The organism is Gluconobacter cadivus, from assembly GCF_015244745.1.
Taxonomy (GTDB): domain Bacteria; phylum Pseudomonadota; class Alphaproteobacteria; order Acetobacterales; family Acetobacteraceae; genus Gluconobacter; species Gluconobacter cadivus.
The window spans coordinates 171,723-229,393 of the sequence record NZ_JABCQI010000001.1; the positions used below are offsets into that span (position 1 = coordinate 171,723).

Annotated in this window: 49 protein-coding genes and 2 tRNA genes (2 of these 51 cut by a window edge); 18 read left to right on the forward strand and 33 right to left on the reverse strand. The window is 59.7% G+C overall.

Annotated features, from left to right (window positions below; genetic code table 11):
• Window positions 1–228 carry the 3' portion of a TraK family protein gene (locus HKD28_RS00780; RefSeq protein ID WP_194266494.1) on the forward strand. Its footprint begins 129 nt before the window's first position, so only the last 228 of its 357 coding nucleotides appear in the window; its start codon lies off the left edge, out of view; the stop codon is at window positions 226–228.
• Between the two features lie 401 nt (window positions 229–629).
• Here HKD28_RS00780 and HKD28_RS00785 read toward each other — a convergent pair whose 3' ends face one another.
• The gene (locus HKD28_RS00785; protein ID WP_235993230.1) at window positions 630–1,487 is read right to left on the reverse strand and encodes a replication initiator protein A; all 858 of its coding nucleotides are present in this window, start codon (window positions 1,485–1,487) and stop codon (window positions 630–632) included.
• A 9-nt stretch (window positions 1,488–1,496) separates the two neighbouring features.
• Window positions 1,497–1,718 (reverse strand): helix-turn-helix transcriptional regulator, encoded by a 222-nt coding sequence (locus tag HKD28_RS00790; protein WP_086659313.1) that lies wholly within the window; start codon window positions 1,716–1,718, stop codon window positions 1,497–1,499.
• Window positions 1,719–1,827: 109 nt separating this feature from the next.
• Here HKD28_RS00790 and HKD28_RS00795 point away from each other — a divergent pair, with 109 nt between their 5' ends.
• Window positions 1,828–2,670 carry a winged helix-turn-helix transcriptional regulator gene (locus tag HKD28_RS00795; protein WP_194266495.1) on the forward strand — a complete coding sequence of 281 codons (843 nt, stop codon included), beginning with the start codon at window positions 1,828–1,830 and terminating at the stop codon, window positions 2,668–2,670.
• Here the strand turns inward: HKD28_RS00795 and HKD28_RS00800 are convergent.
• Both HKD28_RS00800 and guaA read right to left on the reverse strand, forming a co-directional pair.
• Entirely contained in the window at window positions 2,667–3,863 is a 1,197-nt protein-coding gene (locus tag HKD28_RS00800; RefSeq protein ID WP_194266496.1) for a tyrosine-type recombinase/integrase, read from the reverse strand. The genes HKD28_RS00795 and HKD28_RS00800 overlap by 4 nt on opposite strands.
• Window positions 3,864–4,170: 307 nt before the next feature.
• Entirely contained in the window at window positions 4,171–5,793 is a 1,623-nt protein-coding gene (gene guaA / locus HKD28_RS00805; RefSeq protein ID WP_194261473.1) for a glutamine-hydrolyzing GMP synthase, read from the reverse strand.
• 75 nt (window positions 5,794–5,868) lie between these two features.
• On the opposite strand from guaA, the gene HKD28_RS00810 reads away from it, so the two are divergent.
• The 3 genes from HKD28_RS00810 (at window position 5,869) to HKD28_RS00820 (ending at window position 6,495) form a co-directional block, all read left to right on the forward strand.
• Window positions 5,869–6,246 carry a hypothetical protein gene (locus HKD28_RS00810; protein ID WP_194266497.1) on the forward strand — a complete coding sequence of 126 codons (378 nt, stop codon included), beginning with the start codon at window positions 5,869–5,871 and terminating at the stop codon, window positions 6,244–6,246.
• A gap of 61 nt (window positions 6,247–6,307) precedes the next feature.
• Window positions 6,308–6,384 (forward strand) — tRNA-Arg (locus HKD28_RS00815).
• Between the two features lie 34 nt (window positions 6,385–6,418).
• A tRNA-Arg gene (locus tag HKD28_RS00820) sits at window positions 6,419–6,495 on the forward strand.
• Between the two features lie 35 nt (window positions 6,496–6,530).
• On the opposite strand, the gene HKD28_RS00825 is transcribed toward HKD28_RS00820, so the two are convergent.
• From HKD28_RS00825 to HKD28_RS00835, 3 genes are all read right to left on the reverse strand, one after another.
• The gene (locus HKD28_RS00825; protein WP_194261475.1) at window positions 6,531–6,965 is read right to left on the reverse strand and encodes a response regulator; all 435 of its coding nucleotides are present in this window, start codon (window positions 6,963–6,965) and stop codon (window positions 6,531–6,533) included.
• Window positions 6,966–7,110: 145 nt separating this feature from the next.
• Window positions 7,111–7,806 (reverse strand): trypsin-like serine peptidase, encoded by a 696-nt coding sequence (locus HKD28_RS00830; protein ID WP_194266498.1) that lies wholly within the window; start codon window positions 7,804–7,806, stop codon window positions 7,111–7,113.
• Window positions 7,803–8,192, reverse strand: coding sequence for a cytidine deaminase (locus tag HKD28_RS00835; RefSeq protein ID WP_194266499.1), 390 nt, complete (start codon window positions 8,190–8,192; stop codon window positions 7,803–7,805). The genes HKD28_RS00830 and HKD28_RS00835 overlap by 4 nt, the downstream gene beginning before the upstream one ends.
• Before the next feature lie 68 nt (window positions 8,193–8,260).
• Here HKD28_RS00835 and lysA point away from each other — a divergent pair, with 68 nt between their 5' ends.
• Together lysA and HKD28_RS00845 are read left to right on the forward strand one after the other, a co-directional pair.
• Complete coding sequence (gene lysA, locus HKD28_RS00840; RefSeq protein ID WP_194266500.1) at window positions 8,261–9,616, forward strand: diaminopimelate decarboxylase; 1,356 nt, start codon at window positions 8,261–8,263, stop codon at window positions 9,614–9,616.
• A complete protein-coding gene (locus HKD28_RS00845; protein ID WP_194266501.1) occupies window positions 9,609–12,296 on the forward strand; it encodes a DUF4175 domain-containing protein in 2,688 nt (895 codons plus the stop codon). The genes lysA and HKD28_RS00845 overlap by 8 nt, the downstream gene beginning before the upstream one ends.
• Window positions 12,297–12,378: 82 nt before the next feature.
• Here the strand turns inward: HKD28_RS00845 and HKD28_RS00850 are convergent, their stop codons facing one another.
• The 6 genes from HKD28_RS00850 to HKD28_RS00875 all read right to left on the reverse strand — a co-directional run bounded on the left by HKD28_RS00850 (window position 12,379) and on the right by HKD28_RS00875 (window position 19,647).
• Window positions 12,379–13,053, reverse strand: a complete 675-nt coding sequence (locus tag HKD28_RS00850) for an HAD family acid phosphatase (protein WP_194266502.1) — start codon at window positions 13,051–13,053, stop codon at window positions 12,379–12,381.
• Window positions 13,050–14,216, reverse strand: a complete 1,167-nt coding sequence (locus HKD28_RS00855) for an MFS transporter (protein ID WP_194266503.1) — start codon at window positions 14,214–14,216, stop codon at window positions 13,050–13,052. The genes HKD28_RS00850 and HKD28_RS00855 overlap by 4 nt, the downstream gene beginning before the upstream one ends.
• 81 nt (window positions 14,217–14,297) lie before the next feature.
• A complete protein-coding gene (locus HKD28_RS00860; protein ID WP_194266504.1) occupies window positions 14,298–15,062 on the reverse strand; it encodes a CDP-diacylglycerol diphosphatase in 765 nt (254 codons plus the stop codon).
• Window positions 15,059–16,537, reverse strand: a complete 1,479-nt coding sequence (locus tag HKD28_RS00865) for a Ppx/GppA family phosphatase (RefSeq protein WP_194266505.1) — start codon at window positions 16,535–16,537, stop codon at window positions 15,059–15,061. Before HKD28_RS00865 ends, HKD28_RS00860 begins: the two co-directional genes overlap by 4 nt.
• A gap of 5 nt (window positions 16,538–16,542) precedes the next feature.
• Window positions 16,543–18,702, reverse strand: a complete 2,160-nt coding sequence (locus HKD28_RS00870; protein WP_235993255.1) for an RNA degradosome polyphosphate kinase — start codon at window positions 18,700–18,702, stop codon at window positions 16,543–16,545.
• 231 nt (window positions 18,703–18,933) lie between these two features.
• Window positions 18,934–19,647, reverse strand: coding sequence for a DnaA/Hda family protein (locus HKD28_RS00875; RefSeq protein ID WP_194266507.1), 714 nt, complete (start codon window positions 19,645–19,647; stop codon window positions 18,934–18,936).
• A gap of 103 nt (window positions 19,648–19,750) precedes the next feature.
• Here HKD28_RS00875 and purM point away from each other — a divergent pair, with 103 nt between their 5' ends.
• Both purM and purN read left to right on the forward strand, forming a co-directional pair.
• Entirely contained in the window at window positions 19,751–20,836 is a 1,086-nt protein-coding gene (gene purM / locus HKD28_RS00880; RefSeq protein WP_194266508.1) for a phosphoribosylformylglycinamidine cyclo-ligase, read from the forward strand.
• Entirely contained in the window at window positions 20,833–21,477 is a 645-nt protein-coding gene (gene purN, locus HKD28_RS00885; protein ID WP_194266509.1) for a phosphoribosylglycinamide formyltransferase, read from the forward strand. The genes purM and purN overlap by 4 nt, the downstream gene beginning before the upstream one ends.
• Before the next feature lie 84 nt (window positions 21,478–21,561).
• Here purN and ndk read toward each other — a convergent pair whose 3' ends face one another.
• Window positions 21,562–21,984 carry a nucleoside-diphosphate kinase gene (gene ndk, locus HKD28_RS00890; RefSeq protein ID WP_062030848.1) on the reverse strand — a complete coding sequence of 141 codons (423 nt, stop codon included), beginning with the start codon at window positions 21,982–21,984 and terminating at the stop codon, window positions 21,562–21,564.
• 143 nt (window positions 21,985–22,127) lie between these two features.
• On the opposite strand from ndk, the gene HKD28_RS00895 reads away from it, so the two are divergent.
• Both HKD28_RS00895 and HKD28_RS00900 read left to right on the forward strand, forming a co-directional pair.
• A complete protein-coding gene (locus tag HKD28_RS00895; protein WP_194266510.1) occupies window positions 22,128–24,035 on the forward strand; it encodes an ABC-F family ATP-binding cassette domain-containing protein in 1,908 nt (635 codons plus the stop codon).
• Window positions 24,036–24,110: 75 nt separating this feature from the next.
• On the forward strand, window positions 24,111–25,256 hold the full coding sequence (locus HKD28_RS00900; protein WP_194266511.1) for an AI-2E family transporter: 1,146 nt from the start codon (window positions 24,111–24,113) through the stop codon (window positions 25,254–25,256).
• A gap of 90 nt (window positions 25,257–25,346) precedes the next feature.
• Here HKD28_RS00900 and HKD28_RS00905 read toward each other — a convergent pair whose 3' ends face one another.
• Genes HKD28_RS00905 through HKD28_RS00915 form a run of 3 tightly spaced genes read right to left on the reverse strand, consistent with a single transcriptional unit; the run spans window position 25,347 to window position 28,884 of the window.
• Window positions 25,347–25,772: a hypothetical protein gene (locus HKD28_RS00905; protein ID WP_194266512.1), complete on the reverse strand. Its 426-nt coding sequence runs from the start codon at window positions 25,770–25,772 to the stop codon at window positions 25,347–25,349.
• Window positions 25,769–26,911, reverse strand: coding sequence for a DegT/DnrJ/EryC1/StrS family aminotransferase (locus HKD28_RS00910; protein WP_194266513.1), 1,143 nt, complete (start codon window positions 26,909–26,911; stop codon window positions 25,769–25,771). Before HKD28_RS00910 ends, HKD28_RS00905 begins: the two co-directional genes overlap by 4 nt.
• Window positions 26,908–28,884, reverse strand: coding sequence for a polysaccharide biosynthesis protein (locus HKD28_RS00915; protein WP_194266783.1), 1,977 nt, complete (start codon window positions 28,882–28,884; stop codon window positions 26,908–26,910). The genes HKD28_RS00910 and HKD28_RS00915 overlap by 4 nt, the downstream gene beginning before the upstream one ends.
• An 87-nt stretch (window positions 28,885–28,971) precedes the next feature.
• On the opposite strand from HKD28_RS00915, the gene HKD28_RS00920 reads away from it, so the two are divergent.
• Window positions 28,972–29,955 carry a glycosyltransferase family 4 protein gene (locus HKD28_RS00920; RefSeq protein WP_194266514.1) on the forward strand — a complete coding sequence of 328 codons (984 nt, stop codon included), beginning with the start codon at window positions 28,972–28,974 and terminating at the stop codon, window positions 29,953–29,955.
• Between the two features lie 12 nt (window positions 29,956–29,967).
• On the opposite strand, the gene HKD28_RS00925 is transcribed toward HKD28_RS00920, so the two are convergent.
• Window positions 29,968–30,369 carry a MarR family transcriptional regulator gene (locus HKD28_RS00925; RefSeq protein ID WP_062030832.1) on the reverse strand — a complete coding sequence of 134 codons (402 nt, stop codon included), beginning with the start codon at window positions 30,367–30,369 and terminating at the stop codon, window positions 29,968–29,970.
• 299 nt (window positions 30,370–30,668) lie between these two features.
• Window positions 30,669–32,060, reverse strand: coding sequence for a leucyl aminopeptidase family protein (locus HKD28_RS00930; RefSeq protein WP_194266515.1), 1,392 nt, complete (start codon window positions 32,058–32,060; stop codon window positions 30,669–30,671).
• Window positions 32,061–32,118: 58 nt separating this feature from the next.
• Here HKD28_RS00930 and HKD28_RS00935 point away from each other — a divergent pair, with 58 nt between their 5' ends.
• The 3 genes from HKD28_RS00935 to fdxA all read left to right on the forward strand — a co-directional run bounded on the left by HKD28_RS00935 (window position 32,119) and on the right by fdxA (window position 35,416).
• On the forward strand, window positions 32,119–34,716 hold the full coding sequence (locus tag HKD28_RS00935; RefSeq protein ID WP_235993231.1) for a helicase-related protein: 2,598 nt from the start codon (window positions 32,119–32,121) through the stop codon (window positions 34,714–34,716).
• Entirely contained in the window at window positions 34,713–34,991 is a 279-nt protein-coding gene (locus HKD28_RS00940) for an RNA-binding S4 domain-containing protein (protein WP_099285253.1), read from the forward strand. The genes HKD28_RS00935 and HKD28_RS00940 overlap by 4 nt, the downstream gene beginning before the upstream one ends.
• A gap of 92 nt (window positions 34,992–35,083) precedes the next feature.
• Window positions 35,084–35,416, forward strand: a complete 333-nt coding sequence (fdxA, locus tag HKD28_RS00945; RefSeq protein WP_099285255.1) for a ferredoxin FdxA — start codon at window positions 35,084–35,086, stop codon at window positions 35,414–35,416.
• A gap of 167 nt (window positions 35,417–35,583) precedes the next feature.
• Here fdxA and cyoD read toward each other — a convergent pair whose 3' ends face one another.
• The 5 genes from cyoD to HKD28_RS00970 form a co-directional block, all read right to left on the reverse strand.
• Window positions 35,584–35,913 carry a cytochrome o ubiquinol oxidase subunit IV gene (gene cyoD, locus HKD28_RS00950; RefSeq protein ID WP_194261494.1) on the reverse strand — a complete coding sequence of 110 codons (330 nt, stop codon included), beginning with the start codon at window positions 35,911–35,913 and terminating at the stop codon, window positions 35,584–35,586.
• Window positions 35,913–36,533 (reverse strand): cytochrome o ubiquinol oxidase subunit III, encoded by a 621-nt coding sequence (gene cyoC, locus HKD28_RS00955; protein ID WP_062030824.1) that lies wholly within the window; start codon window positions 36,531–36,533, stop codon window positions 35,913–35,915. Before cyoC ends, cyoD begins: the two co-directional genes overlap by 1 nt.
• An 18-nt stretch (window positions 36,534–36,551) precedes the next feature.
• Window positions 36,552–38,540 (reverse strand): cytochrome o ubiquinol oxidase subunit I, encoded by a 1,989-nt coding sequence (cyoB, locus tag HKD28_RS00960; protein ID WP_194261495.1) that lies wholly within the window; start codon window positions 38,538–38,540, stop codon window positions 36,552–36,554.
• 7 nt (window positions 38,541–38,547) lie between these two features.
• Window positions 38,548–39,486, reverse strand: coding sequence for a ubiquinol oxidase subunit II (cyoA, locus tag HKD28_RS00965; protein WP_194261496.1), 939 nt, complete (start codon window positions 39,484–39,486; stop codon window positions 38,548–38,550).
• A gap of 447 nt (window positions 39,487–39,933) precedes the next feature.
• Window positions 39,934–40,704 carry a Bax inhibitor-1/YccA family protein gene (locus HKD28_RS00970; protein WP_194266516.1) on the reverse strand — a complete coding sequence of 257 codons (771 nt, stop codon included), beginning with the start codon at window positions 40,702–40,704 and terminating at the stop codon, window positions 39,934–39,936.
• A gap of 151 nt (window positions 40,705–40,855) precedes the next feature.
• Between HKD28_RS00970 and thpR the strand changes: the two genes are divergently transcribed.
• Together thpR and HKD28_RS00980 are read left to right on the forward strand one after the other, a co-directional pair.
• Window positions 40,856–41,419, forward strand: a complete 564-nt coding sequence (thpR, locus tag HKD28_RS00975) for an RNA 2',3'-cyclic phosphodiesterase (RefSeq protein ID WP_194261498.1) — start codon at window positions 40,856–40,858, stop codon at window positions 41,417–41,419.
• Window positions 41,416–42,021 (forward strand): uracil-DNA glycosylase family protein, encoded by a 606-nt coding sequence (locus tag HKD28_RS00980; RefSeq protein WP_194261499.1) that lies wholly within the window; start codon window positions 41,416–41,418, stop codon window positions 42,019–42,021. Before thpR ends, HKD28_RS00980 begins: the two co-directional genes overlap by 4 nt.
• 3 nt (window positions 42,022–42,024) lie before the next feature.
• On the opposite strand, the gene HKD28_RS00985 is transcribed toward HKD28_RS00980, so the two are convergent.
• The 3 genes from HKD28_RS00985 to HKD28_RS00995 all read right to left on the reverse strand — a co-directional run bounded on the left by HKD28_RS00985 (window position 42,025) and on the right by HKD28_RS00995 (window position 46,493).
• Window positions 42,025–42,726: a MarC family protein gene (locus tag HKD28_RS00985; RefSeq protein ID WP_099285269.1), complete on the reverse strand. Its 702-nt coding sequence runs from the start codon at window positions 42,724–42,726 to the stop codon at window positions 42,025–42,027.
• A complete protein-coding gene (locus HKD28_RS00990; RefSeq protein WP_457851963.1) occupies window positions 42,723–44,759 on the reverse strand; it encodes a lysylphosphatidylglycerol synthase domain-containing protein in 2,037 nt (678 codons plus the stop codon). Before HKD28_RS00990 ends, HKD28_RS00985 begins: the two co-directional genes overlap by 4 nt.
• A 102-nt stretch (window positions 44,760–44,861) precedes the next feature.
• Complete coding sequence (locus tag HKD28_RS00995; RefSeq protein ID WP_194266517.1) at window positions 44,862–46,493, reverse strand: lysine--tRNA ligase; 1,632 nt, start codon at window positions 46,491–46,493, stop codon at window positions 44,862–44,864.
• Between the two features lie 210 nt (window positions 46,494–46,703).
• Between HKD28_RS00995 and HKD28_RS01000 the strand changes: the two genes are divergently transcribed.
• Window positions 46,704–49,634: an ATP-dependent DNA helicase gene (locus HKD28_RS01000; RefSeq protein WP_194266518.1), complete on the forward strand. Its 2,931-nt coding sequence runs from the start codon at window positions 46,704–46,706 to the stop codon at window positions 49,632–49,634.
• Here HKD28_RS01000 and HKD28_RS01005 read toward each other — a convergent pair.
• The 6 genes from HKD28_RS01005 to groL form a co-directional block, all read right to left on the reverse strand.
• Window positions 49,625–50,866 carry a toxic anion resistance protein gene (locus HKD28_RS01005; protein WP_194266519.1) on the reverse strand — a complete coding sequence of 414 codons (1,242 nt, stop codon included), beginning with the start codon at window positions 50,864–50,866 and terminating at the stop codon, window positions 49,625–49,627. The two genes, HKD28_RS01000 and HKD28_RS01005, sit on opposite strands and share 10 nt — an antisense overlap.
• Before the next feature lies 1 nt (window position 50,867).
• The gene (locus HKD28_RS01010) at window positions 50,868–51,728 is read right to left on the reverse strand and encodes a heavy metal-binding domain-containing protein (protein WP_194266520.1); all 861 of its coding nucleotides are present in this window, start codon (window positions 51,726–51,728) and stop codon (window positions 50,868–50,870) included.
• Between the two features lie 51 nt (window positions 51,729–51,779).
• Complete coding sequence (locus HKD28_RS01015; RefSeq protein ID WP_194266521.1) at window positions 51,780–52,745, reverse strand: hypothetical protein; 966 nt, start codon at window positions 52,743–52,745, stop codon at window positions 51,780–51,782.
• Window positions 52,745–53,131, reverse strand: a complete 387-nt coding sequence (locus HKD28_RS01020; protein ID WP_194266522.1) for a hypothetical protein — start codon at window positions 53,129–53,131, stop codon at window positions 52,745–52,747. The genes HKD28_RS01015 and HKD28_RS01020 overlap by 1 nt, the downstream gene beginning before the upstream one ends.
• Window positions 53,132–53,285: 154 nt before the next feature.
• Complete coding sequence (locus tag HKD28_RS01025) at window positions 53,286–56,276, reverse strand: TonB-dependent receptor domain-containing protein (RefSeq protein ID WP_194261506.1); 2,991 nt, start codon at window positions 56,274–56,276, stop codon at window positions 53,286–53,288.
• Window positions 56,277–56,552: 276 nt separating this feature from the next.
• Window positions 56,553–57,671, reverse strand: partial view of a chaperonin GroEL gene (gene groL, locus HKD28_RS01030; protein WP_194266523.1) — the 3' portion only. The gene runs 522 nt beyond the window's last position; 1,119 of the gene's 1,641 nt are visible here — the last part of the coding sequence; the start codon falls outside the window, past its right edge; its stop codon occupies window positions 56,553–56,555.

Below are 57,671 nucleotides of genomic sequence, written 5' to 3' on the forward strand. Positions count from 1 at the left end.
AGCTATAGTCAGTTCACGCGGCACGTGAGGGAATTTATTTTGGGACTGCCCTCACAGCAGCCCAAAAGAGAGCTGCCACCTGCCTCCTCCACAACCATTGAAAAACAAGGCCTGGAGGTATCTTCCGAACGCCGTGCTTTTAGCCCAAGGCCGATAAACTTCCATCCGAGCCCTGATCGTAAGCTCATTGCCCACTGGCTGTCCCCTGCGGAGGGCACAGAGAAATAATGAATTGCATGCCGTTTAAACGCTACGAGCAAAGCGTTTAAACACTCTCGTCCTCGGCACGAAGAACGTCCCTGAAGACATATCCCCAGCAGGAAGGGCCCCGTAGACGTTAAAAGAATATATTTAAGTTAAAACGCGCGCGCGTGTTAAGGGTTAGAAAAACACATAATATTCAATATGTTATATACCACTCGTGTGGGTAAAAGTACGTGTCTGGGCGTGGGTAAAGGTACGTGCTAATCCACAGGAAAACGTGGGTGAAGGTACGTGTCATTCCACAAAGCTATCGCACTTATCAACAGTGTGTTTTGGGAGGATCAGCTCCTCAATATCGCCCTGCTACTGAGCAAGCGAGCGCTTCTCAGCTACAAATTGCGAGCAGCCGCGTTTCAGCCCCGCCCTCATTTGGTAAAGAAAGTTACGTGGTCATGCTCTGTATCAAGCGACATCTGATAATCAGGTAGCAGGTTAATACCCGACAATTCCTTTACCTGCCGTCGAAACTCTCTCAAAGTCGCAGTACTGCCGCTTTTCGCGTACAAGACCATTACAGACACGCGCCATTTTGGCTGAAGACCACAATGTTTACGGGCAAGCTCATATATGCGCCGCTCAAGCGGCTTGCGGAGTTTGAAATAGTCCCGCGACAGGGTGAGAACCCGCATGGTCGCAACAGAACGGAATAGCCAGTGTGGCAAATCCACCTCGATGGCTATCACACGATCATCTGTTGGCGACTTTTCTACGATCCGCCATGAATCGATCAACCCAAAGCCACGCCGCTCACGTTGTCCGTTCGTCTCAATGTTAGTCTCGATGCCAGTCCCTCTCAGCCTTGCAAGCATACCGGCTATACGACGGTAGCTGAGCCCCCCTGTTGAGCGGTTCGTACTACGGAGAAAATCATAGGCCGTAAAACGCACTGTAGGTGCTATGGGGCGCCCACGATTCTTTGCCTCCACCAACTGGCTTATGCAATAAATCCACAAGTCCTTGTCATGTATGCTCGCACAACCATCCGCCCCGGGCTTCACGGTCACCACGAGACCGTTACGCTCATAGGTTCTTACACGCCTATCGCCCGCTTTTAACGCAAACAGTGGATGCTCCATGCTAACCGTGTCACCCTTTGGTGCAGCGGCCAGAATGTCTGCAACGAAAAAACCTTCCCGATGGCAGAGTTCTGCTGGGGAACATTTTGATGCCTTGCTGACGGCATGCTGTTCCCAGCGAATGGGAGACACAGGCGTTACAAACAAGCTCTGGAATCAGAAGCGCATACCAGGACGCTGCGCCTGAGCACCCTGTGCCCTGCGCGTCTCAATCCACTCCATGACCTCTTCGAGATCCCACGCCACGTTTCTACTGGTCAGAGCGATACGACGCGGAAACTCGCCACGCCGCTCCATATTGAAAATGGTTCTTTCGGCTAACGGGATCATCGCATGAAGCTTTTTGCGGTCGATAAGAACCCTAGCCGTGTTTCCCATTTCTCCTTCCTCTGCACCCCTACGACAATGTGCTTGAGGTTACCCGCCGCTGCCTGCTGCGGCTGGAAAAAAGATAGAATTTGGTTGACGACAAGGATATAAGTTGCCCATGCCTCAAGACCACGACATCTACCTTGCCTTTGATCCGATCCTTGGGCGCGTAATTTATCAAAAGGAAGCCACCGGTCGCATTAAGGCCAAGCTTTCAGATAATCTTACATGGTGCTTTTGTGAACTTTGCGAGAAACTTACCGAATATTCAGCTGTACGCTTCAATCCAGTAGTAATAAAAAGATTGAAAAATGGAAATGCTAAGCTCGTTCCCATAACAGAAAAGATGATTTTATTAGGGCTTGAGAAAGCAAAAAAACTAGCTGAGCATTATTCAGAGGCCTTATCAGGGAAATATGGACCTCATAAAGCAAGCCAAATGATCGCCCGCTATGGTGATCTAGTCGAGATGCGGGCAGATCGCTCTGTTGAGGGATTCCTAGAATACATTGAGCCAAAAATGAAATTTCGAGAGCATTTACTTCATGGTGAACTTGCTTGGACGACCCGCTTACCAGGATCCTCCCCTGATAGTCCCAAGCCTAGCAAGTTGTATTGCGAAAGACACAATCCCCGCAGAAGTATTTCGTCGAGAAGAGCCTATCAACGTGATCGGAGGTTTATTTGGGAATACCGTGCGCTTATGGAACAAATTTGGAGTCAAGGTTTCAATACTCTAACGCTCTCTGACTGGGACATTGAAGATCATGCTTTCGTTCGGAGAGAAGCATATAAGCAAGTCAAAGCCTTACGAGCCCCCACAAGCACGCTTGATGATTTTCTCTCAAAAGGCACAATGACGCAGGCGGAAATAGCTCGAGAACTAGGTATTTCACGCCAAGCTGTTTCGGCAGCCATTAAGCGGCGCGCTCTAAAAAATCTCCACGAAGGCAAGCGTTAACCTGGCTTGCTCGTCCATTCCTCAATCATATCAGCCCAGTCTTGAAGCATAGCGGTGCGCTGGTCACGATATTCGGCCTTATTATAAACAGCTCTTACACCTTTCTGCTCATGGGCAAGGCACTTCTCGATCCAATCAGTATTATAACCTGCCTCGTGCAGCAGAGTGCTTGCCGTCCTGCGCAAATCATGAGGACCAAATTTTGCGAGTGGCTTTCCTTCTTTCTGAGCAAGCCTGTAGGTCAGCGTGAGTACCTGATTAAGCGTTGCGCTACTCATCGGCTGATCAGTGTCGTACCGGGACGGCAAGATGTAATCTGATCCTCCGGAAAACGTCTTCAGGGCGATGAAAATATCGAGTGCCTGTCGCGACAGAAAGACCAAATGGGGGTTACGTCGTTTCATCCGCTCTTTTGGGATCGTCCAAAGCGCCTGACTAAAACTGATCTCGCTCCATGTTGCGTTGGTTAGCTCACTCTTCCGAACCATCGTCAGCAAAAGCAGTTTGGCTGCGGCCCGGATCGATGGGGTAGTGCCGATGCGCTCGATGTACTGATACATCAGGCCGATCTCTTCAGGCGTCAGAGCGCGATCCCTTGGCTCAAATTTTGCTATGCTAGTCGGACGAACCAGTTCAGCCGGATTTTCGACCCTCTGCCCTCGTTCGATAGCCCACCGGTAAACTTGAAACATCACCTCCCGGGCATGCACCGCAGTCGCCGGAGCGCCTCGTTCGACGATGGCATCGGTCAGTGCCCGCAGGTCTTCGTGGGTGATTTCAACAAGCTTCTGACTGGCAAATTTAGGCTTCAGTTCACGCTCGTAAACAGATTTGCGCATATCACGGGTGGAGTCCGCCATCTGATATCCGCGCAGCCACTTCTCGGCCCACGCTCCGAACGTCTCCACGCCCTTGATACGCGCCTTGTCGCGAGCTTTTTCTTTCGCAGGCGACTTACCTGCTGCAATCAGCTTTTTAGCCTCTCCTAATTGCTCACGGGCTTCGGCCAGAGTGATGCCCCCAACGCCATATCGCCCGAAGGTCAGGGTCTCCTGCCTGCCATGGATCGCATAGTTATATCGGAACGAGATGCTACCCGCAGGCGTCACGGCGACGTACAACCCATCGCGGTCGTTCACCTTGTAGAGCTTATCCGTCGGCTTAAGGTTGCGCAGTTTGGTATCGGTCAACATCAGTTCGTGGCACTCCAAACAGCGATACCATGATTGAAAACCATTAAAATAACTGGATAAAATCCTTATTATTCATATAGTTACTTCTTATTGATACCATGACACCCATAGAGTGCCTGACATGGTATCGATAAGAAACATAGCATCAGACTTAGTCAGTGCCATGCACCATGCCATAAAAAGTTGCTGCTTGGCGATACCGTTCGGTGCCAGACAATGCCGGACCAAAAAACAAAAAAAGCCCGCATTTCTGCGGGCTTTAAGGCACTTTCATGCCGGGTAATACCATCCTATGCCAGACGCGGGATCATTCCCACTCGATCGTGCCGGGCGGCTTGGACGTGATGTCGTAGGTCACGCGGTTGATGCCGCGCACTTCGTTGACAATACGGCCTGCAACGCGGTTCAGGAACTCGAAGTCGAACGGATAGACTTCCGCCGTCATGCCATCCGTGCTGGTCACGGCGCGCAGGGCGCAGGCCTGATCGTAGGTCCGGCCATCGCCCATGACGCCCACGGTCCGCACCGGCAGCAGAACCGCAAAAGCCTGCCAGATCGCATCGTAAAGTCCGGCGCGGCGGATTTCCTCAAGATAGATCACGTCCACTTTACGCAGCAGATCGAGCTTTTCCTTCGTCACATCGCCCGGAATACGGATCGCCAGTCCCGGTCCCGGGAACGGATGCCGTCCAACGATGCTTTCGGGAATCCCGAGCTCGCGGCCCAGCATCCGGACTTCGTCCTTGAACAACTCACGCAGCGGCTCGACCAGTTCCATGTTCATGCGGTCCGGCAGGCCGCCGACATTGTGATGGGACTTGATGGTCACGGACGGACCGCCCGAGAAGCTCACGCTCTCGATCACATCCGGATACAGCGTACCCTGTGCGAGGAACTGTGCACCGCCTAGCTTCGCGGCTTCTTCCTCGAAGACCTCAATAAACAGACGGCCAATCGTTTTGCGCTTGGTTTCCGGGTCCGTCACGCCAGCCAGTTCCTTGAGGAACAGCTCGGACGCATCACGATGCACAAGACGAATGTTGAAGCGGCCACGGAACGTCTTGACGACCTCGTCCGCCTCGCCCGTCCGCATAATGCCCGGATCCACGAAAATGCAGGTGAGCTGATCGCCAATCGCATCATGGATCAGTTTTGCAGCCACCGAACTGTCCACACCACCGGACAGACCACAGATCACCCGACCCGAGCCGACCTGCTTGCGGATACGCGCGATTTCCAGATCGCGGAAACCCGCCATCGTCCAGCTGCCGCTGCAACCCGCGACGTTATGCGTGAAGTTGCGGATCAGCGCTGCACCATGCGGCGTATGCACAACTTCCGGATGGAATTGCACGCCATACAGACGACGTCCCTCATCCGCGATGATCGCAAATGGCGCACCTTCGGAATGGGCGACGGCACGGAAGCCCGGCGGAAGCTGCGTCACGCGGTCGCCGTGGCTCATCCAGACCTGTTCACGCTTACCGCGCGCCCAGACGCCACGAAACAGCGAGCAGTCTTCGGCAATATCGATATAGGCCCGACCGAATTCGCGATGATCGTGGTTTTCGACCTTGCCACCCAGCTGCTGGCACATGGCCTGCTGGCCGTAGCAGATGCCCAGCACAGGGCGGTTCAGAGCAAAAACCACCTCTGGAACTGGCGGTGCATTCTCGTCATGGACGCTGGCCGGGCTGCCGGAGAGGATAATACCGCGCGGATTGAAAGCGCGGATTTTTTCCTCGGTCGCCGTGTATGGCCAGATCTCGCAGTACACACCGCTTTCGCGGACGCGGCGCGCAATGAGCTGCGTCACCTGACTGCCGAAATCCAGAATGAGGATACGGTCTTCGTGAAGAGTTTCGTCGAGCTTTTCGACGGTGCTGGCGTCCTGCTGGGTCAATGTCGTGGCCTCGCGTTCCGGTTTCATGGTGCCTTTTGAGGCTCTCCTATAAGGTGTTGTGTCGTCTGCGTCATCCATTCTGCAACATCGAACAGGAACAACATGCGCCTGCCAGCATTTTTCGCCATTTCCGCCACGGCCCTGCTTGCCGCATGTGTGGGCACGCCTGACCCCGGCCACGATCCAACCGGTTCCTGGGTTGGTGCTCTTGTTACGGATCAGGGAACATGCCCGACCGAGCACCCCTCCACCCTTCGTATAAGAGGCAGAGAGATCCTGTTCACACCCGCCGACGGCTCACAGGTTCTTCACGGCACCTACACACCCGGCAACCAGCACTATCATGCAGAACTCGCCATGACGGATCTGGACCACCATCCCACAGCCGCCGTCTTCAACGGCTACCCCGTCGGACAGGCGATCGGCGGCATTTTTGGCTCGCCGTCATGCCGCGCTCATATCACCATGACGCGAAACTGAAATTTTTTCGAAAGCGGGGTTGTCAGGTCAGTTAAGCCTCTGTAAAACCCCGCCTCACAGCGCACCCGTAGCTCAACTGGATAGAGCACCAGACTACGAATCTGGGGGTTAGAGGTTCAAGTCCTTTCGGGTGCACCAGTCTTCTCCTGATGAAGACTTATACAATGTGTCCGCACCCGTAGCTCAACTGGATAGAGCACCAGACTACGAATCTGGGGGTTAGAGGTTCAAGTCCTTTCGGGTGCACCACATTGCCTTCCCCTTACGATACTTTACTTACTAATTCAGTGGCGCACACGTTCAAGGCAGCGATAGACCTCGTCCCATTCATAGGGCTTGGCCAGAAACATCGTGCCGCCCGGCAACTCCCCCAGTTCCTGAATCCGGGTTCCTGACGTCAGGACAAGACCGATATCAGGGTGCTGTTCGCGAATCGCATGCGCAAGACCCACGCCATCCATATTACCGGGCATATTGACGTCGGAAAAAATCGTACAGATGTCCGGGTGCCGGGCCAGAACAGCCAGCGCCTCGTCAGCATCCGCCGCAAGCGACGTCTCGTAACCAGCCTCTTCCAGCATGTCCGCAGCGAGGAATCGCAGAAGCGCCTGATCTTCAACGACCAGAACGTGCTTTCTGTCGATTTTTTTACTCTCCCCCTGCGCGTTTCCCTGCGGAACGACGCTGGATGATGCTCCCTTCATGGACATGACATACATGGCAGTTACTTTCCGGGATTAAAAAACCTTTAACACCATAATGGTGTCGTCTTTTCAACAACGCGGAAACACGGCTCATGTTTGCATGAGTGAATTTTTTCTGACGCAAATCTTACGCATTATGCTTTGCGGAAACACGCAAATTTCAGTGCGGCAAGGGTGCGGCAAACCCGCCCCGCTCCGGCGTCGCCAGAACATCGATACCCACAATCCCCCACTGGCCGTCTGGCTGGCGTGCCAGAAGGGGGCCACCGCTGTCTCCGCGTGTTGCCGAACAGTCATGATGGATCAAACCATTCCCTGACAAACCATTGATATAACAGGAAATATCTCCATACGGGACTTCCGACCGATCCTGCGGATATCCGACCAGCATCGCAGCCGCGCCCATCTCTGCTGCGCCGTAAGGAACAAGATCGGCCGACGCGATGACCTTGCGGTCCAGCACCAGCGTTGCCCGATCCTCGGACGCCGTGCCGCCCTCGTTTTCAGGGTCGTAACCGGGCGCAATAACAAACTGTGTCACCTGCGCATGAAGACGGTAATGTCCGAGCATATAGCCCATCAGGACATGAACATCCTCAGGTTGGATATAGTGACGCGTCGCAGGCAGCCATAGACAGTGCGCCGCCGTCACCATGACGGTCGGTGCCACGGCGAATCCCGTGCAACGACTACCGAGGGAGGTCTGGACGCGCCCTAGAATCTTCCAGGGCGCCTTATTCACATCCACCACGCTGCGATGGCTGTCAGGTCCGAGTCCCGGCAGCGCGACACCCGGAGCGGCGAACGCTGCTGCGCCGCAGATCCAGAACATCAGCAGCGCAGCGGCGCCTTTCATCCCAGATGATCCGGGCCGAACGCATCAGGCAACAGTTCGGCCAGAGTCCGGGTCAGAAGAATATCCCCTTTGGGCGAGATCATATGCACCCGCAGGTCCGGCAGACCGAACTCCCGCAGTTTCTGCCGACACCCGCCACAGGGCGTACACGGCGCATCGCCGCCCACGACCACGATTTCCTCAATCCGCCGTCCCCCAGCACGGATCATGGAGGCAATCGCACCGGCCTCCGCACATGTTCCCAGCGGATAGGCGGCGTTCTCGACATTGCAGCCTGAATGAACAACACCCTCACACCGCAAGGCCGCGCCCACCTGAAAGCGCGAATAGGGTGCATAAGCACGCGAACGGGCCTCAAGGGCCTCCCGGATCAGTTCCTGTATCATACCGATGATATTATCCCCTGCGGGTTCAGCTTGGAACATGCTTCCAAGAGCGATACGGTATCACCATCATGAGTGCACCGCTTCCCTCCGATCCCGCTACCGACCCGTCCTTCCACGACATGCTGGACACCCGCCCTTCCCTGACGATGGATGCACGGGACGGCCTCGTGTTCGAAGGCGTGCCCCTACACGTCATCGCGGCCGCTGTCGGCACGCCGTGCTGGATCACAGGAGCAGAAACGCTGCGACGGCGGGCAAAAGCCCTGCGCGCGGCGTTCGAGGCTCGGAACCTGCCGATCAGCATGCATTTCGCCATGAAATCGCAGGACCATCAGGCCACACTCGCCATCCTGCGGCAGTGCGGTTACGGCGTGGATATCGTCAGCGGCGGCGAAATGCAGCGCGCGCTCCATGCCGGGATCCAACCCTCGAAGATCGTTTTCTCCGGCGTTGGGAAATCCGATGCGGAACTGCGGGCAGCCGTTGAACACGATATCGCGCAGGTTAATGTCGAAAGCGTCGAAGAACTATACCGCCTCGACGACATTGCCCGCGCCTGCGGTCGCGTCGCACGTGCTGCCCTGCGTGTTAATCCGGACGTGGACGCCGACACTCATGACAAGATTTCCACAGGTCGCGCCGGAGACAAATTCGGTATCGAACACCGCCGCGCCGTGGCCCTGTATAGTGAAGCCGCCAGCCTGAAGAACGTCCGCCTCGTTGGCCTTGCCGTTCATCTGGGCAGCCAGATGCTGACCGCAGGCCCTTTCCGCGAAGGCTATACCCGACTGGCCGATATGGTCCGCGAAATCCGCGCCGCCGGTCACACCGTCGAAGCCGTGGACTGCGGCGGCGGCCTCGGTATCCGCTATCGTGACGAAATCGCTCCCTCGCCCGATATGCTCGCAGGCGTTATTGCCGAGACGCTGGGGGACCTTGGTGTCCGCCTCAGCATCGAACCCGGCCGCTGGCTTTCCGCACCAACCGGCATTCTACTAAGCCGCGTGATCGAAACGAAAGCTGGCAATCCAGATTTCGTTGTGCTCGACGCTGCCATGAACGATCTGGCCCGTCCATCCCTGTACGAATCCTGGCACGGCATCATGCCAGTCGCCCCCAATGGCCTGACCAGCCCGACAAAACTCTGGGATATCGTCGGTCCGGTCTGCGAAAGCAGCGATATCTTCGCCCGTGATCGCGCGCTCCCTGCGGATACGAAACGTGGTGACCTGATCGCCCTGCTCGACACCGGCGCTTATGGATTTGTCATGAGTTCCACCTATAATTCCCGCCCGCTCGCCGCGCAGGTTCTGATCGACAATGGGAAATGGGATATTATCCGCCAGCCCCAGAGTGTTGCAGAACTGATTGCCGTTGAAACCGTCCCCGAATGGCTGACAGCAGCTGGGAATGACCATGGCTGAGCCAAACCCGGCCCTCCATCTCAAAACCCTGCGCCGCAAGGCCCAGCGCGTCCTGTGGTGGGAACGGGCCTGGGAGCCCCTGCGCTGGCCTCTGCTTCTGGTGGCGTTCTATGGTCTGGCCAGCCTTGCACGCATTCCGCAGTCCCTGCCCGACTGGTTGCACGCGCTACTCGAAATCGGTGTGCTCGGCGCAGCCCTCTGGTTAACCGTTACAGGCCTGCGTCGTGTCGCCCCCGTGAGCATCCCGGCAGCAGACCGCAGGATCGAGCACGATTCCCGCCTCGCCCGCCAGCCACTCCTCAGCCTGACGGACCGCCCGGCTTTTGCCGGAAACGGCGAACAGTCCGCCATCTGGGCGCGCCATGTCGAACGCGTTACAGCATCGCTCGGGACGCTCCGCGTCGGTCTTCCGCATCCCGAGACCAGCCTGCAAGACCGCATTGGGCTCGTCGCTGTCCCTCTGGCCCTGATCGGTGCCGCGCTGCTGGCAAGCACACACACGCCGTCACGTCTTTACGCCGGACTAGTCCCCGGCGTGGACGATGACAGCGTCCCGCTCCCGACCCTTCAGGCCTGGATCGACAGACCGCCTTACGCTCCCGGCGCGCCCATTTTCCTGTCCTCAACGGGCCGCACCTCGCTTGATGTGCCGCAGGGTTCGATCCTGAACGCCACCATCACCGGCGCTCACGGAAAACCCACTTTGTCCGGCATCGCCTCTCCTGAACAGAGCCGTCTGGATGCCGGAAGCTGGAACAGCCACGGTACGCTCCAGCAATCCGGGACTGTCCGCATCGTCGTTCGTGGCCGCACTCTCGGCGCATGGCATGTGACCATTGAGCCCGATCTGCCCCCGACCGTCACGTGGGACGGCAAGCCGGGCCCCCAGAAAGACAATCAGAAAGACGACTGGCGCACCGACCTGCCCTGGCACATCCACCAGACCTATGGCGTAGAGTCGCTTGAGGCAGAAATCCACCTGCCCGGCCTCTCGCGCGGCCGGATCCTGCGCGTTCCAATCCCCCTCGATGGTCATCCGAAGAACACGAAAGGGATCGCCACTCCGGATCTCTCTTCCGATCCTTTTGCGGGAATGGACGTTGAAGGTCGCCTGCACGCCAAAAGCGTTTCGGGTCGCGAAAGCCGAAGCGATCTGATCAAATTCCAGATCGGCGCCCGCAAATTCACCGACCCGCTGGCCCGCGCCCTCGTGGCTTTGCGCCGTCGCCTCATGCTCGGGCAGGAACGCGCCTCAAAGGCCTCGGACGAACTGGAACTCCTGACACAGACAACCGACGAACGCGCGATCCTTGCAGCGCTGGGTCTGGAAATTGCGTCCCTTCGCAAAGACGCTCCGGAAGGCTCCGCAGGTCGCGTCCCCGGTGATCTTTGGGCGCTTGCGCTCTATCTGGACGATCTACACCGTGACGGCCCCGAAATCGCCGATGCCGCAGCTGAAGTCCGCGCAGCCCAGCAGGGCGTGCAGCAGCAGCTCGACCACATGCGCGATCTGGGAGAAAAAGGTCATACTCTTCCTGAACAGGAAGAACTCCAGCGCCGCACACAGGCTCTCAAGGACGCCCTGAACCGCCGGATGCAGCTCCTGTTCGAACGCGCCGCGCAGAGCGGGATCATGATGCCGCAATCCGGCACCAGCTCGGCCGATCCGTTCTCAGACGAAATGCGCCGCCTCCAGTCCGAAGCCAATCAGGGTCATGGCGACGAAGCCCTCCGGCGTCTCCAGCAGATGGAAGATATGGCCGAGCGCATGCGTCAGGCGCGCCCAGAGGATCTCAAGGCGCTTGCCGCCCAGATGAAGGCGCAGGCCGAAGCACAGGCGCAGCGCGCGGCCCTGCATGATCTCGTCCACCGCGAGACCACGCTGCTCGACCACACGCAGTCCCGCCTTTCCGCCGCCCGCAAGGCCGCAGCACCGCCCGATGACGGCAATCCCCCCGATGTCAGCCAGATGTCCACGGCGGACCTGCTCCGCCAGCTTGGGATGCAGCCACCTGCCGGAATGGATCAGCCTGCCGACAAACCGCCCGCCCCGGTCGATCCGGCGACGGTTGCTGCCCAGTCCGACGGGCGCCGTGCGGATCACGCCCTGCAACGCGCCCTTCAGCGCGTGAACGATATCCTGAGCCACCGCGTCAAGGATCTGACCGGCAAGCCCGCCACAGCCTTCGACAAGGCCAAAACGGACATGCAGAGCGCTCGCGAAGCCCTCGCGGACCGCAAGGACGCCGACGCCCAGACAGCCGAGCAGAAAGTTCTGGCCGACCTGTCCGAAGCCGGAAAGCAGATGCGCCAGAACCAGAAATCCGGCGGGTCCGGCAAGGGCGGACAGGGTGGAGGCAGCCTGAGCTTTATCCCCTCCGGTGGTGCAGGCGGTTCCGGAAAACCCCAGCACGGCGCAAAGGGCCAGCAGGGCGATGACGGTGACCAGCCGCAGGCTGGCGATGAAGACGGCGGTGATGAGGACCAGAAGGATCAGGATCCGCTGGGCCGTAAACTCGGCGAAGGTGACAAAGGCAAGGATTCGGACGCCCATATCCCGGACAAAAGCGCCCGGGACCGCGCCCGGGACATCGAACGCGAACTCCGCCGCCGCGCCTCGGACCGCACGCGCCCGCAGAGCGAACTGGACTATCTGGAACGGCTCCTCAAATCGTTCTGAGACAAAAAAGCCCGGTGCCATCGAGGCACCGGGCTTTTTCAGAGGTGGCAAAGACGATCCTGCCCCCCCGAATTACATAATATTACGGAACACGATAGAACGGATTCGGGAGCAGAAAAGTCTTTTCTGCAAAGCCACCGCTCAGGTCGGACGGCTGATCCCCAAGACTTGCAATAATTGTATAGCCTTTACGCTCGATCCGCTCGCGCGTCGGTGCCTTGTACAAGGCTGCATATCCATGGGAGGTCATCGGTCGCAGATACAGCCCGTCCCAGTGCTGGATTCCCGCCAGATGCAGGTTCCGCTCGGTTGCGTCCCGCTCGTCCTCATGACGTCCTGTCACGAAAAACACCGCAACATGATTCGCCTGAGCCTCTGCGATCAGCGCCCGCATGGACGCAAAAGCCGGGGCGTGGCCACTCTTTTCCCAGGCGATCGCCCCACACGGCCCTTTTGGCAGGGCGTCGCACGGGCCCGCCGGAATATAGCCGAAATCATCGGCGCGGATCTCGTCCCAGTTGGACAAGGTCGTCTCGTCGATATCCAGAACGATTGCGGGATGACGCGTCTTAGGCGCCGTCTGTTTGATCCACTGGCGCGCCTGAGCAACCACGGCGTCGAAATCGCGCTGATAATCGCCGCTGTCGTGATAGGCGCTGGCGGCCATAATGGCATCGCCAACATTCGCAGGCTGTGCGGCCAGCGCCGAGAGGGGCGCAACAAACAGGCTGGTGGCGAGCAGGAGGGAACGGATCATGGAGGAGCCACCTTTCGTGACAGAAGAACAAGCCCGACCCCGACCAGCGCCAGAGCCGTACCAATGACGGACACACCGCCATAGCCCAACCCCATGGACAGTGCGATCCCTCCCAGAGCCGCACCGATCGCATTGCCAAGGTTGAACGCCCCGATATTCATGGACGACGCCAGCGCAGGCGCATCATGCGCGGCCTGCATCACCCGCATCTGAAGCGCAGGCATGAGCGCAAAGGTCGCCGCCCCCCACAGCAGCGCCGCAAACAGTGCGCCCGGTACACTCTGCGCCATCCACGGGAAGATCAGCATGATCACGCCAAGGATGGGGAAAAAGACCAGCAGGCTCCCATCCAAAGAGCGATCCGCGCTCCGGCCGCCTATGGCATTACCAATCGAGAACCCTACCCCGGTCAGCATCAGCGCCAGAGTGATGATGGTCGGGCTGGCATGGGTGATGTGTTCGAGGATTGGCGCGATATAGGTGTAGAGCACGAACATCGCCCCCGCGCCGATCGCCGTCGTCAGCAGCGCCAGAAGTACATTGCCCTTCACGAGAACCCGCAATTCGCGCCCGACCTCCGGGGCCGGGCCAATCTCGCGGGCCGGCAGGGCAAACTGCACGGCCAGCATGGTCACGAGCCCCAGTATGGCCGTCACGCCGAATGCGCTGTGCCAGCCGAAATTCAGCCCGAGCCATGTCATTGCTGGAACACCAACGATATTGGCGATCGTAAGCCCCATGAACATGGACGCCACCGCACTCGCCCGGCGCGCTGGCGCGACAGACAGCGAAGCCTCCACGGCTCCCAGCCCGAAGAACGCCCCATGCGCCAGACTGGTCAGGACGCGTGAGGCAAACAGCAGGTCATAGCTGGCGGAGACCGCAGAGAGCAGGTTCCCTGCCACATACAGCCCCATCAGCAGGATCAGGGCCAGTTTTCGGCGAAAACGCGCCATCAGCAGCGTAATGACGGGCGCGCCCAGCATCACACCCACGGCATAGGCCGTCACCAGTCCACCCGCCTTGGGCACACTGACCTGAAGACCATGCGCGATGACAGGCAAAAGGCCCATCGGTGTAAATTCTGTGGTGCCGATGGCAAAGGCGCCAACGGCGAGCGAAAGCAGTGGCCAGTTTGGGGACGATTTCGCTGCCAGTTTCAAGACCGGTCTCCGGGACGACAGATTGTTCGAGATTTATCGAACCCTGCCACACCCGGAATCCCCGGACAACCCAAAGCTGTCTTACATCATGCCGTTGGGGTGCTGGCCCATGTCCATGCCATCCATGATCATGGCCTTATGGTGCGGATCATCGAGATGACATTCATGGTCCTGAAGCTCTTCGCCCGATCCATGATCGAGCACATGCGCCATGTCATCGAGCAGGATGAACCCGCCATGCTTTGCCGGCGTGATGACGAGCGTGTGGATGGACATGTCATCAGCAGCAATCACCCGGAACGGCGACGGCTCCAGAGACGTCACGATCCGCGCCCGATAGGGATGACCGTACAACGAGACCAAAGACCAATCCTCGGTGATCATGTTCTTGTCGAGCTCGGCACGCGCATAGGACGTCAGGCAATCCAGATGGATGTGCAACTGGTCCTGCGTGCGCCCCGGACGCGAATTGATCGCCATCGACAGATGCGAGTCAGGGATTTCAAACCCGTAGGACTGCGCCACATGGGCACGCTGCCCCCAGGCTTCCGCGAAATAATTCGGCGTCTCAGGCTTCAGCAGACTTGGATCTTCAACGCCCGGCACCTTCTGCGTCGGGATCACCAGATACTGGCCGCGTCCGGTCTGATCCTTGAGGAGGGCATAGCCATCTTTCTCGTCATAAACCGTGCAGGGCTTGTGATCCGCATCAACAGCACAACGCCCGTGAACGACCTTCCACAGCGCACCCCGGTCATGGGATTTTCCGCAGCCCGACAGTCCGAAAACCACTGCCGCCGCTACAAGACCAAATCTGGCCGCCGTCCCGTAATCCCGCAAAGTCATTCTTCCCTAACCTGACATTCAAGCTGCATCGCAGCCGCCAGCCTCTCAAAGCGACGTCGGACCGCACTGCCCGCCGCCCGCACACTGCGCGCGCCCAGAACCAGCACGAGCGTTCCGTCTTCCACGAGAAGCCTGCACTCATCGAGCAGGACTTTCGTTCCCGCGCAGAGTGTATAGGCCAGCCGGAGCGCAAGGCCCAGACGCACCGCACGGTCAATCTCCGAGCGCGACAGAAGCTGCCGGGAAGGTTCAATCAGGGGAGAATCCATCGAGACTTCATACCGCACGGCGAGCGTCAGGCCGATAAAAGCCCGAGCCGTATGATCGAAGCCCACACCATGCCCATACATCACCCGTCGATAGGTCTGCTCGACCCGATATTCCGGGTGATCGTAAGAACCGATATCGGAGAGCATACACGCCAGTTCGCGCAGACGCTTCTGGGTGCGCGTCTCGTCGCGAAACAGCGGTGCCGTCCAGCTCACCAGCGCTTCCGCGAGCGAGGCGCTGCGGGCCAGACGATTGGCCATCTCCGTCGCCAGATCCGTCATCGGATCAAGATCCGCGACCGAAGACGCCACGTGGCGCATGTACCAGCCTTCGCGCAGTCCATCGACACTGAACACGACCTTGGACGGACGGACCCGCTCCATCAGACAGCGCAGTACGACCGCCGCAAACGGCGCATCCGCCAGACGCTTGCGGGGGGCCCCCGGCATTTTCTCAAGGGTCCGGCGCGGGGAACTGATGACCCAGTCCGCCATTTCCCGCGCTTCCCCTTCGGAAAGGGTAAACAGATGCACGAGGTTTAATGGATACTGCGTCCGCGCAATCTGAAGCCGCGCCAGCGCACGGAACGCCCCGCCCACAAGATAAAGCGGTCGCCCGGTCATACCCGGCAGCCAGTTCACTTCTGCCAGAAGCTCGTTCGCGATTTCCGCTGCCCGCTCAATGCTGCCCTTGGAACGGTCATGCAGCCGGATCACGCCCAGTTTCGTCGTCACGGCTTCAAAATACTGGCTGTCCGCAACATGGATCAGTTCCAGAGAACCGCCACCAATATCCGCAACCAGACCATTCGCTTCCGGCAGACCGCACAGAACGCCGCGGGCCGCATAATCGGCTTCTTCGGTCCCTTCCAGAACGCGGATCGGCACGCCTGGCATCCGCGCTCGGATGGCGTCCACGAAATCGGGTCCGTTGGTCGCATCGCGAACGGCTGCGGTGGCGAGAACCTCGAAAGGCTCGGCCCCCATGGCACGGGCGACGGCATGGAACCGCCCTAGCACGTCCATCGCCAGCGTAACGCCCTCTTCATTGAGACGCCCGGTCACATCCAGTCCGCGCCCCAGCTTGAGCGTGGCTTTCTCGTTGAAAATCGGAAGGGGATTGCGCGTTACCCCTTCAAAAACAACCAGCCGGACCGAGTTGGACCCAAGATCGACAATGGCGGAACGCTGTGCAGATGAGGACATGAAAATCAGTCTTCCAGAATCCTGTCGGGCCGCTCACGGGGGCGATGTGCCTCCGGAAGGACCTTCTCCCGCGCAGCCGAGCCTCGGCCGGACAGGGACGGATTGTTCATGAAGTATTCGTGGGCGGAGAACGGATGTGCGCCCGGCGAAACCCGATGCCAATAGCCGTCCCTCGTGAGCGTCCAGCTCTGAAGGTTGTCCTTGATGTTCATCGTCATGATCTGGCCAAGAATCTGCGCATGGACCGTCGGGTTCGTGATGGGCACCATGGCTTCTACCCTCCAGTCCATGTTCCGCACCATCCAGTCTGCCGAAGAAATGAAAACTTTTGCCTTGGCGGACGGCATCCGATGCCCGTTTCCAAAGGCGAAAACCCGGGAATGCTCCAGAAAACGCCCGACAATCGACTTGATTTCGATATTGTCCGAAAGCCCCGGCACACCGGGCCGCAGACAGCAGATTCCGCGAATGATCCCAATGATCTTCACCCCGGCCTGCGAGGCTTCGTAGAGTTTGTCGATCAGTTCGGCATCCACGAGGCTGTTCATTTTCAGCCAGATCCGCCCCGGACGCCCTTCCTTCACATGGTCGATTTCGTCCTGAATGAGCTGTTCCAGCGTGGAGCGGATGGTGATGGGCGAGAAGGCCAGCGCATCCATTTTCGCGGGGATGGCATAGCCCGTCATGTAATTGAACAGACGCGCCGAATCCGAAGCCAGCTTCGGGTCACAGGTGAAAAACGACAGATCCGTATAAATCCGCGCCGTAATCGGATGGTAATTGCCCGTTCCGAAATGTGCGTAGGACCGGAGCGAGCCGTTCTCGCGACGGACCACAAGACTCAGCTTGGCATGGGTCTTGAGATGCGCGAAGCCGAACACGACCTGCACGCCCGCAGCTTCAAGCGCGCGGGACAGGCGAATATTGGCTTCCTCGTCAAACCGCGCCCGTAGTTCGACCATGGCGGTCACTGATTTTCCGGCCTCCGCCGCTTCGATCAGCGCGTGAACGATCGGGCTATCGCGGGATGTGCGATACAGCGTCTGCTTGATTGCCAGAACGTTCGGGTCCAGCGCCGCCTGACGCAGGAACTGCACCACCACGTCGAAGCTTTCGAACGGATGATGGACCAGCATGTCCTTCGCCCGGATCGCCGCGAAACAGTCGCCGTCATAATCCAGAACCCGCTCGGGAAAGCGCGGCGTATAGGCCGAAAACACCAGATCCGGGCGGTCATCCACGATCAGTTGCTTGAGATCGGTCACTCCGACGAAGCACGGCAGAACGACAACGTCCTCCTCACCCACGCCCAGCTCTTCGCCCATCTCACGACCCAGCGTGTCAGGCAGCTTGCGGTCCAGCGCGAGGTGAATGCATACGCCACGCCGACGCTGTTTCAGTGCCGTTTCATAAGACCGCACCAGATCCTCGGCCTCGTCTTCAAACTCCACATCCGTATCGCGGATCACGCGCAGCACGCCCGCAGCCCCGATCACCAGCCCCGGAAACAGACGGCCGGCAAACAACGTGATGAGATCTTCGAGCAGCACGAAGCGGATCTGGTCCGGTGTTTCCTGCCCTTCCTTCAAGCGCGCCGGAAGCCGCAGGAAACGCGGAACCTGCGCGGGAAGCAGGATCAAGCCGTCCATCACATGCGTCGACGAGGCCGCATCCTTTAAACGCAGATGCAGCGCCAGACCCATATTCGGAATAAAGGGCAGCGGATGGGAGGGATCAACCGCCATCGGCGTCAGCACCGGGAAAACCCGCTCGTCGAACAGCGTGGAAAGCTGCGCCAGATCCGTTTCATCCAGCGAGTCGGTCGGAAGAATGACGATCCCCGCGTCCTTCAGCTCTCCTTCCAGCACATGCCAGACGCGCTGCTGCTCCGCCAGAAGATGCCGCGCCTTCTGCCGCACCTGTGAAAGCTGCTGGATGGGGGTCAGTCCGTCCGGACTGCGCACGACCATGCCTTCGCGCACCTGCCCCACAAGCCCGGCCACACGCACGGAATAGAACTCGTCCAGATTGCTGGAACTGATCGAGAGAAACCGCACCCGCTCCAACAGCGGATTGCGGGTATTTTCGGCCTCTTCAATAACGCGCTCGTTGAAATCCAACCAAGACAGTTCCCGGTTCAGGAAGCGCTCTGGCGACGTTGCCATACGCGCGTAATCTTCGGCCCGGATAGCGGGAGTCTGCCGACGACGGCTGCGGTTCTGGGCTGGAGTGACTGCACTGCGTGGCTTGCGGGGAGAGCGGCGGCGCGGCGCGGGCCGGGAATCTTCAGTCGTCACAATGGGGCCTTCCGGAACACACGGATTTAAAAATCGCCTCAAGGGTCATGCCACGGGATAGGCATGTCAAACGGAGTTTTTGTGTCACGTTCGTGACATCTATTCCTCAGGCGTCAGCAGATCCGGCAGCATTTCCAGCGCCAACGCTCGCGTGATGGGCTGCTTGCGCACCAACGCCGCCTCGTCCAGCCGTTCCACTGCCGAAACCAGTGCGTTGCCCGTCCGGGGCAGATGACGCCACAGCCAGTCCGTCACCGATTGCGACACGACAAGCTGCCGGTCTGCCAGCAGCGACAGGAGCAGCGTCGCCCGTAGATCGTCCTCAGGCTCGCCTGTTGCGGTCGTGGCCGTCGCCCGCAAACGGCTCGCAAGATCGGGCAGCATGAAATGACTGCGCGACGGCGGCAGGCGGCCCGCCATCAGAACGCGATCGCCTTGGGAGAACGCATCATTGAGCAGATGCAGCATGGTCGCCTCATCGCCCGGCGAATCGGCATTGTCGATGGCAAGATTTCCCTGAACCCGTATCCGCCCTCCCGCCGAAGACGTGGAAAACAGCCGGGCATCCAGCACCGTCGCGTCATGTTCATGCGCCCATGCCGTAAGGAGATGGGTCTTCCCCGTCCCCGAAGGGCCCCAGAGCCACAAACGCCCATCCGGCCATTGACTGCGCGCAAGCCATGCCCGTGCCGCCACATTCGACGGACCATTGATGAAACGATCGGACGTCATCGCCGTCACCCGGCGCAGGGGAAACGCCATCTGGGTGGCCGCGGGTCTTCCAGACACCCCGCCCACATCCCGTTTCGTCATCGCAGCCCCCTTTTTCATGCCGTAACACCATCAAACAGGCGTTCCGCCAGCGCGCAGGATGCTCTAGAACGGCGTCACGTCAACCAGCGGGAACCTTTCGACCATGACCGATCAGCCTGATATCGCCCCCGGATCGAGCCACAGCACGGCTGGCGGCGCAAGCTACGCACAGGCCGGCGTGGATATTGCCGCTGGCGATGCGCTGGTCGACGCCATCAAGCCCGCAGCCAAAGCCACGAACCGTCCCGGCACGATGGGGGGCTTGGGCGGCTTCGGCGCGCTTTTCGATCTGAAGGCCGCAGGCTTCACCGATCCCGTCCTCGTCAGCTGCACCGATGGCGTCGGCACGAAACTGATGGTCGCCATCGAGGCCGGAAAGCATGATGATGTCGGGATCGACCTCGTCGCCATGTGCGTCAACGACCTCGTCGTACAAGGCGCCACCCCGCTGTTCTTCCTGGACTATCTCGCCACCGGAAAGCTCTCCGTCGAAGCCGCAGCCACGGTCGTGAAGGGCATCGCCAAGGGCTGCGCCGAGTCCGGCTGCGCTCTCGTCGGCGGCGAAACGGCTGAAATGCCCGGCATGTATGCCCCTGGCCATTACGATCTCGCAGGCTTCAGCGTGGGTGCGGCCGAGCGCAACAACCTGCTCCCCGCCAACATCGCCGAAGGCGACACGCTGATCGGCCTGCCCTCCTCCGGCGTTCATTCCAACGGCTTCTCGCTGGTCCGCGAAGTTGTGCGCCGCTCCGGCCTCGGCTGGAACGACCCGGCCCCCTTCGCCGAAGGTCACACGCTGGCCGAAGCCCTGATGACGCCCACGAAGCTCTATGTCCGCGCGGTGCTAGACCTGCACGCCAAGGGCCTGCTGAACGGCTGCGCCCACATCACAGGCGGCGGCCTGCCGGGCAACCTGCCGCGCGTCCTGCCCGAAGGCTTCGGCGTCCGCGTGGACGGCTCCGCATGGGTCGTTCCGTCCGTTTTCCGCTGGCTGGCCAAAACCGGCAATGTGGCGGCTGACGAAATGCTCCGCGTCTTCAACTGCGGCATCGGCATGGTGCTTGTCACATCCGAGCCGGAAAAGGTCATGGCGGAACTGGATGCGCGCGGCGAAACCGGTTTCCTCATGGGCCAGATCGTCCGCTCAGACGACGCCTACACCCTGACCGCACCGGTTTCCTTCGCATGAAGAAGCCGCCCGTCAGAAACAGAGCCAAAGCCCAGCCTAAAAACGCGCCAAAAAAAATCCAGAAGGTGCCTGTCGCGATCCTCATCAGCGGTCGCGGCAGCAATATGCGCGCCCTGATCGAAGCCTGTGCCCGACCGGACTATCCCGCCGAAATCGTGCTGGTCCTCAGCAACCGCCCGGATGCGCCGGGCCTTGAGGTCGCCGAAGACGCGGGCCTGAAAACCCTCGTCATCGACCACAAGCCTTTCGGTACGGACCGCGAAGCCCACGAACGCGAAATAGACGCAGCCCTTCAGGCCTCCGGCGCCATGCTGGTCGTCCTCGCGGGCTATATGCGTGTCCTGACACCATGGCTGGTCAAGGCGTGGGAAGACAGGATGCTCAACATCCACCCGAGCCTCCTACCCGCCTTCCCCGGCCTACACACCCATGAAGCCGCCCTCAAGGCTGGCGCAAAAGAACATGGCTGCACCGTCCACCTCGTCACATCCGGCGTGGATGAAGGCCCTATCCTCGGGCAGGCCAGCGTTCCCATCCTTGACACCGATACGCCAGAAACCCTTGCCGCCCGCGTGCTGGAACAGGAACACCTGCTCTACCCGGACGTACTCGAAATGATCTGCGACGTTTTTGCGAAGTAAGAGACGTCCAGCGTCTCCAAACAAAAAAGGCGCGGACCGAAGTCCGCGCCTTTTTTGTTGAGAACAGATTACCTGTCGTAAAAATTACGGCAGGATTTCCGTCTCGGCGAAGAAGAAGGAGATCTCGTTCTTCGCGTTCTCAAGGCTGTCAGAGCCATGCACGGAATTGGCTTCGATGCTCTCGGCGAACAGCTTGCGGACGGTGCCTTCAGCAGCATCGGCCGGGTTGGTCGCGCCCATGACTTCGCGGTTTTTGGCGACAGCGCCTTCACCCTGCAGAACCTGCACGACAACCGGCTCGGCAATCATGGAGGACACGAGGCTGCCGTAGAACGGACGCTCCTTGTGAACCGCATAGAAAGCGCCAGCCTGCTTCTCGGTCAGGTGGATGCGCTTCTGGGCGACGATACGCAGGCCGGCGTCTTCGAACACGGCATTGATCTTGCCGGTCAGGTTACGCTTGGTCGCGTCGGGCTTGATGATGGAAAGCGTGCGCTCGAGAGCCATCTTTCTTCTCCTGTTAGGACCGGTCCTCGCTGGACCAGCGGGTCAATACCGCCGTTCCACTAGAGCAAATTCATCGTTCCTGATAGGTCTGTCGCAGTATTTTAACCGACCTGTTTCTTTTCTTCCGACTGATCGAGGCGCCCGTGAGCCTGCTCACCATCACCGACCTGTCCCTCCGCATCGCGGGCCGCTCCCTGCTGGACAATGCGTCCCTCAGTGTTGACCCGGGACGCAAGATCGGCCTGATCGGTAGGAACGGCGCCGGAAAATCCACTCTTCTGGCCGCGATTGCTGGTGATTTCGCGCCTGACGGCGGCACAATCACCCTCGCCGCCCGCGCCACGATGGGCCGCGTCAAACAGGAAACACCCTCAGGCAGTACGTCCATTCTCGATACAGTTCTGGAAGGCGACCTTGAACGCACCCGACTGCTCGCGGAAGCCGAAACCGCGACCGATCCTGTCCGCATCGCAGATGTCCATGAACGCCTCATCGCCATCGACGCCTACACGGCTCCCGCCCGCGCCGGGGCCATCCTGTCTGGTCTCGGCTTCGATCAGGACGCGCAGAATCGAGCGGTTTCGGACTTCTCGGGCGGCTGGCGAATGCGCGTATCACTCGCCACGGCCCTGTTCCTGAACCCTGACCTGCTGCTGCTCGACGAACCGACGAACCATCTCGATATCGAAGCCACGCTCTGGCTGGAATCCTGGCTTGCGAAGTTCTCGGGTGCCGCGATCATCGTCAGCCATGATCGCTCCCTGCTCGACAACACCGTCGATGCCATCGCCCATCTCGATCACCAGAAAATCAGTGTTACCCCCGGTGGCTACGACAATTTCGTCCGCATCCGCACGGAACAGGCGCTCCAGCAGAACCGCGCTGCCGAGCGCATCGCGGCCCAGCGCGCCCATATGCAATCCTTCGTGGACCGTTTCCGCGCCAAGGCCACCAAAGCCAAACAGGCGCAGGCCCGCCTGAAAGCCCTCGAACGCCTCCCCCAAATCGAGAGCGTCGTGGAAGACACCCCCACGCGCTTCTCTTTCCCCGAACCACAGCCTTTACCGCCCCCGATGCTGAGCCTGAACAATGTCAGCCTCGGCTATGACGGGCGCGTCGTGCTTAAAGGGCTGAACCAGCGTCTGGATATGGAAGACCGGATCGCCCTGCTTGGTCAGAACGGCCGCGGCAAATCCACTTTCGCCAAGCTGCTCGCCGGTCGGCTGGAACCGATGTCCGGCACTTACAATCATTCGCCCAAGCTGAAAATCGGCTATTTCGCCCAACACCAGAGCGATGAACTCGTCCTGACCGACACACCCATCGACCATATGAGCCGCGCCATGCCGGACGCGTTTCCCGCTGCCGTCCGCGCGCAACTTGCCCGGTTCGGCCTTGATGAAAATCGCGCCGAAACAAAGGTCGGTGAACTCTCCGGCGGTGAAAAGGCACGTCTGCTCCTCGCCCTTTCCACCCGCGAAGCCCCGCATCTGCTGATCCTCGATGAGCCAACCAACCATCTGGATCTGGACGCCCGCGACGCCCTGATCCGCGCCCTGTCAGCGTTCGAAGGCGCGGTCGTCCTCATCAGCCATGACAGCCATCTCGTGGAATCCGTCGCCGACCGTTTCTGGCTGGTCGAAGACGGTACGATCTCGCCGTTTGATGGCGACATGGCCGAATATCGCGCCTGGCTTCTCGAGCGCGCCCGCAAGGCCCGCGCCGAGATAGCGGAACGCAGCAAGGCCGCCACGGCGTCAGCAGATGGCGGCACAGCGTCTGCCCAGAAACGCATTGACCGCAAGGAACAGACCCGCGCCCTCGCCCCGCTGCGGCGGAAAATCCGCGATGCGGAAGCGAAAATGACTCAGCTTTCTGGCGAAAAGAAAAAGATCGAGGCCCGGCTGGCCGATCCTGCTCTCTACCAGTCCGGTGATGCTGGGGAACTGACATCCCTGAACGTGCATCTTGCCGCGCTCAACGCCACGCTCGAAACCGTCGAGGAAAGCTGGCTCGAAGCGCAGGCCGAACTGGAAGATGCAACGGCCTGAGCCGGGCCCATTGACCCTCCTTCTTCCGCCACATAAGCCAGTTGACAACGACTGAGCCTCAGGACTGACACCTCCATGCGCATCTCTTTTTCCGATCCGGCAGAACGCAGCGAAACGGAACCCCGTGCGCGGGAACTGTCCAAAATTGCCGGGCTGATGCGGATCACGCTCGCCCTGACCCTCATGCTGCTCGCCATCTGGCTGATCGGCGATGTTCTGGCCGTGATCTTCGCCTCCGCTCTCGTGGCCATCGTCCTGCATGGACTGGCCCGTATGCTCCGGCGTCACGTTCCCGTCATTCCCTATCAGGGCGCGGTTGCCCTCGTGACCGTGGCAATTCTCGTTGCCATGATCGGCCTTGGCTGGAGCAGCGGCCCTTCCATCAGCGACCAGTTCATCCGCCTCAAACAGGCACTGATCACTCAATCCGGCGAACTGCGCGCCCATCTTTCCGGCTCCACGATCGGCCAGATGGTTCTCGATCACCTGCCCTCGTCCCTCGGCGGAAACGCACCCGGAACAGGAGGCCTCGGCTCTCTGGGATCAGGACTTGCAGGCTCGGTCACAGGGCTTCTCAGCAGTGTTTTCGGTATCCTCGGAACGCTTCTGGTCGTTCTGATCGCCGGTCTGTATTTCGCCCTCAGCCCGGCCGTCTATATCGACGGGATGATCCGCCTCGTCCCCACGCAGCACCGTCCCGCCGCGCGTGAACTAATGTTGACCGCCGGGTCCACGCTCTGGGCCTGGACCGCCGGGCAGGCACTGGACATGCTCGTGGTCGGCATCCTCTCAGGCGTCGGCCTGTCGCTGATTGGCGTGCCGCTTGCACTGGCGCTCGGCGTCGTGGCGGGTCTGTGCAATTTCATACCCTATATCGGCGCCATTCTCGGTGCCGTGCCTGCTGTCCTGCTGGGTCTGTCGCTCGGCACGCATGAGGGCCTGTTCGTCGCCATTCTCTACTGCGTAATCCAGTTTTTCGAAGGCAATGTCCTTGCCCCGCTGATCCAGCGCCGCGCCGTGCATATGCCCCCCGCAATGGCGATCCTGTCGCAGACGGTTTTCGGCTCCATCCTCGGCGCCCCCGGCCTGATCCTCGCCTCCCCCATCACCGCGGCCCTTCTGGCGATGGGCGACAAGGCCACAGCCCCGCTGGAGGACGAAAACCAGACCCGCCGTGATGTCGGCGAAGTTACGGAAGAAGAAGAGAAACAGCAGAAATAAGCCTCGTCCTTTCCGCGACAGCACAAAAAAGACCGGCGCTCCCGAAGGAGGCCGGTCTTTTTTGTGCTCTCAACGCGCTCCAGAAAATCCTTACTTTCCAGGCTGCGCTCCAGCAGGCTGCAAGGCCATGAGCTGCGCATCTGGAAAGGCGTTCATCCGGTACGGGCCATTCTTCGCAAGCTGGATCCCAACGATGTCGTCCTGCTTCTTGTATTTCCAGATGGAAATAATAACCGGCTCACCCTGTGCGGTCGCCATTTCGAGAACCACTTTCGGTGCAAGATCGGTCTTCTCGCCCGATGGCCCCCAAGCGGTTTCATGCGACTGAAGCCACAGATTGACCTTCTGAACCTCTTCCGCTGACAGATCGCGACTGAGCGGCGCACTCATCTGCCCCGTAGTCACCTGCGGAAATTTCCATGCATGCAGCAGCGGCCATGTCACAAACCAGATGATGCCTACGGGAATGAGGACCAGCGCCCCGAAAACCAGAAGAAGTTTCTGCTCGCGTCTCACGCCTGTTCTCCTGCCCACCGATTGAGGGCTGCAATGATGTGATGGACGTCCTCGTCCGTCAGTTCAGGATGGATGGGAAGTGCCAGCACCTGCGCACCAAGCCCTTCTGCGACTGGCAGACAGACTCCGTCATGATGCGGCGCATAGGCGGGCTGATGATGCAGCGGTTTTGGATAGTAAACGGCGGTTGGAACGCCTGCATCCTTCAAAAACGTCTGAAGCGAATTCCGCTTTTCCGCATCCGGCAGCAGGATCGTATAGATCGCCCACGCGCTCTCGCTATCCGAAACGCGTACAGGCGGTACGATCCCCGCAGGCATCCCGGCATCATAGGCCGTCGCAATCGCATCCCGGCGCTTCAGTTCTGCGTCAAACACATCCAGCTTTGCCAGCAGCACAGCCGCCTGAAGCGTATCCAGCCGCCCGTTGATCCCGATCCGCTCGACTTCATAACGCGTCCGGCCTTCGCCATGCGTGCGAAGGGAATGATACAGCGCCGCCAGATCGTCGTCGTCCGTCAGGATCGCGCCGCCGTCCCCATATCCACCCAGTGGTTTGGACGGGAAGAAAGACAATGTGGTCGCCTTCGCCTCATGTCCCAGACGACGACCATGATACGTCGCCCCAAAAGACTGTGCACAATCGGCCACCAGCGTCAGACCTTCCTGCGCCGTCCAGAGCTTCAGTTCGTCCCAGGGCGCGGGTTGGCCGAACAGATCCACACCGATCACAACACGCGGCTCCAGATCTTCAGTCTGACGGACGGCCTCAAGCCGCGCCTTCAGCGATTCAAGACTGATCTGGAAGGTCTGCGGATCGACATCCACGAAAACCGGCGTTCCACCCAGCAACAGGACGACTTCGGCCGTCGCCGTATAGGTGAAAGCCGGCAGGAAAACCGCATCTCCCGGCCCGATCTCCTCGCCCATCAGCACCATCAACAGCGCATCCGTGCCGGATGAGACGCCGATCGCATGTTTCGCACCGCCGAACTCTGCCAGACGATGCTCGAGTTCCTGCACTTCCGGGCCAAGCACGAAGCGGCAATGCGCCACGACGGCATCCACGCGCTTCTGGATGCTGCCGCCAAGGCGCGCCTGCTGGGCGGGAAGGTCGAGAAAAGCAATCTGCCGTGTCATGGCGCTATCATCTCCGGATCGGGATGGGAGACCGCAACCGGCAGTCCGCCGTCACGGTTATGAAGAAATTCAGGCACCAGCCTGTACAGGATCGTCATGATCGCGCCCAGATCGTTTGCGCGGCAGGCCATTTCCAGCTCGTCCATCGCAAGTCTCGCAACCCTGAAATCAACTGTGCGCGGGGAGGCCATCCGCAGACCGGGCGCATCTGTCGGAACCGGGGCCTCGCGTCCGTGGAACAATTCTTCAAACAATTTTTCCCCCGGACGCAGGCCGGTGAAGCGGATCTCGATATCGGTTTCGGGACGCAGTCCGGCCAGACGGATCATCTGAAATGCCAAATCCATGATCCGCACCGGATCGCCCATATCGAGCACGAAAATTCCGCCCTGCTTGAGGCGCCGGTCCGTCGCATCGTTTTCCGCACGCTCATGCGTTCCGCGCACAGCCGCCTGCAAAACAAGCCCGACGGCCTCAGGCACGGTCATGAAATAGCGCGTCATGTCCGGATGCGTGATGGTCAGCGGACCGCCATGTTCAAGCTGCCGCCGAAACAGCGGCACGACCGATCCCGTGGACCCCAGCACATTGCCAAACCGCACGGTCACACACCGCATGCCGCCCTGTCCGGCCCGCGCGCGCATATCGAGCGCCTGCCCGTAAACCTCCGCACAACGCTTACTGGCCCCCATCAGGCTGGACGGGTTGACCGCCTTGTCGGTGGAGATCATGACCATCGCCTGCGCACCAGCGCGCTCGGCTTCGTCCGCGACAATCCGTGTGCCGATCACATTCGTCAGCACGCCCTCGACCGGATTGTCCTCGACGATAGGCACATGCTTGAGAGCCGCCGCATGAAAGACGATCTGCGGTCGATACTCCCCGAAAATCTCCGCCATGCGTCGCCGATCGCGCACGTCCGCCACGATCTGATGGCGTGTCACATCACCAAAGCGCTCGGAAATATCCAGATTGATCTGCCACAGCGCGTACTCGCTGCTCTCAATCAGGAGAAGCACAGCGGGCTGAAACGATGCGATCTGCCGCGCGAGTTCGGAGCCAATACTCCCCCCGGCCCCGGTCACGGCAATGACACGGTCACTGATCAACCGCGCCATACCCTGCGAATCGAGCGCAACCGGCGGACGGTTCAGCAGATCCTCAATGGCGATGGGTCGAAGTTCCACCCGGTCTGCCGGCTGCAAAGCCGTCAAAGACGGCGTGCGCTGAACGTCGATGTCATAGACGCGCGCGGCTTCAAGGATGCGTGCCAAGTCCCGCCCCTTGATATCTCCTGACGTCAGAACCAGCGCATCCGGCAGCTTTCCCGCAGCGAACAGGCGCTCCAGAATGGCGGGCGTTTCGCTGATCGTTCCCAGAATGGGGCAGTCATGAATACGCCGCCCGGCCTGCTGCGAACCACCAGTCAGAATTCCCGTCACGCTGCGACTGTTCTCGCTGTCCCGCTCCATCGCCCGGATGAACAGATCCGCCTCATGATCCGCACCCAGCAGCAGAATGCGCTGACTGGCCAGCGCAGTGCTCTTACGGCGCGCCGCCAGCCGCCACATCATGCGGACGGAACCGAGAAACACCAGAAGAACCAGCGCATGGATGATTGGAAAGGTCGGCGTCGGCAGCGGATAGCCCGCCACACGTAAGAGTCCCGCAAACAGCAGCGCGCTCAGAACCGAGGCGCAGGCAATATTGAACAGGTCTGCCACACCCGAGAACCGCCAGTATTGCTGCGGAACGCGGAACGGCAGCCCACCCACCAGAAGCGTGATTCCCCCGCCCGCAATAAACCACAGCGGATGCAGCCATCCCCCGGCCGGATCTGCCAGCCAGCGCGCAACAGGTGCGGCAGCCGCAGACACGACTCCGTCAAGCGCGACATTGAGCGCAATGCGCCGCGCGCGCATCGACGTATGCGAGGCGGAGGGCGGCCTGAAAGACGGCGCCGAAGGGGGCATTGAGGCCGGAGCGGCAGGGCCTGTAGGATCAACAGATGTCACCTGCCCCTTATAGCGCTAAAAGCCGCTCTCCCATAAAGTCGTTCCATGCCCTTTTCTTTTCAGAACATTAACAACGGCCTTACGCTCCCCTGCGTGGCCGCAGTCGTGCTGTGCAATATCCTGATCCTGCTCATGATCCGGGCCGGTGTTCTGGATCATCCCGTAGAGCGGAGCTCCCATACACGACCAACCCCTAAGGGTGGCGGCATCGGCATCGTGGGGGCCTTCGTTCTATGCCTGATCCCGGCCCTGCGCGCATCCCATGCCCAGGTGTCCATCATTCCGGCTATTACGGGACTGCTGATCGGCATGATCGTGCTGGGCGCTATATCGTGGCTCGACGACATGCGCCCTTTCCCGGCCCGCTACAAACTCGCAGCCCAGTTTCTGGCCGCTATTGCCGCGGCATTCGGAGCGACATACGGCACGAATATTCCATCATGGATGGTAGTGCCTTTCGTTCTCGCTGCGGTGTTCATTACGAACGGTTTGAATTTCATCGACGGGATCAACGGTCTCGCCTCTGGCGTCATGGCCGTCTCCGCCATCTTTCTGGCGAGCGCAGGCATCATGCCCGTGGCCTTCATGCTGCTCGCCATCTGCCTGCTGAGCTTCCTGCCCTATAATTTTCCAAAGGCCCGAATTTTCATGGGCGACGTTGGCAGCCAGCCCATCGGGCTCGCCATCGCATGGGGTGGCATGACAGGATTTGGCACGGGTGGCGGCGTCCTCGTGATCGCCCTGCTCTCGGGCGTGTTGTGGGACGTAACCTTTACGCTACTACGTCGCGCCCGCGCTGGAGACAGACTCGCGCAAGCTCATCGTGGCCATCTCTACCAACTGGCCGCCCGTTCAGGGCTGTCGGTACCATTCGTCACTTTTTTATACTGGGGATTTGCCCTCTGGGGCGCTGTGGCTTTCGCCACAGGTCAGATCATCACGACAGTTCTGATGATCGCCCTGCCACAGATTTTGTGGACAGGATATGTCTGCACGCGAGCCAAAGCCCGCGTGCAAGATCGCTGGTAATCAGCAGATCGTTCAGCCGGCGCGGCGGCTGCTCAGGCGCTCGACGGAAGCCGAAGCGCGTTCCGTGCGGGTCGAGCGGGTGCCGGAGGCTTCCGTCATGACGGCGCGCATTTCGCGCAGGAAGGTGGAACCCTTCAGCGTGCGCTGTACGAGAACCGAACGACGGTCCAGCGGATCGACCTTGCGGCGGGCCAGATCCAGTTCACCCAGACGGTCAAGGGCGCGGGTGATGGCGGGCTTGGACACCTTGAGTTCAAGGGCCAGACCACGAACTGTGTGGGCGCCGTCCCGCAGATAGCAGGTCAGGAACACGGCAAGCTGGCGTGCCGACAGGTCGGGTCCGTCACGACGCACCATGGAAACGATGGTGTCGCACAGAAGATTGAGCATTTGATCATTGGTAGCCTGGGGCATGATCTCTCTCCTAAACAGTTAGACCCCCTGTTGTCCGATCCCATAACAGAGACCCGCAGCACGGGAACCAACATGAAATTGTCTCTGCCTCTCCTTCCCGGGAGAGGCGTCAGTTACACTCAGATGGTGATTCGAAACGCATACGCAAGCATATGGGTTTCAAAACATTCCAGTAGACGATGACTCTGCATCGAAACGATAAGGGGCATATGCCTCATTGAAACGCGTTTGACACCCTAATCTTTCAAGCCTTCTTCACACCGTCACACTGTTCCCCGAGTGAAACGCTTCATGAAAGCTCAAGAATTATTATGAATTCGTGACAAAGTCTCCAGAATTGCCCGCAGACCGAGCACTTCTCCGCCCTCTGGTCGGCCCGGACTCCCTCCGTCATTCCACGCATAAGTGTCGATATGAGCCCATTTTTGGCCATCCGGAACGAATTTCTGGAGATAAAGCGCCGCAGTAATCGCCCCGGCCATGGGTTTCGACGTCACGTTTCCGAAGTCGGCGACTTTACTATCGAGCCATGCATCATAACCATGCCAGAGCGGCATTCTCCACATTACATCGGCCGTCGCTTTTCCCGATTCGAGAATAAGTGAGGCCAGTTCATCGTCATTACTAAACAGCGCCGGCACATCCGGGCCGAGTGCTACGCGCGCAGCACCCGTCAGGGTTGCAGCATCAAGAATGACATCCGGACGGTTTTCAGACGCCTCCGTTATGAGATCACACAACACCAGCCGCCCCTCCGCATCCGTATTGCCAATCTCGACCATTTTGCCGCTGCGCGTCTTCAGGACATCCCCCGGTCGCATGGCATGACCGGACACGCTGTTCTCCACGCACCCCAGACGCAGTTCCAGATCCACATCCAGACCCAGATCGATTGCCGCGCAGGTCACCGCAAGCATCAGAGCTGCCCCGCCCATGTCCTTCTTCATCCGCAGCATCCCTGCCGCCCCCTTGAGGTCATAGCCGCCCGTATCGAAGCACACCCCCTTGCCGATCAGCGAAACCTTCGGCGCTCCCTCGCGGGCCTTCCAGCGCGCCACGACCACGACCGGTTTGCGTTCGGACCCTTCACCCACTTCCGCCAGACACGGATATGCACCGCGCAGATTATCCCCTTCGACGAGACTGACGTTCGCCCCCCGATGCACCAACGCCTTGCCTGCCATCTGCGCAAGTTCGCGCGGCCCGAGAAGATTCGCCGGCATGCTGATCAGATCCCGCCCGAACCACACAGCCTTCGACAGCGCCACAAGCCGCGTCGCATCGTCGGGAACGACCACCCGCGTCGCGCGCGGCTTCACCTCCCCCAGACCGAACCGATATGCCCCCATACAGAACCCGAGCAGCGCACTCTCCAGCGCTCCGGCTTCCAGTCCGTGCAGCACGACCGTCCAGTCCCCTTCCGGCAGGGCTGTTCCCAGAACCCCGAAAGCCTCCGGATCATTTGCCCGCGCGGAGGCCACGCACAGGATTGCTGCTCCGACCCCGCCCTCACCCGGCAGCAGCGTGAAAGCACCGTCTTTCGCCGAAAATCCCTGTGCTTGCAGAAAGGCAGCATGCTCTCCAAGAAGACCGGAAACCGCAGGACTGTCCTCACAGGCCACCAGATGGACCAAACGCGCCGAAGGCGCTTCGGCAGAGGTCACGAAGGGAAGCTGGAGATGCGGATTCATAGTTTTTCTTCCTCAAAGACCTGCCCCACCCGAGAAAGATCTGCCGGGAGGGCTTCAGATGCTTGCTTTTGCTCCGCAGGCACCCGACCATTCAGACATGAAGGGTGCATTCCACGGAACCTCGTCCAGCGACCATACCATGCCAGCCAGCATCCGTGCTGCCCTCGGCCCCACCAATACCGGCAAGACCCATTATGCCCTGACGCGCATGATGGCCCATGCGTCCGGCATCATCGGTTTTCCTCTGCGCCTTCTGGCCCGAGAAAACTACGAACGCCTCGTTAAAATCAAAGGCGAGCGCAGCGTCGCGCTCATCACGGGTGAAGAAAAAATCGTGCCCCCCGGCGCACGCTGGTTTTCCTGTACCGTCGAGGCCATGCCGCTGGACCGTAAGGCCGAATTCATCGCCATCGACGAGATCCAACTTGCCTCGGATCCGGATCGCGGTCACGTCTTCACGGATCGCCTGCTCCACGCTCGTGGCACCGTCGAGACGCTGTTCCTCGGCGCCGAGACCATTCGCCCGCTGCTTCAGAGACTCGTTCCCGGCATCGAGATCGACATCCGCGCCCGCCTCTCGAGCCTCGCCAGCACCGGACACACGAAACTCTCCCGTCTGCCTCCACGTTCGGCCATCGTCGCCTTCTCCATGAGCGAAGTCTATGCGCTGGCCGAAGTCATCCGCAGACGCCGTGGCGGCTGTGCGGTTATCATGGGCCAGCTCAGCCCCCGTACCCGAAACGCTCAGGTCGAGCTCTATCAGAACCGCGACGTGGATTATCTCGTCGCAACCGATGCCATCGGTATGGGCCTGAACATGGACGTCGATCACGTCGCCCTTGCCCAACTCAGCAAGTTCGACGGCACGGTTCCTCGCCCGCTGTTCCCGCAGGAAATCGCCCAAATTGCCGGACGCGCCGGTCGCGGCATGAAAGACGGCACCTTCGGCACCACGGCCGACTGTCCGCCCATGTCCAGCGCCCTCGTCGAAGCTGTCGAGCAGCACCGCTTCGACCCGATCCAGCGCCTCTACTGGCGCAACCACGAACTCGATTTCACCAACCCGGCCAACCTGCTCAAAAGCCTGACCCGCCCGCCACCGCTGCGTGGCCTGACCGCAGGGCGCGTGGCCTCGGACGTCACCACCCTCGAATCCCTGATGCTCGACCCGGATGTCCGCGAGATCGCGAGAGGCAAACGCGCCACGACCCTGCTTTGGGACGTCTGCCAGATCCCTGATTTCCGCAAACTCGGCGATGACAGCCATACCCGGCTCTGCGCGCGCCTCTACAGCCATCTAATTAAGGACGGGTCCATTCCCGCCAACTGGATGGAAGGCCATATCCGTGGTCTGGCCAAAACCGAAGGCGATATCGACACCCTCATGCACCGCCTCACCGGTGTGCGCGTGTGTTCCTATGTCGCCGCCCGCACCGAATGGAGCCGCCATTCCGCCATGTGGCAGGAGCGTGCCCGCGAAGTTGAAGACCAGCTTTCCGACGCCCTGCACGAGCGCCTCACCGCCCGCTTCGTGGACCGCCGCGCCACGACGCTTCTGCGCCGCCTCGACAGCGATGGCGACCGCACACTCCTTTCCGCCGTCAAACCCGATGGCGATGTTCTGGTAGAAGGCCACAGCATCGGACGCATCCGGGGTTTCACGCTGGAAACCGACGTCGCCTCCGGCCCCGAACGCCAGATGATCCTGCGTGCCGGGCGCAAAGCCCTCATCCACGAAATCCCCCGCCGCATCCGTCTCCTACAGGACGCACCGGACACCGCCCTTAAACTGGACGCTACCACCGGACATCTTTTCTGGGACGAAACCCCTCTGGGTCGCCTCACCGCAGGCACAGCTCTGCTGCGCCCGGCCATCCAGCTTTTTCCAGCCGAGTTCACTGATACGGTTCAGAAAACCCATGTCGAAACCCGTCTGCTGACATTTGTGGCCAACCTCATTCGAACGGATCTGAAAGCCCTTTATCGCGCCCACGCACTTGCCGAACACGAACCGGGACTGCGCGCCATTCTGCACCGTCTCATGGAAGACGGCGGCATTACCGAAACCCTGCCAGAAGATCAGGCGCTTCCTCCCGCTTTGCGCAACACACTACGGAAGCACGGAGTCGAAGTCGGACGTTTCTCGATCTTCTGCCCGGCCCTGTTCCGAAAACGCCCTCTGGATCTTCTAGGACTGCTCCACGCCCTGCATCGCCAGACGCCTCACCGTCCGACAGCGCCCGGTCGCGTCTCCCTTCCATGGCACGAGATCAGCGGGCAATTCGGCTGGATCCGTGCCGGAGAGACGGGCCTGCGCCTCGACATCGCAGAACGCTGCATCGCGGAACTGCACCAACTCATACGCCGCCGCGACCACACAGCACCGCCCGATCTGGCCTCCAGACTGGGCATAAAATCCGACAGCCTTCCCTCCGTCCTGAAAGGTCTGGGCATCGCGCATCAACCTGCAGAGGCTCAGTCCTCCACCCATGCCGGTCCACCACGCCCGCTCATGATTCTGCATGATCGCAAAACCCGAGCCTCCCGCCGCCCGAGAGCCGCTCAACACGGGTCCGCGTCCAGGCGCCCTTCGCCTCCACGGACTGACAGTCCTTTCGCGGCCCTCGTCATCCTGAGGGAAAAAGTCCGCCCATGAGCGAAGCATATCAGCGACTAGACCAGTGGCTCTATTACGCCCGCATCGCCAAGACACGTCCGCTTTGTGCGGCTATCGTCGGGAAAGGTCGCATCCGCATCAACCGGCAGCCCACAAGCAAGCCCCATGCCAAGCTTCACATCGGCGACATATTGACTTTTCCCGCAGTTTCTGGCGGAGAAGTGCGCGTGTGGCGCGTTTTGGATCTTGGTGAACGCCGCGGTCCGGCAAAAGAAGCCGCACTTCTTTACGAAGTCATCACAGAAGACGGCTGAGGATGCTTGCGTCTGACGCCAAACCTTCGCATATCATCCCGCTCGGATGAAACCGGCCGGATGCCGGACCAGCAAGACGATCGGAGACGTCAATGACCTATGTGGTCACAGAAAACTGCATTCGCTGCAAGTTCACGGATTGCGTGGAAGTCTGCCCCGTAGACTGCTTCTACGCAGGTGAAAACTTCCTTGTCATCAATCCGGACGAATGCATCGACTGCGGCGTATGTGAGCCGGAATGCCCGGCCGAAGCCATCTTCCCCGACAGCGACAACCGCGCCGCACCGTGGATCGAAGTCAATGCGAAATACTCGGCACAGTGGCCGAATATGACCCGCAAGATCGATGCCATGCCAGACGCGGAAGAATGGAAAGACAAGCCGGGCAAAGCCGCCATGTTGTCCGAAGCACCGCATCAGGGCTGATTTTCTCCGATATACCGAAGTTATCCTCACCCGGTCTCTCATGAGATCGGGTTTTTTTGTGCCACCTGCTCTGACTGGCATCCCGATCCCCACCAAGGCGTATGGCATAAAAAAAGGGCTGGTAGGATTTCTCCCACCAGCCCTTCCCACAGGTTTCGAGAGAAACCTTAGCGGGACATCATGTTGATCGCAGTGTCATGCATGATGAAGATCGTGCCGCCGATGATGACGATCACCGATGCCGCAGCAAAGATGAAGCACATCAGGTTCCAGCTCTGCTCGCTGCTGGTGTTCAGGTGGAGGAAGAACACCAGGTGAACGACGATCTGCACGACGGCAAGAAACGTCAGCGCTGCAAGCGTCATGGACGGAGGCAGAACGTGGGCCATGACAGCGGCAAAGGATGCCACCGTCAGGATCACGGCCAGAACAAAGCCGATCAGATAAGCCGAATAGGAGCCGTGGCTACTATCGTGGGCTGTATGTGCCTGAGCCATTACATCACTCCTGCGAGATAGACGAACGAAAAGACACAGATCCAGACGATGTCGAGAAAGTGCCAGAACAGGCTGAGGCAAGCCAGCTTGTTCATCATACGCTCGGACAGATCCTGCGGACCCATCATCTGAACCATCAGGACGACCATCCAGATCAGGCCACAGGTGACGTGCAGACCATGCGTTCCAACCAGCGTGAAGAACGCGGAGAGGAATGCAGAACGGTCAGGGCCATTACCTTCTGCGATCATGGAGGTGAACTCGTTCACCTCCAGACCGACGAAGGACGCGCCAAGAACGAACGTGACGGCAAGCCAGACCAGAACCATCGTCTTGTTCTTCGCCAGCGCATTCAGCGAGGCGAAGCCGTACGTGATGGACGAGAACAGCAGGATAGCCGTCTCGATCCCCACGTTCGTCAGGTCGAACAGTTCCTTGCCCGACGGGCCACCGGCATACTGGTTCCGGAGGACCGCAAAGGCAGCGAAGATCGACCCGAACAGGACACAGTCCGTCATCAGGTAGAGCCAGAAGCCGAACACGTTGGGGGTTTCGTGATGATGTTCCCCGCCGTGATCGTCGGCGTGTGCCAGAGGCGACATTGTTGCTTCGTGAGCCATAAGTCTTATGCCTCCTTCTTACTCTGCTGCCTGCGCCGCAGCGATACGACGAGAATAGACTTCCTCGTTGTGCTCGATTTCGCTCACCGGGACGTAGTAGTCGACGTCGCGGTTTGCACTGCGCAGGATCATGGTTGCAACGATACCGATCAGGCCGATGGCAGCGAGCCACCAGATGTACCAGACCGAAGCGAAACCGAGAATGAAGCTGAACAGACCGATGAAAACACCTGCAGATGTGTTCTTCGGCATGTGGATCGGAGCCAGCGGCTTGCCGTGAGCCTTCAGGCCCAGCTGCTTCTCGGTATGGAACGTGTCGAGACCATGAATGTCAGGAATGACCGCGAAGTTATAAGCCGGGGGCGGAGAGGAAATGGACCACTCCAGCGTACGGCCGTTCCACGGATCACCCGTCAGATCCAGGTTCTCGGGCAGATTACGGTCACGGATGGACACATAGAGCTGCGTCAGCTGGCATACGATACCGCAGGCGATAACGATTGCACCGGCTTCAGCAACCAGCATCCACGGATACCAGTCAGGGTTGTCGTAATGGTTCATACGACGCGTCATACCCTCGAGACCGAGGATGTAGAGCGGAACGAAGGCAAGGTAGAAGCCGACGAACCAGCACCAGAACGCGCGCTTGCCCCAGGCTTCGTTCAGCTTGAAGCCAAAAGCCTTCGGGAACCAGAAACCCATGCCCGCGATGTAACCGAAATACACGCCGCCGATGATGACGTTGTGGAAGTGGGCAATCAGGAACAGGGAGTTGTGCAGGATCCAGTCAGCAGCCGGCATGGCCATCATCACACCGGTCATACCACCGATGGAGAAGGTGATCATGAAGCCCAGCGTCCAGTACATCGGAGCCGTGAATTCCACGCGGCCCTTATACATGGTGAACAGCCAGTTGAAGATCTTCACACCAGTCGGGACGGCGATGATCATCGTCATGATACCGAAGAAGGTATTGACGTTGGCACCGGCACCCATGGTGAAGAAGTGATGCACCCACACGACGAAGGAGAGCACCATGATGGAGCACGTGGCGTACACCATCGTCTTGTAACCGAAGAGCGGCTTCTGGGAGAACGTTGCTGTGACTTCGGAGAACACACCGAACGCCGGGATGACGAGGATGTAAACTTCCGGATGGCCCCAGGTCCAGATCATGCTGAGGTAAAGCATGACGTTGCCGCCGGCATCATTCGTGAAGAAGTGCATGCCGAGGTAACGGTCAAGGCTGAGCAGAGCCAGCGTAACCGTCAGAACCGGGAAGGACACCATGATCAGCACGGTCGTGCAGAATGCAGTCCAGGTGAACACCGGCATCTGCATCCAGCCCATGCCAGGAGCACGCATTTTGACGATGGTCGTGAAGAAGTTCACGCCTGTCAGCAGCGTTCCAACACCGGAGATCTGAACGGCCCAGATATAGTAGTCAACGCCGACACCCGGGCTGAACTGCATCTCGGACAGAGGCGGGTAAACCAGCCAGCCGCACTGGGCAAACTCACCGATAAACAGCGAGATGTTGATCAGCAGGGCTCCGACCAGCGTCATGTAGAAGCTGAGCGAGTTCAGGAACGGGAACGCAACGTCACGCGCACCGATCTGAAGGGGAACCACCAGGTTCATCAGGCCCGTCATAAACGCCATCGCCATGAAGAAAATCATGATGGTGCCGTGAGCGGAGAAAACCTGATCGTAGTGATGTGGCGGCAGATAACCGGGGTTGCCGTTGTAAGCCAACGCAAGCTGGGTTCGCATCATGATGGCGTCCGCGAAACCGCGGAACAGCATGACGATCGCCAGAATGATATACATCACTGCAAGACGCTTGTGGTCGACAGTCGTCAACCAGTCACGCCAGAGATAGCCCCATTTGCCATAATAGGTGACAGCACCCAGTACGGCGAGACCGATAACAGCAACACCAAGGAATGTACCGACAAGAATCGGCACATCCAACGGTATGGCTGAAAAGGAGAGTTTTCCGAGCATCTGTCGGTTATTCCTTCATGCCAGTGTCGGACGGTGCAGCGTTGAGAACGGACTGCATGTGCATGACCTTGCCCGTCGTCTTGTCCACCACCATGCCATTATTATACTTGGCAACGATGCCGTCGAAGAGTTCCGGCTGGACATGCGCGAAATACTGTACCGGTGCAGCTTCCTGCGGCGCAGCATATTTCGGGTATGTCGTGTCGTCGAGATTTTCGCTTCCGCTCTTCACTTTCTCAACCCAGTCATTGAACTGAGCCGGGTCCATGGCGAGAGTGCGGAACTTCATATCCGAGAAACCGCGACCGCTGAACTGCGACGCTTCACCAAGGTAATCCCCAGGTGAGCTTGCAATCAGATGCAGCTGCGTCTGCTGACCCGGCATGGCGTAGATCATCGAGCCCAGACGGGGGATGAAGAACGACGTCATGACGGAATCAGAGGTGATCTGGAAGTCCAGCGGCGTGTTCGTCGGCACATCCAGCTGGTTGATCGTTGCGATCCCCAGATCCGGATAAATGAACAGCCACTTCCAGTCGAGAGAAACCACCTGAACATTCAGCGGCTTGACATTGTCATCCGTCTGAAGCGGGCGGTAGGGGTCATAGGCATGCGTACTCCACCAGCTGATAGCGCCGAGGAAGGCGATCAGAATGGCGGGAACACCCCAGATGACATATTCAATTGCGGTCGAATGATCCCAGGTCGGGAGGTATTCGGCCTCTTTGTTGGAAGCACGATACTTCCACGCAAAATAAAGCGTCGCGACGCAGGTTGGAACAACAACGAGCATCATGATGACGAATTCCGCCACCATGACATCGCGGTTCATTACTGCGACCGGGCCGCGCGGCTGAAGCAGATCAACCGTACAACCCGATAGCATCAGCGCCGGCAACGCTGGGAGATATCGCCAGAGTTTTTTCATCGGTCCTGCTTTCATCATCCGTTCCGGCTTGCAGTAGTCGCCGGGAAACGGTTTGACACGATAAGGTCCGCATCAGTGCCGCCGAACGCTGCCATAGTCTGCTACCTTTCTCGTTCGTATCCTGACGTCAGGAACCGGATCAAAGATCCGATCCTGAAGTTCATTCAGCATGGGACACGGCTGTCCCGGTTCCTCAGGTTTTTTCTGCCTGAATCGCCTCAAAGACAAGGCTTATCACGGATTTCGTGAGCCTATCCCCAGCATGGACCTCAGGATGAAATGGCTGTTTTTCGCCACATTTGATCTAATTATGACTTTCATTAAATATGAACATTACAGATTTTTAATGTAAACCTCTTTAGAATTCGCGGAAATAATTCAAGACTTTATTGGTCCAAAAAGCAGAAAGGGGCGGCATCAACTGCCGCCCCTTTCCCGATATCCAGTATCGTCCAGACAATACTGTCAGTCGCTGTTACCTGAACGCACGCCCATGAACTGGATGAGAAACTGGAACAGGTTCACAAAATTGAGATACATCGTCAGAGCATCATAGACACTCAGCTTCGCTACTTCTTCCGGACCAGCATAAGCCATGTATTGCTGATATGTGATCTTGATCCGCTGCGTGTCATAGGCTGCAAGCACGGTGAAAAGACCCACGCCTATTACAGAAACAAGCATGGCCAGCGGAGAACTGTGCAGGAAAATGTTCACCACCGAAGCCAGAACGATACCGATCAGGCCCATGAACAGGAACGAACCGAGTCGAGCGAGATTGGCACCGGTCGTGTATCCCCACAGCGACATTCCGGCGAATGTAATGGCCGTCACGAAGAACGTCCGGGCTACGGAAACGCCCGTATAGCTCAACAGAATGCTGGCCATGCTGGCGCCCATCGCGGCGCTGAACAGCAGGAAAATCCCCTGCACAGCAGGACGGGAGAGACGGTTAACGCCGAAAGACAGAACCATCACGAACACGAGCGGTGCGAAAATACTGATACCACCCAGAAGGGTCGGTCGCAGGACGATTGCACCATTCGGCATTTCAGCCAGATGGAAGAACAGAGCGCGCAGGGATGTCTGTGCGACGCCGTAGGCGACCACTCCCGTGATCACCAGACCAAGCGCCATCCAGTTGAAGACCCGGCACATATAAGCGCGAAGTCCGGCGTCAAGACTGCCGGCTCCGGCCTGCACACCGGCTCTGCTGAAGTTGGAATTAAAAGCCATGACACCTTTTCCAATGAGATGCCCTTTTAAAAAGGGCGCTTGACGAACCAGGGAGGGCCGTCCGTACACTCCACCTGAATGTGGGAGTTTTGCCGGAGGGGTCAAGAATACTCCGCCGTCCCTTACTTATTTTTCATGGGAAACGCGCCTCTTGAGACTTTTTGTCGCACTCGACCTTCCTGTCGATATCCGTGAAACGCTGGCGCTGATGCGCGGTTCCATGCCCGGCGTGCAATGGGTTCCTGCCCAAAACCACCACATCACGCTTCGCTTCATCGGGGAAATCACGGACAGACACAGAATGGAGGAAATTGACCTTGCCCTCTCCCGTCTGGCCTGGAAGCCCTTTGATCTGTCGCTCGCACAGGCCGATATCCGCGAGGGCCTCAATGCCGACAGCCTTCTGATCGGGGTTGAGCGAACGCCACAACTTGAAGCGCTCCAGTCTCAGGTCGAAAGTGTCCTTCGCCGTGCCGGATGTCCTCCCGCGAAGCGACGCTTCCAGCCAGCCGTCACGCTGGGGCATTTCTCCTCCAGCCAGCGGGCGGATGCCATTCAGTGGGTCCAGAGACACAATCTTTTTCGCAGCAAACCGATGTCCGTAGAGCACGTTACACTTTTTGAAAGTCTGCGCAGCCTTGGAGAGCATGTCTATGTTCCCAGAGCCGAATATGCGTGGCAGCCAGAGATGCCGCTGACTCCTGAGGAAGAATGACCCGATCCATCCCCTCCCCTGAGGAGCGTCTTGACGCCCTCCTCAGGGAAGTCCGTGCCTGCCGCGTCTGTGAGGATCATCTGCCTTTGGGGGCTCGCCCTCTGATCCACGCCTCCGCGACTTCCAGGATTCTGATTGCAAGTCAGGCACCGGGCACCAAGGCCCATATTGCAGGAAAATCGTTTTTCGATCCGTCAGGCAATCGGCTCCGAAGCTGGCTCGATATCCCAGAAGACATTTTTTACGACACCCGGCATGTCGCTATTCTGCCAATGGGTCTGTGCTATCCCGGACGCCTGCCTCAAGGCGGCGACAAACCGCCGCGCCCTGAATGCGCCCCTCTATGGCGACAGCGTATCCTGTCGCTTTTGCCTGATGTCCGCCTGACGCTTCTCGTGGGCAGCTATTCCCAGAACCACGTCTTGGGGCGTGGTTCAGTCACGGAGCGAGTCAGGAACTTCAGGGATTACCTGCCTGAGTATTTTCCCTTGCCCCATCCGTCATGGCGGACCGGGGTTTGGGAAAAGAAAGCGCCATGGTTTCAGGAAGAGGTCATCCCTGCCCTGCGAGCGCGCGTTCATGCGCTGCTTGCCGAGCGCTGAATTTCAGGCGGCTTTAGCCTGCCTGAAAGCCTCGACCAGAAATCCCTCGACGCCAGATGACAGAATCTGAATCCCGATCGCCAGCAAGATCAGGGCAGCAAGACGGCTGACAATCCGCGCACCGGTCACCCCCAGCATCGCCACGACACGCTCGGCATAGGCGTAAACGATGGCCACCACGACAGCCATGGTCGTCGCCGCAGCGGAAACGCCCAGATAGTAATCTGCTGTTGGCATATGGGGGGGCGTGGACGAACTCAGGGCGATGGCGACGGAAATACTCCCCGGCCCCACCGTGAACGGCATTGCCAGCGGAAAGAACGCCCGCTCCCGCAGATCCGGCGTTGTTACGGTGCGCCCCCCCTGAAGCGCCTGCTTTTCCTTGCGGGCCTCGGACGTTTCAGGCTGCAACAACATCACCCATGCCCGGGAGGCCACAACAAGACCGCCGGTGATGCGCAAGGCATTAATGGAAATACCGAAAAAACCGAGAATCCAGCTCCCGAACCAGATGGACACCAGCATGATGCCCAGCGAATTCAGGGCGACCTGACGCGCGAGTTCGACGACTTCGCGGCGCTCGCGCCCTTCTGTTGCCTGCGCGAAAATCAGCGAGGCCCCAAGCGGATTGATGATCGAAAACAGCGCGGGAAAGGCAATCAGCCAGCTGCTGAGCGTATTCCCCAGCCCGGGCGCCAGACTCATGAGCCTGTTGCAGCCTGTGGCTGGCGCTTGCGTGCCAGACGTTCCTCACCCTTCAGAAAAGCCCGCAGCATCCGATAGTCCTCGGAAAAACAGCATACCGTCCCGGCTGTCCTGTCTGGACAGACCGTCAGTCCCAAATCGTTATAAACGGCCATCAGGGACTGGCCAACCTGTATGAAAGCGAGCTTGCAACCTTCCTGCAACGCCAGATCCCGCAACCGCCAGATCGCCGCCACACAGTTGCGTTCGGAACCCGCCGGATCGCCCAGCCCGATAATGAACTGCCCCGTCCGCAGGAACGGAATGGCCGCGCGCCCTGCCTCGTCCAGCAAAAGCCCGGTTGGACGACGCAAACCCAGTTGCGGCAAGGCATGGGCCAGACTGTGATAGCGGCAGGCATTTTCGGCCGTCCATGCCTCAAACCGAATGCGCGTCCGACGCATTCCGCGCCACAGGACGTAAAATCCGCAAAGGGCCGAAAACCCCAGAAACCAGCGCCCAACAGCGGTATGGGCGTCGTAGATCATGGAACGCCACCAGATCGGCCCCAGATGCCGCTGTATCGCCACCCAGCCAACCCCCATGAGCCCCAGCCCCCACAGCGACAGGGGCGCAAGCGTTGCTGGCGTCAGAGGGGCGGTCAGAAGATGTGCGCGACGATAATAGCAATTCCGGAATGGCAGCAGCAGGAGCATCACAAGCGCAATGACAACCGGCCCTTCCCACGGCGCATGACGCAGTATCAGCAGCATAACCGCTGATCCCAGCATCCCGAGAGAAAATTTCCAGGCCAGCGCCACACGCTGCGACAGCCCCCAGGACAGTGCCGCAAGCCCGACACCAACCACCGTCAATAGAAGATCCGCAATCTGCGACACCGCCGCCCAAAAGGAGGTCTGCACAGGCGGCAGGTCCGCCACCAACGCATAGAGCAGCAGCAACAGCCCGACGACAGCCTGAACACTCGTCGCCACCGCCACGGAAAAATCCGCTTCCGATTCACGAATGACCTGACTGGGTCTGACCCTGCGCGGGGTCTGCCCCGCCGAGACCAGAGCCTGTTCGCCACGCAGGAACAGCTCATGCCCCGCGAACATCAGCCCCGCAATCAGAAGGGGGATAATGTAATAGAAAAGCCGGAATACGAGGATCGCGCCCATGATCTGCGACGTTGGCAGATAAGCCTGCAACGCCAGCAGCATGGCACCATCGAAAACGCCCAAGCCCCCCGGAACGCTGGCCATCAGTCCGGCCGTATAAGAGGCAAGATAGATCGCCAGAAACGTCCCGAACCCGAAATGGGCTTCCGGCGGGAGCGGCGGTAGCACGCAATACGCAATGAGCGCCGTTGCCGCCATGTCCGCCGCACTGACCGCGATCTGTGCAATCGCAATTCCCGGCCCCGGAAGTTCAATCTCATACTTCCAGACACGCACATGCTTTCGAACACGCGAGACCAGCACATAGGCCAGCAACACAGCCCACAGGCCGAGGCCAACAAATCTGAGCAGAAACGTCGGCAGATGCATCAGAACCGGCACCGCGTGCGGTTCGATAATCAGAATTCCACCAATCAGCGCCATCGTACCGAGCAGATAGGTCGCGGAGCAGAAAGCAATGATCTGAGCAATCGCACCCGGCGTAACGCCCCAGCTCCGGTAGAGCCGGAACCGCACCGCTGCCCCCGAAATCGCCGCACAGCCCAGATTGTGGGACAGCACATAGGAGCAGAACGCCGCAAAGGCAGAACGCTGATACGACACGTCCGCCCGGACATGCAGACACGCGAGCCTGTCATAGAACGACAGGATGAAATACGACAGAACCGTTGCCGCGCCGCCTGCCATCAGAGCGGAATCCGGAATAGCGCTCAGGCTCGTTGTGATGTCATGCAGCGAAAGATGTCGCAGTTCGCGCCAGATAACGACCACAGCCGCCACCAGCAGAACCAGCCCCACCAGAGCAGGCGCGCGCGACAGGAGAACCTGCCAGCGTCGCTTCGACGGACTGGTGTCCTCACACCCGCAATCCACGGGATCCGCCTGCACCAATGCACAGACTTCGCCCTTCACAGACGAAGCCTGAACATCGGACGACCGGAACTCCGGTCTTTTCTCTTTGGGCGCGCCCACGGCTCAGCCCTGTACAGGCTCTTCAACAGGCCGCGCGAGAGCTTCCCGGATCAGGCCAACCGTCTCCGGAAGCCCGAACAGGGATGCAAAAATCCCGAAACGCGGCCCTTCGGTCTGCCCCAGCAGCACCTCATACAGGCACCCGAACCACGAACGCAGCTCGGACTTCTCGAAATATCGTTTGCCGACTTCGAACACGACATCCTGCACGTCGCCCGGCGGCGTTTCCGGCGCGAGCTTTGCCAGTTCGTCCGCAAGATCGACCAAGCCCTTGCGCTCGGTTTCGGTCGGCGCACGATAGGTCTTGTTCGGGTAAACCTGTTCCTGAAAATACGTCAGCGCACAGCGTACGAGACGGTCCACATACGGATGCGTCTGGGGCGACAGCGTCGGATCGTAGCGGCGCAGGAACTTCCACAACGTCTCCGGCTTGTCGGCATTGGCCACGTTCGCAAGGTTCAGTAGCGCCGTGTACGAGACCGGGCTGGTGTCTTCCGGGCGGATCGTCCCGCCATGAATGAACCACACCGGATTTGCCATCAGTTCCGGCCCGTCCTGCGTCTCGGCCTTCTGCACGAGCGTCAGGTAATCATCCGTCGCACGCGGAATGACATCGAAAAACAGACGCTTGGCCCGCGTCGGTTGCTGGAACATATACTGCCCCAGACTTTCCGGCGTACCATAGCGCAGCCATTCCTCGACCGACAGGCCGTTACCCTTGGACTTGCTGATCTTCTGCCCCTGCGCATCGAGGAACAGTTCGTAGGTCAGACCCGCAGGCGGCTCCTTGCCCAGAATACGGCAGATCTTCGACGACAGCTTCACACTGTCAATCAGATCCTTGCCCGACATTTCATAATCCACGCCCAGCGCATACCAGCGCATGGCCCAGTCGGCCTTCCACTGCATCTTGGCATGGCCGCCCAGAACGGATGTCTCGAACGTCTTACCGGATTCGTCCTTCCAGACAACGGTCCCGGCATCCGGATCAACCTTAATGATCGGCACCTGCATGACCTGCCCGGTCTCGGGATGGATCGGCAGAACCGGCGAATAGGTCGCACGACGCTCCGGACCAAGCGTCGGAATAATGGTCGCCACGACTTCGTCATGGACTTCAAGCATACGACGCAGCGCCGCATCGAACGTGCCGTTGGTGTAATACTGTGTAGCGGAGGCGAACTCGTATTCAAAACCGAAACTGTCGAGGAACTGGCGCAGACGCGCATTATTATGCGCGGCAAAGCTCTCATACTCGCCAAACGGATCGGGCACCCGCGTCAGCGGCAGGCCGATATGCTTTGCCAGAAGTTCCTGCTGCGGCACATTGGTTGGCACCTTGCGCAGCGCATCCATGTCGTCAGAAAACGCGAGCAGGCGCGTCGGACGGCCGGTCAGCGCCTCATAGGCCTGACGCACCCAGGTCGTCCGTGCCACTTCGCCGAACGTACCAATATGCGGCAAGCCCGACGGACCATAGCCCGTTTCCAGAAGAGCGGGAGCCTGTTCCGAAGCATCTGATGCGCGCGCGTCCATGCGCGCGGTGATTTTTCGCGCCTCTTCAAACGGCCATGCTTTCGGAAGCGGCGCGTCAGGAGAGAGGGACGGGGCGATAGGTGTCTTGGATTTCTGCATGATTACAGGAAAAAGTAGGGAGACACATCTTCCCGGTCAAGCAATACGACACATTCCCGTTTCACTCTGACCAATCCTTTACATGACGAAATATTTCAGTAACTTTTTTGCTCGACCCAACCCCTTGCAGACAGCCAGCTTTCACGTTCCGTTCGCAAAACCCGCAAAACATCCTCGCCGGAATTTTTCCTTCCCGCTACACTGCCCACAATGCCCCGCGCCCCCACCTTCCTGTCGCCATTCGACGCTCCGGCCCTCGTCGCCCGTCGCGGCCTGTCGTCCCTCCTGACCCCAGATGGCGAACTGCTGGACCTGACAGCGGAGGAAACCCGCGAGCGCCTGACACAACTTCCGCCGCCCCTTCTGGTCCACGGCCCCGCCGCCCTGCGCGCACTGGACCTCACTCCGCTATCCCAGCCTGTGCCGTGGTTTGACCTGCTGGACCTGTTCCTGTTCGTCCGCCCCGCCACGACCGTCGCCCCCACCCCGCGCGGACTGGCCCTCGCCCTCGGAATCGACCCGCCCGAAACCATTAACGCGGACCTCCTGCCAGTTCTGTGCGAAACCCTGCTCGACGAACTGCGCCACAAGGCCGCAACACCCGAAGGTACGCGCTTGCGCGCCCTGATGGTCCCCTTGACCCGCGCAGGATGGGCCTGGAGTGGCGAAGTCACGGACGTTCTCGGAACTCCCCAAGACACGACAGGCGCTCATCCCTACGAAGCCATCCGCATCTGGAAGCGTCTGCCGCGCTGGGAAGAAACCGCCCCGCGCCCCGCGCCCGGAAGCCAGCCGGTCTCACCAAACGCTGCCCGCCAGCGCCTTCGTGAGATCCTTGGAGAAAACGCCGAAATCCGACCCGGACAGGCCGATTTCGCTTCCGTGGCCACTGGTGCGTTCGAGGCACGCGAAAGCATCGGCTCGCCCAATGTCGTCCTTGCCGAAGCCGGAACCGGCACAGGCAAGACTCTGGGCTATATCGCCCCTGCTAGCCTCTGGGCCGAACAGAATGACGGCGCCGTCTGGATCAGCACCTATACCCGCCATCTCCAGCGCCAGATCGAACAGGAACTCCGACGCCTCTATCCGGGTGAAAAGATTCTTCGGGAGAAAGTCGTCGTTCGCAAAGGTCGCGAGAACTATCTGTGCCTGCTGAACATGGAAGACCTGCTCAACGTCGCCAGTTCCCGCGGCCCTGACGGTTACGCCGCCCTGCTCCCCATGGCCCTGCTCGCCCGATGGGCCGAAGCCAGTCGCGACGGCGATCTCATGGGCGGGGACCTCCCCGGCTGGTTCGGCGAACTCTTCGGGCATGGCACGCTTTTTGGCATCGCAGACCGACGCGGCGAGTGCATCCATGCCGCCTGCCCGCATTATCAGACCTGCTTTGTCGAACACGGAATCCGCCGTGCTCGGCAGGCCGATCTGGTCGTGGCCAATCACGCCCTCGTTCTCTCCCAGGCGGCGTGGGCTTCCCTCGCGCCGCCCGGCCTGCCAGACGAAGACACCACGCCCACCCGCTATGTTTTCGACGAAGGTCACCACATCCCCGACGCGGCAGACAGCGCCTTCGCTACGGCCCTGTCCGGTCTCGAAGCCGCCGAACTCCGCCGCTGGCTTCTCGGAGCGGAGGGCAGCCGTTCCCGCGCGCGCGGCCTGCAACGCCGGCTGGATGATCTGGTCGAACGCCTGCCCATGATCGACACGCCGTTGCAAGCGGCGCTTCAGGCCGCAAGAAGCCTCCCCGCTCCCGGCTGGAGCACGCGCCTGCGTCCCGAGAGCCTCGCTGACGAAAGCATCTTACCGCCTTCCGAGGATGCGCCCACCCTGCTGATCCCTGCTGACCCCGCGCCGGAAAACCCGTCCGAAGCTTTCCTGCGCGCGCTCGACCAGCAACTCCGCGCGCGACAGACCCAAAACCCTCGGGACGGCTATATTTCGGCGGAATGTGATTTGCACCCTGTCAACACAGATGTTGCCAGCGCCGCCGAAACCCTGAGCCGTGCCTTGACCCGCCTGCGCGATCCAATTCGTCTTCTGGCAGACCGCCTCGCCGCACAGGTCGAGGACGACGCGGAAATGGACGCCCCGACCCGCCAGCGCATCGAAGCCATGATCCGCACGCTGCATCGTCGCGCCATCAGCCGCCTGTCCGGCTGGATCGGGATGCTGGACGCGCTGCAAACGCCGCCCGAACCGGACGTCACCCCTACTTTCGTGGACTTCATCCGCACCGAGCGCCTGCCCCGCACCCGCGCCACACAAGGCGACCATGATATCGGCCTGTATCGACACTGGCTGGACCCGACCATTCCGTTCGTCTCGACGATTCAGACACCCGCTCACGGCCTGCTCCTGACATCCGCGACATTGCGCGACCAGACCGGCCATGGCGACGCGCAGAACGAAGCAAGCTGGCACGCAGCCGAACTGCATCTGGGCGCCACGCATTTCCTCAAGCCACCCATCCGCGCTTCGGTCATGAGCCCGTTCGACTACGCCACGCAGACACGCGCCTATGTGATTACGGACGTCTCGGGCGAAATCGCCTCGCTGGCCCATGCCTTCCGTGCCCTTTTCGAAACCGCCGGTGGCGGTGCGCTCGGCCTGTTCACAGCCATCCGCCGCCTGCGAGAAGTGCACCGCCGTATCCACGAACCTTTGGAAACGCAGGGCTTTCCCCTCTACGCGCAGCATGTCGATGCGATGGACAACGCAACGCTCGTGGACGTCTTCCGCACAGAAACCCATAGCTGCCTGCTGGGGACGGACGCCATGCGCGACGGTGTGGACGTCCCCGGCGAGGCGCTGCGTATGGTCGTGTTTGAAAAGACGCCCTGGCCCCGACCGGACATCCTGCACCGCGAACGCCGTCGTCTGCTGTCCGAAGGCCGCCCCGGCGATTATGACGACCGCATCACCCGGATGCGTCTGCGGCAGGCATTCGGCCGCCTGATCCGCCAAGGCAATGATCGCGGCGTGTTCGTCATGCTGGACCGTCGCATGCCCTCACGTCTGCTCTCGGCTTTTCCCGACGGCGTGGACGTCCGCCGTATGTCTCTGGCCGACGCACTGGAAGACATCACCCGCTTCCTGCGTCCCCAAGAGCAGGAAAACGAGCCGCCCCTCCTTCAGGGCTGAGCCAAGGGCTGTACCGACTGTTGCGCCAGGCTGCGCATGCTGCTCGCCAGACGGTCCCGAAGCTGATGCAGTTCTTTTTCCTGCTCCTGCGCCCTTTCGGCTGCAAGCCTGTCATTTTGCGCCATTTCGCCCAGAGCCTGCGTGACCTTGTCCGCCGCCTGCGCCAGTGCTTCCATCTGTCGCGGGTCCACACCTCGGCTGGCGGCAGTCGTCCGCGCCGCATCCAGCGCACCGTCGGCCACGAGTCCAAGGATCTTGCGGTCCGCCTCGTTCAGCGCATCGCGCGCGGTAGCGGCATTGCGGTTGTCCACCTGTCCCACGGCCACCGCGCAGGCCGCTTTCAGATTGGGAATAGTCTTCGTCAGCGCGGAATGCAGCGCCATGATCCGCGCTTCCGCGGCCTCGCGCGTGCTCTTGATCATCGGGATGGTCAGCGCAGCCCGCATCAGCCCTTCGCGCTGCTCGCTCAGATGCCCCGAGAAATTCGCCAGACGCCCTCGCAGTTCCATGACCTCGGCCGCATCCACAGGGTCCTGTGTCTCCAGCGCATGCTGTCGTAGCGATTCAACTTTTCGCTCGCCCTCTTCAAGCGCAAGCTGCCCGGCTGCGATATCAATGTTCAGTTCCCGCACCCCATGCCGCAGAGCCTGATACATATCCTCGAACGACGTAATGTTCCGCTTGAGATCGGCAATCGTCACCCGGGCCTTGGCTTCCTGCTGATCCATCAGGGCGTTGAACTTCTTGCGGTTCTCGGCAAATCCGCCGATCGCGTCCTTCGCCCCACCGAGCAGACCGCCCACCTTCGCCAGAAAGCCACCCGGTGTCCCGCCTTCACCACGCGCCAGCTTCTGTAAATCGCCGATCCGCAGGATCTTCACACCATCCAGAACACCTGCCGCGATTTCCCCAACCGCATCGCTTTCACCCAACGTCCGTCCGGCCAGCATCCGGTCCGAAACCTTCGCCAGTTCCCCAAGCGCGCCCATCCCGTGCGACAAAAGCGTGTTCAGATCCCCAAAATCGATCGTCTCCGCCCGCCGATGCGCCTCTTCAACCATGTCCGCTGGCAACCGGCTGATCTCCACCAGCCGCGGAAAAGCGGGCATCGGCTCCAGCGCCACCGGAACGGCACTGCTGGAAACCGGCGCCTCAACCTTCACAGGCGAAGGCGCGGACTCATCGGCATAAAGATCGCTCAGATCCAGCGGTCTGGTCTCGTCAGAACTCATGTCAGTCATCCAGCGTCAGGGTAAAGGTCGGGTCGATACGGAAATTCGGGTCCGGCTTTCCAGTGTCGTACATGGCCGTGCCGATGGCCAGAAACTCGACAATATGATCGCCCCAGACATGCGATTCTTCACGCAGTGTCGTCCCGATGATTTCATTGGCTCCGACCTCGGCCGCATGAGCCGACATCCGCTCCATCGCGTGCTCGCGCGCCGTGTAATAGGCCTGCGTAAACAGATCCAGTTCCACGCACTGCATGGCCTGTTTGAGCGTCGTCATCAGGCTCCGGCGCGGAATATGCTGCACGCAACATCCCAGAACCAGATCCAGCGGCCGCCGCCCCGAGCGCAGTGCCAGCGCAAAATCCTGCCCCGACAGATCGGACGTGAACGGTCGTCCATCCGGCCGCCGATAGCCAGAATGTCCTTCCGCATGCACGATGGCCGTCCCGAAGGCCCGGAACTCCAGCATGCCGCTGTCGGCCAGCTGTGAAATCTCCAGCCGCGTTCCAACGATCCCGTCTGCGCCAAGCTGCTCGGCTTCCTCGCGCATGATTTCGACGGCCTTCTCACGCGCGCCATACATGGCGCCCGTCAGATCCGTCAGTTCATAGGACGTATTGCGGAACTGCGTATTGGCCTGCACCTTCCAGATGCTGTTGCCCAGACACAATCCCAGCGCCCGGAACCCGGCCTGCTCGACGACCAGCAGTTCACGCACGCTGAAATCCGACGTTGCAACCCGTCCGCCAGACGCTCTCAGCGGCGGCACCTGTCCACCACTCTGCGCCGGTTCGGAAGATCCACCCCCGCCCCAACCCGGAGGAAGCGAATCAAAACCCGGAACCTGATCGAAGATACCCATGGGACTCCCGCCGTAAAATCCACAACATCACGAGGCCGCTCGGAACGAGCCTCAGAACAGATCATTCAAGCCGTCAAACAGACCATCCAGTCCCTCGACGACCTCGCTAACAACCTCACCGCCGACTTCAAGACCCAGAACAGCCGCCTCGACGCGGCCATCCCTGCCCCGTTCGCCAGCCTCCTCCTCAACCTCGATCCGGTTCGAAACCCCGGCGAAAAGCGGCCGATGCTGCAAGCCCGAACGGACCGCATCATCCAGTCCGCAGACCATCGCAGGCGACACCGAACCCTGACCGCCGATGCGCCGATATCCAAGAATACTCACAGCCGCCCGCACCCGGAGCGACTTCACGACACCCCGTTCCGACTGCACCGTCAGTCCGACAATCTCGTCATGCCCCAGCGCCCCGTCCCAGTTCCGGCAGGTCGGATCGTTCCGCAGGCTCATCGCAGCTGCATCCCGGGCCGACCGCTTGGCCTGCGTCAAAAGAGCGCTTTCCCCAATGCTAAACGCATCAAAAAAGCCTTCCAGAGGCCCCGTGTAGCGGATCTCTTCCCACGTCCCGACGCCGTAATTCACAGGCACGATCCCGGCTGCAAGCGCCACATCCAGCGTCGCCGCATTCCAGGGCACGCAAGGGAGCACATCCAGACGTTCAAGCTGTGGCACACGCACCGCCTCACCATGCAACATGAACCCAAGCGCCCCGCTATGATGCTCAAGCCGGTATCGCAGGTTCAAAACCGCTCCCGCTCCCAACGCCCGCGCCTGCTCGCGGATGCGGTCCGTTGCTGTGCGCCAGCCTGCTTCATGCACGGCCTGCCAGTTCATCCCGGACTTCCACCAGGTTTCGGCATGGACATTGCCCAGCGGCATAATCGCCATGGACGGCGTCAGAAGCGCCTGTCGCACCGATCCCAGACGCACCAAAGGACGTGCCCGACTGCCAAGCTCGTGAAACGCCCTTGCCTCGGCCTCTTTTTTCGGACCGGAGGACCAAGGAAACAGACGCATCACGGCTGGAAATCCGTCAGTTCAGCGGCTGCATGCCCTTCACCCGAAACCGCCAGTCCGGCCTCATGGATTTTTTGACGCAACTCCGTGATCCAGTCCCGGACCGGGACCTCCTTGCGACTGATAACCACTCCACGCACCTCATGCGCGATCTCGGCGACCACCCCGGTTCCGTTACGCCGGAGCACGAAAACCCGTGTTTCAAACCGAAGGGCAAGCTCCTCGATATCGACCGTGCGTTTCAGCCACCCCCGCGCCTTCCGCGTCACGGTTGCCTGACGCGGGAACGCCTGCTCACAGAAGGCTGCGAACTTTTCCAGAAAACGCTCCCGACCGCCTTCAGCGTCCCGGATCAGCGCCGCAAGATCGTCGATATTCCCGGTCATAAGCCCCTCTCGACATCGGCTGTTACAGTTCGACAGGTTTACTCTCCCGTCAATCAGGAAATTCCGCTTTCGAAAAGTTCACATAAAAAAAGCCCCCAGTCGCAATGACCGGGGGCTTTTCAGGAGGGCTGTCTTCAGGACAGTCAAGGCGCCATCAGAAATCGCGGGAAATCTGCAGCCAAGCGTAACGGCCCATATACATGCTGCCATACAGACCCTGCGCACTGTTCGTGGAACCGTCCACAACATATGGCGGGTTTTTGTCGAGCAGGTTGTTCACGCCGCCGGTGAAGTTCCAGTCGTTGTAATGGTATCCGACGGAAATATCATGCGTGAAAATGCCCGGCGTCTTGACGCGACCATAGCTACCCGGGGACTGACGGTTATAGGCGGCGAGGTCCGTCTCACCATCATTCCACATCATGCCACCTGTATAATTCATCATATAGGTGAAGCTGAAATTGCCATGTTGCCAAGTCGCGGTTGCATAGTCACGAACGCGCGGCTGACCGTTACCCGTCGTGTACATCAGACGACCGGCAAGATTGTCCCACTGACCACCAGCCTGGAACTGCTGGAGATAGCTGATCAACTGCTGGAAGTTGTTGCTGATTGTCAGGACGTCATGCGGCGTGACGCGGATACGATAATCAAGATCGAAATCGATACCACCTGTCTTCAGACCACCCTGATTGACGTAAAAAGTGGAAACGTCGTTGATCTGCTGGGAAATGGACGAACGGTTAATATCCGAGCAGTAAGATTCGTTTCCACCCTGATAGCACTGATTGACGATATACTGCGGGCTCAGCGGCGAGATCAGGTTCTTGAGCGTGTAATGCCAATACTCGATAGACGCGGACAGACCCGGAATCCAGTGAGGGGTAAATTCTGCACCGAACGTATAGGTCCGGCCGGTTTCCGGCTTCAGCTTCGCATTGCCACCCGTCAGAGACGGAATCTGGCCGGAGTTCACGTCCTGCATGGTCTGCGGGCTGGAGACGCCGTGCTTCATGCAGTTGGCAATGACGGTCGGACTCGTAGCTTCCGTGCACGGATCGGCACCCGGCAGATAGTTCAGGTACTGGCCGCCATACAGTTCATACACGTTCGGCTGACGGAAAGACGTTCCCAGCGTTGCGCGGAGATGCACGTCACGAACCGGCTGCCAGTTGATTGAGGTCTTCCAGTTTTCCGTGTCGCCGACATTGTTGTAGGACGAGAAACGCCCCTGTCCGTCGATGGTCAGATCTTTTGCGAATGGTGCGTTATGCAGAAGGTTCAGACGGCCTTCGAGATAGGCTTCGCTGACGCTGAAGCCACCGCCCGTCGCACCCGACGGATTGGTCATGCTCAGACCAGCCGCGGCCAGCGGATCGGGATGGTAGGACAATTGCTCGCTGCGATGCTCCATCCCCAGAGCAATACCCAGACGACCACCATTCGCCCACGGCATCTTCACAACGTCGTTGTTGTTGATGCGGACGTTCAGGTCACGCATCTGATACGTCGCGTTGTCATGCGTATTGTAGTTGACGTATTTAATCTGCTCAGGCGTCAGCTTACCGAACGGATTGGTCGACAGCGTACAACCGGCAGAGGCCTGACAGACGGCAGGATTATATCTCACGCCGCTGTTCGGATCACTCGGATCAAGCTGCTGGATGCCGTAGGTGTTCAGCAGGTGCTGGTAATTGCCCATGTTCTCGCCGACATCAGCCATCTGGCTGTTGCCGTAAGTGTAGGACACGTCATACATCCACTTGTGGGTAATCTCGCCCTTGGCACCGAACATCCCCGTCACAGTATCGCTGGACGTCTCGGTGCGACGGTTTCCCATCTCGGTCAGACGGCGATAAAGCTGCACATCCTGCGGGTCGCCGGAATACAAACCATTCGCACCGGTTACAGTCGGATTGTAAGGGTCGTTTGCCGGAATCGTCAGAACGTTCGGCAACGTCGACGGCGGAACACTACCTGACGTGGGTTCAGCAGCCATGAACGTGGACGTCGTACGGTGCGAATACATGGCGTTCGAATAGACCGTCAGATGACGGTTGAAATCATAATGGAAATCGCCGTTAGCTGTCGCATCCTGCCAGGAATTCAGCAGCGAAGACTGACGGGCGAAGTTATAACGGTCAGAATTCGACCAATTATGGAACTGCGTACCGTTATTGCTCGTGCTCCAGGCGTAGTTACCATCAGCTGTGCTAATCTGACCGTTCGGCGGAATGGCCGAACCATACTTGACCGTCCCGCCCGCGCCCGGATTGTTCTGGGCGGCAGAATAGGCCCAGTCACGGTTGCGATTCATCACGCCCTGATTGGTCTGATACTGCGCGAACAGCGTCAGGTTGCCCTTGTCATGATCAAAATTCCAGCCCTTGTAGGCTGAAATCTGGCCATTTTTACCATCGCCCAAGTCGCTGATGCCACCATGCAGCGTGATGTTGCCGGTGTTCAGGTTATGCTTGAGCTTGATGTTGATGACACCCGAAACGGCATCCGCACCATAAAGCTCCGAACCACCGTCCTTGAGCACTTCGATGCTTGCAATCGCCTGAACCGGAATGGTGTTCATGTCCACGCAGGAACTGGTCCCGTTCGTGTTCAGCGTCGTGCGCTTGCCATCGATCAGGACCAGGACGCGCTGCTGACCAAGATTACGCAGATCCGCGCAGGACATGCCGCCGCCGCCATTGGTGCTGCTGTTATATGTTCCACCGGACCCCATGGACGGCAGACGCTGCAGGAAGTCCCCAACAGACGTCGCGCCCGTCATCTGGATCTGCTTGGACGTCACGATCTGGACGGGGTTCGCATTCTGATTGTTGGACGAGCGCAGTGCAGAGCCCGTAACCACCATGCTTTCACTACCGCCTTCGACAGCAGCAGGTGCAAATATGGCTTTTGCTTTCCGCGTGGAAGCAACGGGTACGGCAACGGACGGTGCAGTAACTGGAGCGGCCACAGCAGGCTTTACGGCCTTGGAAGTAGTCGTCGAAGCGGCTGTCTTGTGATGCACAGCCTTGTGGGAACGGTGTTCCGGCTGTGTCGTGGACGCGGCGAAAGCCGTTCCTGACAGGGTCCCAACTCCGAGAATTGATGCACACAGCAACAGGTGGCGACGAGATGTGCTCATCAAAGAACAAAATCCTTCAGAAGAATGTTGTTCCCTGTCTAAAGATCTCAGAGCGTGACTGTCACGAAAAATACATACCAGCCATGTCTTCAAAGGACACTTGAATGCAACATGTGTGATAAATGCAACGGTTATACCCAGGCAGGGTTTTGGTTTGGATTCAGTAATTAAACTGAAATTTAAAAAGCCTCTGACCCGAAGGCCAGAGGCTTTTTTGCAACAGATCTGGCATCTCGCCTCTTTCGTAAAAGAGGCGAAAGACGGACCGGACTTCGATCAGAAGTCCATGTCGCCCATGCCGCCCATGCCACCCGGAGCAGCGGCCGGAGCCTTCTTCTCGGGGCGCTCGGCAACCATGGCTTCCGTCGTGATCAGCAGACCACCGACCGAAGCGGCGTCCTGCAGGGCCGTACGGACAACCTTGGTCGGGTCGATGATGCCGGCCGACACAAGATCCTTGTACTCACCCTTCTGGGCGTCGAAACCGAAGACATAGCCGTCGTTCTCAAGCACCTTGCCTGCGATGACCGCACCGTCTTCACCCGCATTGAACGCGATCTGACGCAGCGGAGCCTGCAGAGCCTTGCGGACGATCTCGCCACCGACGCGCTGGTCGTCGTTGTCGAAGGTCAGACCCTTCAGAGCGGAGGATGCGCGGGCCAGAGCCGTACCACCACCCGGAACGATGCCTTCTTCAACAGCAGCGCGGGTTGCATGCAGAGCGTCGTCAACGCGATCCTTGCGCTCCTTCACCTCGACCTCGGTGCTGCCACCGACGCGGATGACGGCTACGCCGCCAGCCAGCTTCGCCAGACGCTCCTGGAGCTTCTCGCGGTCGTAGTCGGACGTCGTTTCCTCGATCTGCGCGCGGATCTGGTTGCAACGGCCCTTGATGTCGTCGCTGTTGCCAGCGCCCTCGACGATCGTGGTGTTTTCCTTCTCGATGTGGATCTTCTTGGCGCGACCCAGCATTTCGAGCGTGACGGATTCCAGCTTGATCCCGATATCTTCGGAAATCACCTGACCGCCCGTCAGGATGGCGATGTCTTCCAGCATGGCCTTGCGACGGTCACCGAAGCCCGGAGCCTTGACGGCAGCGATCTTCAGGCCACCACGCAGCTTGTTCACGACCAGCGTGGCAAGTGCTTCGCCATCAACGTCTTCAGCGATGATCACCAGCGGACGGCCAGACTGCACAACGCTTTCGAGAAGCGGCAGCATCGGCTGAAGCGAGGAGAGCTTCTTTTCGTGGATCAGGATGTACGGGCTGTCGAGGTCAGCCGTCATCTTCTCCGGGTTCGTCACGAAGTACGGGGAAATATAGCCGCGGTCGAACTGCATGCCCTCGACAACGTCGAGTTCCGTGTGCAGGCCCTTGGCTTCTTCAACCGTGAT

What these genes read in the sequence shown, in the direction of transcription:
- HKD28_RS00810 (WP_194266497.1), top strand. Translation starts at nt 5,869, where the DNA reads ATGCGCCTGCCAGCATTTTTCGCCATTTCCGCCACGGCCCTGCTTGCC.
- HKD28_RS00940 (WP_099285253.1), top strand. Translation starts at nt 34,713, where the DNA reads ATGAGCGAAGCATATCAGCGACTAGACCAGTGGCTCTATTACGCCCGC.
- HKD28_RS00845 (WP_194266501.1), top strand. Translation starts at nt 9,609, where the DNA reads ATGGCTGAGCCAAACCCGGCCCTCCATCTCAAAACCCTGCGCCGCAAG.
- HKD28_RS01000 (WP_194266518.1), top strand. Translation starts at nt 46,704, where the DNA reads ATGCCCCGCGCCCCCACCTTCCTGTCGCCATTCGACGCTCCGGCCCTC.
- HKD28_RS00790 (WP_086659313.1), bottom strand. Translation starts at nt 1,718, where the DNA reads ATGGGAAACACGGCTAGGGTTCTTATCGACCGCAAAAAGCTTCATGCG.
- HKD28_RS01010 (WP_194266520.1), bottom strand. Translation starts at nt 51,728, where the DNA reads ATGGGTATCTTCGATCAGGTTCCGGGTTTTGATTCGCTTCCTCCGGGT.
- HKD28_RS00835 (WP_194266499.1), bottom strand. Translation starts at nt 8,192, where the DNA reads ATGATACAGGAACTGATCCGGGAGGCCCTTGAGGCCCGTTCGCGTGCT.
- guaA (WP_194261473.1), bottom strand. Translation starts at nt 5,793, where the DNA reads ATGAAACCGGAACGCGAGGCCACGACATTGACCCAGCAGGACGCCAGC.
- HKD28_RS00930 (WP_194266515.1), bottom strand. Translation starts at nt 32,060, where the DNA reads ATGAATCCGCATCTCCAGCTTCCCTTCGTGACCTCTGCCGAAGCGCCT.
- cyoA (WP_194261496.1), bottom strand. Translation starts at nt 39,486, where the DNA reads ATGATGAAAGCAGGACCGATGAAAAAACTCTGGCGATATCTCCCAGCG.
- HKD28_RS00900 (WP_194266511.1), top strand. Translation starts at nt 24,111, where the DNA reads ATGCGCATCTCTTTTTCCGATCCGGCAGAACGCAGCGAAACGGAACCC.
- HKD28_RS00860 (WP_194266504.1), bottom strand. Translation starts at nt 15,062, where the DNA reads ATGACTTTGCGGGATTACGGGACGGCGGCCAGATTTGGTCTTGTAGCG.
- cyoD (WP_194261494.1), bottom strand. Translation starts at nt 35,913, where the DNA reads ATGGCTCAGGCACATACAGCCCACGATAGTAGCCACGGCTCCTATTCG.
- HKD28_RS00830 (WP_194266498.1), bottom strand. Translation starts at nt 7,806, where the DNA reads ATGAAAGGCGCCGCTGCGCTGCTGATGTTCTGGATCTGCGGCGCAGCA.
- HKD28_RS00985 (WP_099285269.1), bottom strand. Translation starts at nt 42,726, where the DNA reads ATGAGTCTGGCGCCCGGGCTGGGGAATACGCTCAGCAGCTGGCTGATT.
- HKD28_RS00910 (WP_194266513.1), bottom strand. Translation starts at nt 26,911, where the DNA reads ATGACACGGCAGATTGCTTTTCTCGACCTTCCCGCCCAGCAGGCGCGC.
- HKD28_RS01005 (WP_194266519.1), bottom strand. Translation starts at nt 50,866, where the DNA reads ATGAGTTCTGACGAGACCAGACCGCTGGATCTGAGCGATCTTTATGCC.
- HKD28_RS00825 (WP_194261475.1), bottom strand. Translation starts at nt 6,965, where the DNA reads ATGTATGTCATGTCCATGAAGGGAGCATCATCCAGCGTCGTTCCGCAG.
- HKD28_RS00935 (WP_235993231.1), top strand. Translation starts at nt 32,119, where the DNA reads ATGCTTGCTTTTGCTCCGCAGGCACCCGACCATTCAGACATGAAGGGT.
- HKD28_RS01025 (WP_194261506.1), bottom strand. Translation starts at nt 56,276, where the DNA reads ATGAGCACATCTCGTCGCCACCTGTTGCTGTGTGCATCAATTCTCGGA.
- cyoB (WP_194261495.1), bottom strand. Translation starts at nt 38,540, where the DNA reads ATGCTCGGAAAACTCTCCTTTTCAGCCATACCGTTGGATGTGCCGATT.
- fdxA (WP_099285255.1), top strand. Translation starts at nt 35,084, where the DNA reads ATGACCTATGTGGTCACAGAAAACTGCATTCGCTGCAAGTTCACGGAT.
- HKD28_RS01020 (WP_194266522.1), bottom strand. Translation starts at nt 53,131, where the DNA reads ATGACCGGGAATATCGACGATCTTGCGGCGCTGATCCGGGACGCTGAA.
- purN (WP_194266509.1), top strand. Translation starts at nt 20,833, where the DNA reads ATGAAGAAGCCGCCCGTCAGAAACAGAGCCAAAGCCCAGCCTAAAAAC.
- lysA (WP_194266500.1), top strand. Translation starts at nt 8,261, where the DNA reads ATGAGTGCACCGCTTCCCTCCGATCCCGCTACCGACCCGTCCTTCCAC.
- HKD28_RS00915 (WP_194266783.1), bottom strand. Translation starts at nt 28,884, where the DNA reads ATGCCCCCTTCGGCGCCGTCTTTCAGGCCGCCCTCCGCCTCGCATACG.
- HKD28_RS00995 (WP_194266517.1), bottom strand. Translation starts at nt 46,493, where the DNA reads ATGCAGAAATCCAAGACACCTATCGCCCCGTCCCTCTCTCCTGACGCG.
- ndk (WP_062030848.1), bottom strand. Translation starts at nt 21,984, where the DNA reads ATGGCTCTCGAGCGCACGCTTTCCATCATCAAGCCCGACGCGACCAAG.
- HKD28_RS00865 (WP_194266505.1), bottom strand. Translation starts at nt 16,537, where the DNA reads ATGTCCTCATCTGCACAGCGTTCCGCCATTGTCGATCTTGGGTCCAAC.
- cyoC (WP_062030824.1), bottom strand. Translation starts at nt 36,533, where the DNA reads ATGGCTCACGAAGCAACAATGTCGCCTCTGGCACACGCCGACGATCAC.
- HKD28_RS00970 (WP_194266516.1), bottom strand. Translation starts at nt 40,704, where the DNA reads ATGGCTTTTAATTCCAACTTCAGCAGAGCCGGTGTGCAGGCCGGAGCC.
- HKD28_RS00925 (WP_062030832.1), bottom strand. Translation starts at nt 30,369, where the DNA reads ATGCCCCAGGCTACCAATGATCAAATGCTCAATCTTCTGTGCGACACC.
- HKD28_RS00870 (WP_235993255.1), bottom strand. Translation starts at nt 18,702, where the DNA reads ATGGCAACGTCGCCAGAGCGCTTCCTGAACCGGGAACTGTCTTGGTTG.
- HKD28_RS00795 (WP_194266495.1), top strand. Translation starts at nt 1,828, where the DNA reads ATGCCTCAAGACCACGACATCTACCTTGCCTTTGATCCGATCCTTGGG.
- HKD28_RS01015 (WP_194266521.1), bottom strand. Translation starts at nt 52,745, where the DNA reads ATGCGTCTGTTTCCTTGGTCCTCCGGTCCGAAAAAAGAGGCCGAGGCA.
- HKD28_RS00980 (WP_194261499.1), top strand. Translation starts at nt 41,416, where the DNA reads ATGACCCGATCCATCCCCTCCCCTGAGGAGCGTCTTGACGCCCTCCTC.
- HKD28_RS00800 (WP_194266496.1), bottom strand. Translation starts at nt 3,863, where the DNA reads ATGTTGACCGATACCAAACTGCGCAACCTTAAGCCGACGGATAAGCTC.
- HKD28_RS00850 (WP_194266502.1), bottom strand. Translation starts at nt 13,053, where the DNA reads ATGATCCGTTCCCTCCTGCTCGCCACCAGCCTGTTTGTTGCGCCCCTC.
- HKD28_RS00875 (WP_194266507.1), bottom strand. Translation starts at nt 19,647, where the DNA reads ATGACGAAACGGGATGTGGGCGGGGTGTCTGGAAGACCCGCGGCCACC.
- purM (WP_194266508.1), top strand. Translation starts at nt 19,751, where the DNA reads ATGACCGATCAGCCTGATATCGCCCCCGGATCGAGCCACAGCACGGCT.
- HKD28_RS00920 (WP_194266514.1), top strand. Translation starts at nt 28,972, where the DNA reads ATGCCCTTTTCTTTTCAGAACATTAACAACGGCCTTACGCTCCCCTGC.